The following is a 57,671-nucleotide window of genomic DNA, read 5'->3' on the forward strand; positions in this document are numbered from 1 at the left end:
ACGCGGACCAGGCTCAGCCGACCGACGTACGGGTCGCTGGTGGTCTTGATCACCTCGGCCACGAGCGGACCCTTCGGGTCGCAATCGATGGCCTCGGTCGTCGCTCCGGCCGGGGTGAACACCTCGGGCGAGGGGTGCTCGGACGGCGACGGGAACCCGGTCACCGCGAGGTCCAGCAGCTCGGCGCAGCCGACGCCGGTCACCGAGCACACGGGTACCACGGGGAAGAAGGTGGCCCGCGCGACCGCGGTCTCGAGGTCGTCGGTCAGCACCTCGGAGGAGATCTCCTCGCCGCCGAGGTAGCGGTCCATCAGCGTCTCGTCCTCGGACTCCTCGATGACCCCCTCGATGAGCGAACCGCGCAGCTCGTCGTACGCCCCGTCACCGGAGTCGAGGAGACCCGTCAGCGAGGTGACCTCGCCGTCGCTGCTGCGCTCGGGAACGTACAGCGGCATCACCTTGTCGCCGAAGGCCGTCTGAGCCTGGGCCAGCACACCGTCGTAGTCGGCGCGCGCCTGGTCGAGCTTGGTGATCACGACCGCGCGCGGCATGCCGACATCGGCGCACTCGCGCCACAGGGTCTTGGTGGCGTCGTCGACACCGTCGTTGGCCGCGATCACGAACAGGGCGCAGTCGGCGGCCCGGAGTCCGGCGCGTACGTCGCCCACGAAGTCGGCGTACCCAGGAGTGTCAACCAGGTTGACCTTCGTCTGGCGGTGTACGACGGGCGCGACGGAGAGCGAGATCGAGCGCCCGTGCTTGTGCTCGGCGTCATCGAAGTCGCAGACGGTGGTGCCGTCGCGCACGGACCCGGCTCGGGGCAAGGCCCCCGCTGAGGCGAGCAGCGTCTCCGCCAAGGTGGTCTTGCCGGAGCCTCCTGGCCCCACCAGCACCACGTTGCGGATCCGGTCCGGGCTGCTCGCCCCCAGATCCTGTCCCGCTGGTCTCCGAGCGTTCCCCTTGTCCGCCATCTCGCCACCTCCACGATCGACTCCAGGATCCGAGGCAACTCCTCTTCGGCTCTGTTGACAAGGGCGGGCGGCGGGATAGTCCGGTACGAACCGAACCCTCGGACCGTCAGATGAGGGTTCGGTTCGTACCGGACTATCCCGAGCGGCCTGGGGAAGGGCAGCCCCGCAGAAATGGGGAGAGCCCGCCTCTGCATGGGGTCAGTGACGGGCTCGTCGGTTCCCGAGAGGAGAGCCACGTGGTGACCGGCAGTCCCGGGAAGGCCGCGGCAGCAGGCTCCCAGTCCGTCCATCTGCGGCGGGCAGGTTTCGCGCAAGTTGCCAGGGGTGCCAGGATTTCTTTCATGTCCGGTCTAGATCTGCTCACCCCTGACCACCGTCGGCTCTTCATCGGCGGCACCTGGCGCGAGGCCAACAGTGGCGCCACGTTCGCCGTCCGCGATCCCGCCGACCAGTCCGTCATCACCGAGGTCGCCGACGGCGACGTCAACGACGCGGTCGACGCCCTCGATGCGGCGGTCGCCGTCCAGGACGAGTGGGGACGTACGCCGCCGCGCGAGCGGGGCGAGATCCTGCGGCGTTCGTTCGAGCTGATCACCCAGCGGGCCGACGACTTCGCCGAGCTGATGAGCCTCGAGATGGGCAAGACCGTCAAGGAGGCCAAGGGCGAGGTCGCCTACGGCGCGGAGTTCTTCCGCTGGTTCAGCGAGGAGGCGGTCCGCATCCACGGCCGCTGGATGCAGAACCCCGCGGGCGGTAGCCGGCTGCTGACGATCAGGAAGCCCGTGGGGCCCTGCCTGTTCATCACCCCATGGAACTTCCCGCTCGCGATGGGCACCCGCAAGATCGGCCCGGCGATCGCAGCCGGCTGCACGATGATCGTCAAGCCCGCCGAGCTGACGCCGCTGACGATGCTGGCGCTGGCCGCGACGCTGGAGGAGGCGGGGCTGCCGGCCGGTGTCCTCAACATCGTCACCACGTCCGACTCCAAGAGCCTGAGCAAGGCCCTGATGGCAGACGACCGGCTGCGCAAGGTGAGCTTCACCGGCTCGACGACGGTCGGCAAGGTGATCATCCGCCAGTCGGCCGACGAGCTGCAGCGCGTCTCGATGGAGCTCGGCGGCAACGCGCCCTTCATCGTCTTCGAGGACGCCGACGTCGACGCGGCCGTCGAGGGCGCGATGATCGCCAAGATGCGCAACATGGGCGAGGCCTGCACCGCCGCCAACCGCTTCCTCGTCCACGACTCGGTCGCCGCGGAGTTCGCCGACAAGCTCGGCGCCCGCATGGGCGCGCTGGTCGTCGGTCGCGGTCAGGACGACGGCGTCGACGTCGGCCCGCTCATCGACCAGAACGCCGTCGACTCCGTGAGCCAACTGGTCACCGATGCCGTCCACGACGGCGCTCGCCTGGTCGTCGGGGGCAAGCCTGGCGAGGGACCCGGCTTCTTCTACCCGCCCACCGTCCTGGTCGACGTACCTTCGGAGTCCGAGATCGTGAGGCAGGAGATCTTCGGCCCGGTCGCCGCCGTCACCACCTTCGCCGACGAGGACGAGGCCATCACCCGCGCCAACGACACCGAGTACGGCCTGGCGTCCTACGTCTACACCCGCGACCTGTCCCGCACGATCCGCGTCGCCGAGCGCCTGCAGTTCGGCATGGTCGGCATCAACTCCGGCCTCATCTCCAACGCGGCCGCGCCCTTCGGCGGCGTGAAGGCGAGCGGGTTCGGGCGCGAGGGCAGCTTCGAGGGGATCGACGAGTACCTCGACACGACGTACGTCGCGCTGCCGGCGGGCTGACACTCTGGAGATCTTTGGCAACACGGCCACCGTCTACCGCGACTTCGCGCGGGAGGCCGACGGGTCGCCGTGCTTCTCGGAGTGGGCCAACGGGGTCGCCGAGGACCCCGAGGTGCTCGCGTGGCTGCAGTCGCTGCCGGAGAGGAAGCGCCAGGCCAACCTGGTGTTCGCGGCCGCCCGGTGGCAGGGCGTGCCCGCGCCCGGACCGTACGCCGGCCTGCGCGAGGCGCTGCTCGGCGATGACGGCGCCATCCGGGCCACGATCCTCGAGCGGTCGACCCAGACCAACGAGGTCGGCCGGCTGGCGACGCTCTACCCCGCGTTCGCATCGCTGGTGCACGACAAGGCAGGCAACTCGGTCGCGCTCGTGGAGGCCGGCGCCAGTGCCGGGCTGTGCCTCTACCCCGACCGCTACGCCTACCGTTGGTCGTTTCCTGACCGATCCCTTGTCGCGCCCGAGCGACGGCGCCCGCTGCTCGGGTGTCGAGTCACCGGCGAGATGCCGTCAGGGCTGATGGCCCCGGTCAGCTGGCGCGCCGGCATCGACCTCAACCCGCTCGACGTCACCGTCGTCGACGACATGCGCTGGCTCGAGACGCTGGTGTGGCCCGAGCAGGACGAACGCCTCGAGCGCCTGAGGTCGGCCGTGGAGATCGCGCGCCGCGACCCGCCGTACCTGGTGCGGGGCGACCTGCTGGAGCGGCTGCCCGCTCTGCTCGACCAGGCCCCGCCGGACACGCCCGTCATCGTGTTCCACTCGGCTGTCATCGCCTACCTCGAGCCTGCCGACCGTGAGCGGTTCGCCGCGATGATGGCCGAGCTCGTCGCGGCCGGTCGCTGTCACTGGGTGAGCAACGAGAGCCCGCGGGTCCTGCCGCAGCTCGTGCCCGCTGACGTCGAGGTGCCGTTCGGACGCTTCGTGCTGGCCGTCGACGGCCGCCCTGTCGCCCTCACCCACGGACACGGAGCCGAGCTCGACTGGCTCTCGGCAGCCGGTTGAGGAGGGTTCGCCAGCGCAACCTCCTCACCCGGCGTCGTGGGGCAGCCAGGCGAGCACCTCGGCGTTGTGGCGGTGACCGGCGATCTCGTAACCGACCACGGTCACCCACGGGGACGCGGCGAGCACGAGCAGGCTGACGGGCAGCGAAGCGCCGGCTGCCGACAACATGATGGCTGCGCCCATGACCAGCCCGGTGACGCCGATCAGCCACAGGTGCAGCGGGTCGAGGGAGCGGGTCAGCGCGCTGTAGAACGCGAAGACGCAGGCGTAGACGACGGCCAGCGGCACGGCCACGGTCATCAGCGTGGCCGTCTCGGAGAGCTCGGAGTGGTGCTCGAGGAAGTACGCCGCGGCGTGCAGGCCGGCGCCCACGGCCACGACCGCACCGAACAGCGGGATGTGTCCGTAGCCCCAGCCGAAGACCCGCGAGCGGTAGGCGCGGAGCAGGTCGCCGCTCGGGATCACGAAGTAGATCCACCACAGTCCGAACGGCAAGGCGACGCCCGCGAGTCCGAGCAGAGCGGCGTCCACGGTCCAGCCGGTGACGCCGATCAGCGCGCCGAGGGCCGCCGTCGTACCGAGCAGGCCCTCGCCGAGCGCGATGATCACCATCAGGCCGTAGCGCTCGGCGATGTGGTGCGGGTGCCACGGCGTGCCGTCGTGGAGTCGCTCGGCGACGTAGGGGCCGACCAGCTCGATGAGGACCAGCGGCACCATCAGCGCGAAGCTGGCACCGATGCCCAGGTCGAGGAACACCATCGCCACCCAGCCGACCTGGGAGACCACCAGCGTGACGATGAAGACCTTGCAGACCTCGCGGCGCCCGGGGTCCTGCCTGGACGCCCGGATCCACTGCCCGATCATCGGCACGCGCATCACGACGTACCCCAGCACCATGACGCTGTTGTCGAGGTGGTCGCCCTCGACCAGTGACTCGAACATGTCCTTCAGGCCGAGGGCCAGCACGAGGACGCCGACCATCTGCACCATCGTGGTGACGCGGTAGACCCAGTCGTCGGTGTCGTAGGCCGAGGCGAACCACGAGAAGTTGATCCAGGCCCACGACACCGCGAACGTGGCGAAGCAGAACCCGAGGATCCCCTCGCTCACGTGGTCGCTGGTGACCAGGTGAGCCAGCTCGTCGGCCGCCGTACCGAAGGCGACCACGAACGTCAGGTCGAACAGCAGCTCCAGGGGAGTGGCGGCACGGTGGCCCTGGTGCGGGTCGCGTCCCGACATCGTGACGCGGGTGTGGCGCAGCGATTCCGGGGGCACGTCGCTCACGCCACGGATGCTAGGGCCGTCAGGGTGGTCAGGCCCCGAGCGCCTCGGCCAGCTCGCCACGCGAGCGGATGCCCAGCTTGCGGTAGACGTGGGAGAGATGCCACTCGACGGCCTTGACCGAGACACCGAGCAGGTCGGCGATCTCGCGGTTGCGCATGCCGTCGCGCGCGAGTACGGCGACGCGGCGCTGCGTCTGCGTCAGGGTGTCGGCGGCCTCGGCCTCGCCAGGTTTGTGGCCGAGGCGTTCGAGCAGGCGGGCCGCGCGGCCCCACAGCGGCCACAGCTGCTCGCGGAACGACAGCGACTCGACGGCGACGAGCAACTTGGTCGCCTCCTCGATGCGCTCCTCGCGATCGGGGTCGTCGGCCCCGGAGAGGACGAGCAGGCCCGCCAGGTCGGTGTCGATCTGGGCCCGCAGCCGTGCGGCCGGCTGGCCGTCGAGCAGGGCCTTGGCCGAGCGGAGTACGGCGATGCGCTCGGTCGAGTCGGCGACCACCGCCAGGCCGCGCAGCGCCAGGGCCTCGCCGTAGGGCGAGCCGGCGGCGCGAGCGACCGCGACCTGGTGGACCGCCATGGTGCGCGCCTGGGCGATCTCGCCGGTGCGGACCAGAGCGAGCGCCAGCGCGCCGCGCCAGGGCACGTCCTCGGGGTCGTCCTTGTCGCCCATCGCGACGCCGGCGGCCTCGTAGCGAGGGATCGCGATGTCGGCGTCGCCCAGGGCGACCAGCACGTCGCCGAGGGTCTGGTTGGCGATGCCTCCCAGCCGACCCGAGCGGTGCTGCCAGGGCACGATGTCGTCGGTCAGGGCACGCGCCTGGGTGACCTCACCGCGCGCGAGCCGGCACTCCACCAGGGTCGCGATGACCAGCGGGGCGGTGTCTCCCAATTCGGCCAGCGAGCGCGCCAGGGGTGCCAATGTGTCCAACGCGGACGTCACCTGACCTGCACGCGCATGCGTACGCCCCAACGTCAGGAGATTGAATTCGGTGCCCCCCGGCAAGCCCGCGACCAGAAAATCTGGTGCGTGCATGCGCTCAAGATAGGGACCACGGGCCCCTAGGGGGAGTGGTTCGGCCAAAACTTGTCCACCCTGTGGGCGAACGCGGCGCGTTCTCCACAGCGAGTGGTCTGGTCAGGTCGGTCTCAGCGGCGGCCGAGGAAGCCCAGCAGCACCTCGGCCGAGCTGGCCTCCGGCCCCGTCCGCAACGGCACGGCGAAGCGCTCCGGCCGGTCCCCCGGGGTCACGACGGCGTGGGCGACGGGCATCAACGCCTCGGCCAGGTTCTCCGGGATCCGGCCGCCCGCGCCCGTCGCCTGAGCGACGTCCCAGCCGTGCACCGTGATCTCCAGGGCCGCAGCGCAGACCAGCAGTCCCGCGGGCAGCTCGCGGTCGCCGACCACGACTCGGGGCGCGATGTGGGCGCTCCACCGGCCGTAGAGGCGGCACGCCTTGGCGCGAAGTACGTTCGGCTCGGCTCCGGCCGCCCGCGGTACCTCCAGCAGTACGGCGCCACCGGCTGCCTCGAGGAACGCGTCGAGTCCGTCGTCCATGTGGGTGAGCAGGTCGGCGAGGGTCCAGCCGGCGCACGGAGAGGGACCGGAGCGGTCGGCTCCGACCGTGCTCAGCGCGGAGCGGGTGTAGCCCAGGGCCCGCTCGAGCAGCTCCAGCGCGTGGTGGGTGTCTCGGCCGACCGCTGAGCCGATCCCGGGCGTCACGCCGCCCCGGCGGGAACCGAGTCGGCAGGCAGCCGGGCAGGCAGCCCGAAGGTTGCGAACAGGCTGGGCTCGAAGAATGCCGACACGTGGCGGACGCGGTCGCCCTCGAGGTCGAGCACCTGGATGTGGAACGGTACGAAGTCGCCGCTCTGGTCGCCCTGCCAGCCCTTCATGTACAGCGCGAAGGCCGGCTGGGCGTTGGCGGTCGTCGGCACCAGCATCATCTCGTTGACGCCACCGGGGCAGTGGGTCCCGACGAGCTCGCCGATGTTGGCGGCCCCGCGGTACCAGTTCAGGTACGGCGGCATGTCCCACGTCGCGTCGTGCTGCAGCAGCCCGACGATCGTGGCGATGTCCTTGCGCCAGAACGCATCGACGTACCGGTCGAGGAGCGCGCGCTGCGCCGCTGTCAGCTCGTCGCTGACGGTGTCGGGGTGGGGCTGCTTGTCGGCCATCACGGCGTGCGCCCGCTGCAGGGCCGAGTTGACCGCGGCGGTCGTCGTGTCGAGCGCCTCGGCCGTCTCGGCGGCCGACCAGCGGAGTACGTCGCGCAGGATGAGCACCGCACGCTGGCGCGCGGGCAGGTGCTGCAACGCCGCGATGAACGCGAGCCGGATGGTGTCCTTCTCGGCGATAACGACGGCCGCGTCGGGCACCGGCTCGAGCCACGGGATCTCGTGGTCGGACTCGAGCGCGTCGCCGGCCAGCTGGTCGGAGGTACCGAGGCCGGCCGGCAGCGGACGGCGCGGCCGCCCTTCGAGGTTGGTCAAGCACACGTTGGTGGCGATCCGGTAGAGCCAGGTGCGCACCGAGGAGCGCCCCTCGAACTTGTCGGCCGACTTCCACGCCCGGATCAGCGTCTCCTGGACGAGGTCCTCGGCCTCGTGCACCGACCCGCTCATCCGGTAGCAGTGCGCCAGCAGCTCGCGTTGGTAGCGCTCCGTCAGTGCCGGGAAGTCGTCGAGCTCGTTGGCGGGTACGTCCGGTACGTCGGTCACGAGCGTCCTTGGGTGAGGTGAGGTCACGGTCACGGGCTGCCTCCTGGAAGTCTGCCTCCCTCCTGCCGACTCGCCAACCTGTGGAAACTCATCGCCGGGCGGGGGTAGTGGCGGGGTACTCCCGTGCGGTTGACGTCTGATCATCGGCGTGTCGCCCGTCAACTGCACGGGACTACCGCGCCGGGGCTGTGGACAAGGCGCGCTCCGCGAGAGGTTCGACCAGGGGGCGGTCGGCGGGGATCAGGCCGACCCGGGTACGGCGGTCGAGGAGGTCGTCGGCGTCGGCCGCGCCTTCGTGGGTGACGCCGAAGACGAGCTCGGCGAGGTTGACCGGTACGTCCGGGGCGGCGGGGGCCAGGAGCTCCTCGTCGGAGAGGCCCGTGGCATCGCGCGCGGTCTGCAGCACCAGCGCGGCATCGGTGCCGAACCGGCGTACGAGCCGCGGGTCGGCATCCAGCGCCGCAAGCTCCGAGCGGGGCGCGGCTCCCAGCAGCGGCAGCCGACGGGTGCGGCACGGCCCTGCCTCCGCGCCCGACCGGGTCAAGGCGGCGTCGAGCGCGTCCTGGGCCATCCGGCGGTACGTCGTGAGCTTGCCGCCGACGACCGTCACCAGGCCGTCGGGCGAGGTGAGCACGGCGTGGCGACGCGAGATGTCGGCAGTGGCGCCTGAGCCGGTGTCGAGCAGCGGCCGCAGCCCGGCGAAGGCGCCGACCACGTCGTCGCGGGTCAGCGGGTGCGCCAGGACGGCCGAGACGGTGTCGAGCAGGAAGTCGACCTCGGACTCCGATGGCGTCGGTACGTCGGGCACCGGTCCCTCGACCGGCTCGTCGGTCAGCCCGACGTACACCGTTGCGTCCGGCTGGGGCAGCGCCATCACGAACCTGCTGGTGCTGCCCGGCACCGGTGCCGTGATGCACGCGCGCAGGCCCGGCACCGATGCGGCACGGAGCACCAGGTGCGTGCCCCTGCTCGGCCTCAGCGCGATGTCGGCGAGGTCGCTGGCCCAGACACCGGTGGCATTGACGACCATCCGCGAAGAGACGGAGTGCTCGGCGCCGGTGAGCTCGTCGCGCAGGCTCACTCGGGTGCCGTCGGTTGCCAGGACACGGGCGTGGGTGCGTACGTGGGCGCCGTACGCCGCCGCCGTACGTGCCATGTTCACGACCAGCCGGGCGTCGTCCTCGAGCTGGCCGTCCCAGACCAGCAAGCCGCCGCGCAGGCCCTCGACCCGCAGCGACGGGGCGAGGGAGAGCGCCTCGGTCGCCGACACCTTGCGAGGGTGGGGAAGCGTCTCGTGGGAGGTGCGAGCGGCGATCCGCAGCAGGTCACCGGCGGCGAAGCCGGCCGCCGTGAGGGCGGCCTGTCCGCGGGAGACGGACCGCTGCAGCGGGACCAGCATCGGCAGCGCGTGGGTCAGGTGCGGGGCGGTCGACTCCATCAGGATGCGCCGCTCGACGGCGCTCTCGTGAGCCACGCCGACCTGTCCGTGGGCGAGGTAGCGCAGTCCGCCGTGCACGAGCTTGGAGGACCATCTCGACGTGCCGAACGCGAGGTCGTGCGCGTCGACGGCCAGCACCGAGAGGCCGCGCGTGACGGCGTCCAGCGCGACGCCGGCCCCCGTGATGCCGAGACCGACCACGACGAGATCGACGGTGTCGGGGATGTCGGCGAGCCCTGGTGTGATGCGTGCGAGGTGCGCGGTCACGCCCGCACCGCCCGCTCCAGGACCACCCGTAGCTCGCCCTCGATCTCGTCGAGGGAGGCGTCGTCGTCGACCATGGTGTGCGCGGAGAACACGAAGCCGTGGGTGGCCAGCAGCAATGCGCGCGCCATCACCTCCGGGTCTCCGGACCGTACGTCGCCCGAGGCCTGGCCCTCGCGCAGCCGGGCCACCAGCAGGTCGAGGATCGCCTGTTGCGAGCGGCCGCGTCGCGAGAGGAGATAGGGCAACAACAGCTCGGGATCGAGCTCGACGATCCGCACGAACAACTCGTTCTCGCGCAGCAGCCGCACGATCCGCAGCGCCGATCCGACGATCCGCTCGACCGACCCGGCGCCCGCGTCGGCGAGCGCCGCCGATGCCACCAGCGTCGTCCACTCGCGCGTCATCAGGTCGCCCAGCAGCTGTGGCATATCCGACCAGGCGCGGTAGATCGTCATCCGCGAGACCCCGGCGCGGCGGGCGACCTCGGTGAGCGTCGTACGCCGCCAGCCGACGTCGAGGATGCAGTCGCGGGCGGCGTCGAGGTAGGCGTCACGGCCCGACCCGGGAGACTCGAGGGTGTTACGAAGTGACGTCATATGTCACACTGTAACGCATGACGCGTGAGATGCACCCTCTGCGCTGGGGAGACCCGGCCGCCGCCAGCCCGCTGCCCGAGGGAGCCCGTGCTCTCGTCGAAGCGGTCTTCGGGCCGGCCGAGCCCCACGCCGAGCGTCCCAGCGCGCTGGCGGCTCCGAGCGTCCCGGACGAGTTCGTGCAGGCGGCCCACGCAGCCGTCGGCCACGACCACGTGCTCCTCGACGACGACACCCGCCGCCTGCGCACCCGCGGCAAGTCGACGCCGGACCTGCTCCGCGCCCGGGCCGGCGACCTCGCCGACGCTCCCGACGCCGTCGTCCGGCCGGGCACCCACGACGAGGTCGTGGCCGTGCTGGAGGCAGCGGTCGAGCACCACGTGGCCGTGGTGCCGTTCGGCGGGGGCACCTGCGTCACCGGCGGGCTGGCCGCGCGCCGAGACGGCTACTCCGGGCTCGTCAGCCTCGACCTCGCGCGCCTGGACCGTCTCGTCGAGGTCGACCCGGTCTCGATGACCGCGACGCTCGAGCCCGGGCTGCGCGCGCCGGAGGCCGAGGAGTTGCTGGCCGGGCACGGCCTGACGATCGGCCACTTCCCGCAGTCCTTCGAGTACGCCTCGATCGGCGGGTTCGCCGCGACCCGTTCGAGCGGCCAGGCATCGGCAGGCTACGGCCGCTTCGACGCGATGGTGGTCGCCGTGACCGTGGCCACCCCCACCGGCACGCTCCAGCTCGGTACGTCGCCCGCCAACGCCGCAGGTCCCGACCTGCGCCAGCTGGTGCTCGGCTCCGAGGGCGCGTTCGGAGTGATCACGTCGGTGACCGTCCGCGTCCGCAAGGTGCCAGAGGTCAAGGTCTACGAGGGCTGGCGCTGGCCGTCCTTCGCCGAGGGCACAGCCGCCGTGCGCGCCGTCGCCCAGTCCGGGCTGCAGACCACGGTGCTGCGACTGTCCGACGAGACGGAGTCGGCGGTGAACCTCGCCGACCCTGATGCGATCAACGGGTCGGGCGGGAGCAGCACTGACGGCTGCCTGATGGTCGTGGGGTTCGAAGGTGACAGCGACCTCGTGGCCGAGCGTCGCGCAGCGGTCACCCGACTGCTCACCGACCTCGGTGGCGAGGCAGTCGGGGAGGACCCCGGCCGCGCGTGGGAGCACGGGCGGTTTCGCGCGCCGTACCTGCGCGACTCCCTGCTCGACCTCGGCGTGCTCGTCGAGACGCTCGAGACCGCGACGTTCTGGTCGGGGGTCGAGAACCTGTACGCCGCGGTGAAGGGCGCGCTCGAGACCCACCTGGATCAACCGGCCCTCGTCCTGTGCCACGTCTCGCACGTCTACGAGACGGGCTGCTCGCTGTACTTCACCGTCGCTGCCAAGCAGAGCGCCGACCCCGTCGAGCAGTGGTGGCGGGCCAAGCGTGCGGCGATGGACGCGATCGCGGCGCAAGGCGCCACGATCAGCCACCACCACGCCGTGGGCACCGACCACCGGCCCTGGCTCGAGGCCGAGATCGGAACGGTCGGCGTCCGCATCCTCCGCGCCGTCAAGGCCGAGCTCGACCCGGCAGGCGTGCTGAACCCCGGAGTACTGGTTCCCTGACCATTCACTGACGGGGGTCACGGGGCATCCGCAAGAATGACCCCACCATGAGCCCCACCACCCCGATCAGTTCTGGGTACCCCCAGCTGCCGCCTGGGTTCCGGTTCGGCACGAGCACGGCGGCCTACCAGATCGAGGGAGCCGCAGGCGAGGACGGGCGCGGCCCGAGCATCTGGGACACCTTCAGTCACGAGCCGGGCCGGATCAAGGACGGCTCAACCGGCGACGTGGCGTGCGACCACTACCACCGGTACGCCGAGGACGTCGGCTTGATGCGCGAGCTGGGCGTGGGCGACTACCGCTTCTCGATCTCGTGGTCGCGCGTGCTGCCCGACGGTCGCGGCAAGCCCAACGCCAAGGGCCTGCAGTTCTACGACCGGCTCATCGACGAGCTGCTCGAGCACGACGTCGCGCCGATGGTGACGCTCTACCACTGGGACCTGCCGCAGGCGCTCGAGGACGACGGCGGGTGGCTCAACCGCGACACCGTCGAGCGCTTCGCCGAGTACGCCGCCCTGGTCGGCGCGAGGTACGCCGACCGCGTCGAGCACTGGGTCCCCGTCAACGAGCCCAACGTGGTCACCTTCAACGGCTACGCCCTGGGGCAGCACGCGCCCGGTCGCACGATGATGTTCGACGCCTTCCCCGTGGCCCACCACCTGCTGCTCGGGCACGGCCGGGCGGCCATCGAGCTGCGTCGTGCGGGCGCCCAGAGCGTCGGCTGCGCCAACAACCACTCGCCCATGTGGCCGGCCTCCGACGACCCCGCCGACGTCGGCATCACCAAGCTGTTCGACGCGATCTGGAACGGCCTGTTCGCCGAGGCCATGCTGCTGGGGCGCTATCCCGTCGACATCTTCCCCCTGCTCGAGGACTCCATCCGCGACGGCGACATGGTGACGATCCGCCAGCCCGTCGACTTCTACGGGGTGAACTACTACAACCCGCTGCGAGTCGCCGCCAACACCGACCCCGACGACGACAACCCCTTCGAGTTCCTCGAGCTGGTCGGCTACGACCGCACCGACTTCGACTGGCCCGTGGTCCCCGACGCGCTGCGGGAGTGGCTGATCATCCTGCGCGCCCGCTACCGCGCGGCCCTGCCGCCGATCATGATCACCGAGTCGGGCTGCTCCTACGGCATGGGTCCGGACGCCTCTGGAGTGGTCGACGACCAACCCCGGATCGACTACCTCGACGCCCACCTGCGCGCCGTCGCGACCGCCATCGGCCAGGGCGTCGACGTACGCGGCTACTACACGTGGTCGCTGATGGACAACTTCGAGTGGGCCGAGGGCTTCACCCAGCGCTTCGGGCTCGTGTACGTCGACTACGACACCCTCGAGCGCACCCCCAAGAAGTCGTTCCAGTGGTTCGCCGAGATGATCCGCGCCCAGGGCCACGCCGCCACCGAGGCCACCGGCTGACGGTCGCTTCATCGCTGGTTGAGGAAGGCGCGCTGGTGACACGCTGCGCTGGTTGAGGAAGGCGCGCTGGTGACACGCTGCGCTGGTTGAGGAAGGCGCGCTGGCGCCTGTCTCGAAACCAGACCACGCCGATTTCACCCCCATGGTTTCGAGACGGTAGCGCAACCTCCTCAACCGGCGGTGTGGGGTGCGGTGTGGCCGGTGCTCACACAGAGTGCTTCTTCTCCATGGTGGCGCGCACGGCGGCCTCGTCGTACTCCTCGCCGAGCCAGGCGAACATGGGGGCGAGGACGGCGGGGTCGCGCACGTAGTCGTCGAAGTGGACGTGGTAGGCCGCCTCGCCCAGGCGGCCGGCGGTCTCGAGCATCCGTCGCTCGATGTCGGCCAGGTGCACGGCCGTGGTCTCGGGATCGCCCTTGGCCCACCACTTCGACCTCAGTACGTCGGCGTGCTCGCGGGTGTTGACCAGGAAGCGGGCGCCGGGGAAGACCTCGCGCAGCCACGCGACGTACGCGTCGAGGTCCTCGTGGCGCCACCAGCGGATCTCCTTGTAGCCGGTGACGCGGGTGTCGGGCTTGGGGCGCAGCAGGGTGTCGAGGGCGAGCCGTCGCGCCCCCGCGATCGAGGAGCCGGCCGGGAAGTCGCCCATCCCGAAGAACGGGTTGCTCTTGGTGCGCATCCGCTCGATCGGCCAGAAGGTGCTGCGCTCCACACACGTGCGGTGGAAGTCGTAGAGGAAGTGCATGGCGTCGTCGTTCTCGCCGCGCACCAGGTAGCCGGGGATGGTGTTGAGCAGCCCCATCAGCAAGGTGGAGCCGGAGCGGCCGTAGGTCATCACGAAGACGTAGGACAGGTCGTCCCGCCCGCCCCGCAAGGTCCGGACCTTGGCCCGCAGCCGCCGCACCTCGGCCCGGAGCTGCTCGGCGTCGGACATGGCTCGAAGTCTAGGCAGCAGGCGCACGAAATCGGCTCTCTCGCGCTGGTGCCGTAGCCTCGTCTGAGGCAAAGACGCTGCCCACAGGTGTGGCCACGAGGACGGTGGAGGAATGACGAGCTCGCAGCCGCGGGTACGCCGCAACGAGTGGGGCTCCCTGCTCGTGCCGCCACTGGGCTGCCAGGACGGGACCTGGAGCCCGCACCTCAACGTCAGCATCGTGATGCCGGCCTATGGTGCGCACCTCACGCTGCCCTACGTGCTGGCCGGCCTCGCCGCGCAGACCTACCCCAGCCACCTCGTCGAGCTGATCGTGGTCGACGACGGTGCCCACTCGGGGCAAGAGCCGCTGCAGCTTCCCGAGATCCGCCCCGACAACGCCCGCATCGTGCAGGTCGAGCAGGGCTGGGGCCGCGCCAACGCCTGCCACATCGGGGCCACCCTCGCCGAGGGCGAGGTGATCCACTGGCTCGATGCCGACATGGTGCCGGGACGCGAGCACGTCGAGGCGCAGCTGCGCTGGCACCACGAGATCGACTACGCCGTCGCGCTGGGCCACAAGTGGTTCGTCGACCCGGCGCCGCTCGAGGGCGTCGACCCTGCCGACGTACGCGACGCGGTGGCCGCCGACCGTCTCGACCGGTACTTCCCCGCCGAGGTCCTCGAGCCCCACGAGTGGGTCGAGCGCTACTACGCGCAGTACGACGACCTGCGCACCATCGGCCCTCGCGCGTGCCGTCTCAACATCGGCGCCACCGCCTCCCTGCGGCGCGACCTCTACTTCGACTCCGGCGGCATGGACACCTCGCTCAAGCTCGGCGAGGACATCGCCCTGGGCTACCGGCTCGGCGAGGCGGGCGCGGTCTTCATCGCCGACCGTGAGGCCCGGTCGTGGCACCTCGGCCGCAGTCACGTGCTCAGGCGCCGCGACGAGGTCAACGACTACAACGAGCCGTTCCTGGCCGACCGGCTGCCCGAGCTGCGCAACAAGCGACGGGCCGGCCGCCAGTACGCCGTCCCCTATCTCGAGGTGGTCCTCGACTCGACCGGCCAGCCGCACTCCTCGGTCGTGGCCACCGTCGACGCGCTGCTGGGCGGCTCGCTGCCCGACCTGGTCGTCACCTTGGTGGGACCGTGGAGCGAGCTCGACGACATCCGGATCCACCCGCTCGACGACCCCAGGATCGAGGCCCGTCTGGTGCGGGCCTCCTTTGCGGGCGACCCTCGCGTGCGGCTCGTCGAGAGCGCGCCCGAGGGGCGCTGCCCGGCGATGTTCAGGCTGACACTCGCGAACTCCGACTGGGCGCCCACGCACAAGACGGTGGCGCGCCTGCTCCACTACCTCGAGCGCACCCACCAGGGCCTCGTGGTCGTGCGGATGCCCGACGGCAGCGCGGCCCGCATCGAGCGCACGGCCGCGATCTCGCGCGCCGCTCACGTGATGAAGTCCGGGGAGTTCCTCGACGACGTGATCGACGAGCTGTTCGGCGCCCACACCTTCGAGGCGGCCGAGGTCGGCTTCTGGCCCAGCCTCGAGGTGCACCGCTCGCGCCTGCAGGGCACGGCCGGGAAGGCCGAGGACCCGGTCGCCGCCTGGGACCACGACGACGTGCCGATCGCGCCCAGCCAGCCGGCCGCTCCCACCGGCCCAGGCACGGGCCCCGCGCTGGCAGAGCACCCTGTCGCGCCTGGTCCCCCGTCGATCGTGAACGCGGCGAGGGTACGGGTGGCCTCCTTGCTGGGGCGCCGGTGAGCGAGGGCTCCGCGCAGCGCACACCGAGCACGAGCGCGGCCGGCAGGTCTACCGGACGTCGGGTGGTCTTCGTGGTCGGCTCGGGCCGAAGCGGCACCAGCACCATGTCCGGAGCCCTGCAGACCCTGGGCGTGCACGTGCCGCAACCCGAGGTGGTCGCCGACCAGACCAACCCCAAGGGGTTCGGGGAGCCGCAGTGGGTCGTCGACCTGCATGCCGAGCTGCTCCAGCGCAGCAACGTCGCGGTCTCCGACGCCCGGCCGTCGGCCTGGTTCGAGGCCGGCAAGCTGGCCAACAGCGAGCCGTTGCGCGTGCGCCTGCACCACTGGCTCGAGGAGCAGTTCGTCCAGGCCTCCGCCGGTGAGTTCCCCGAGCTCGTGGTCAAGGACCCGCGGCTGGCGTGGTTCCTCGGTCTGTGGCGCTCAGCAGCCCTGCGGTGCGAGGCCTCGCCGGCCTACATCACGATGCTGCGTCCGGTGACCGAGGTCGTGGGGAGCAAGCAGCGCTACTACTCCACGAGGTTCGGCGAGATCGACCGCACCGCCGCCTGGGTGAACATGATGCTGCACACCGAGCGGGCCACCCGCGGGTCGGCCCGCGCGTTCGTCCGCTACGAGGACCTTCTGCGCGACTGGACCATCCCGCTGTTCGACATCGGCCAGCGCTTCGACCTCCAGGCCATCAAGCACGCCTCGGCCAACCACATCCGCGCGGTGCACGACTTCATCGACCCCGGGCTGCGCCGGGTCCAGCTCACCTGGGCCGACGTCGACGTACCACCGCGCTTGCGCGACATCGCCGAGGAGAGCTGGCAGGCCCTCAACAAGCTCGCCGACGAGGGCGGGGACCGCGCCGACGTGCACGCGACCCTCGACGAGATGCGGGCGGCGTATGCCTCCTTCTACGAGGAGGCCGAGGCGATCGCCTCGTCGTCGGCCCTGGCTGCTCGTCGCGAGGGGTACGCCGACGGGGCCGCCGGCCGTCGCGCGGCCGTTGGCACCGAGCGGATCCCTCACGGGCTTCGTGCGCTGGTGCCGGCCCCGGCCCGCCGTGGCATCCGCAAGGCGCTGGGCCGGGAGCGCTGACGATGCCCGATCCGGACATCGCCTGCCTGGAGGGGTACGCCGACTACGACGTCCGCTGGCCCTGGACCGAGCGTCCTCTCGAACCAGGGCTGACCTGCGTCTTCCGGGTCAAGAACGAGGCGCGCAACCTGCCCTGGGTGCTGCCGCCGATGTTCGAGGCCGTCCAGCACGTCGTGCTCGTCGACAACCAGTCCGAGGACGGCACCGCCGAGGTGGCCCAGCAGGTCGCGGAGTCGGTGGGTGCCGCCGACCGTCTCACGCTCGCGTCCTACCCCTTCCGGGTCAGCCGCGCCGGCCCCGAGCACCTCACGACACCACCCGACTCGGTGCACTCGCTGACCCACTTCTACAACTGGTCCTTCAGCCACGTCCGCACGACCTACTCGATGAAGTGGGACGGCGACATGGTGCTGACCCCCGAGGGCGTGGTCTACCTCTCCGACCTGTCGTGGCAGCTCGAACGCACCGGCGCCGTGGTCCTCATCCCGCGCCATCCGCTGACGGTGGTCAACGACTCGGAGGGCTGGCTCGACCTCGGCTACCGCTTCCTGGAGCCGTGGATCTACCCGATGGGTCCGCAGTACACCTTCGTGAAGGCCTTCGAGTGGGAGGTCCGCGAGTTCCCCGAGGGGTCCGAGCGGGTCGTCGGCCCCGTCGGCTTGTGCATCGAGGTCAAGTGGCTCGACGCCGACGAGTTCGCCCACTGGAGCAACACCGGCGGATTCGACCGGGCCGAGCTGCGCATCCGCGCGCCCCGCAAGGTGCGCGAGTGGGACGTCTACACGGCCATCGTCGAAGGCCGCGCCCACGAGGTGCCCGCGCTCGAGCACGTGCAGGCTCCACCCGGCGTCCACGTCATCGACTACGTCGCCAACACCTATCTCCCGCAGGCCGAGCGCCCGCTCGTGCGCCGCTTCACCGAGGACCCGGTGGATGCGTGAGGTGACGGACCCGGGCCTGCCCAAGGCAGTGCGCGAGTTCCTCGACCAGGGCGGCAAGCACGTCGTGCTCGCCACGGCCCAGGCGCCCGTCGTCGACGGGGCGCTGCCGCTGCCCGACCCGGCGCGGGCCGGCAGGTACGCCCGGGTGCTCGTCGCCGTCGCCGACCGTGCCGATCTCCGCGCGGCGGTGGTGCCCTGGGCGGTGCGTGCGCCCGTCGTGGCGCTGTGGGTCGGCGCTCTCGCATCCTCGCCCGGACTCCTGCCACGCCCGGAGTGGCCGCCCCTGGTGGCGTTCCGCACCCAGCCGGTGGGCGAGGGCTACCTCGTGGTGGCCAGGTTCGCCCAGCCCGTACGCGCGGCCAACGTGGTCAGCGAGCTGGCCCGGGTCAGCGTGTGGCCCGCGCCCCAGGCCGCGGGCGGCCTGGTCGTCGACGACGGCTCGGGTCCCGGCGGTCCCGTGGAGGAGCGCGACGTTCCTCCCGACGTCGTGCTGGGCGATGCGGTCCACCTGGTCGACCCCGTCCACCCCGTCCACCCCGTCCACCCCGTCACGGGACGAGCGGCGTACTCCACCGGCGTCCCCGCGCTCACCGAGTCGCTCGACGAGCGCGTCTTCAACCCGACCGGCTTCGTGGCCGACGTCGACGGGCCGGTCCAGCCGCTGGAGTCGCTGGTGGGCTCGTGGCCCGGCGGTCGCCGCCCCGACGAGGCGGTCGTCCGCGGGCTGCGTGGCGCGCGCGGCGTGCGCGGATCCTGGCAGCGACCCGAGGACGCCGCGTTCGTGGTGTCCCTGGCGATGAGTGGTGTGCCGGTCTCGCTCGCCTCGGTGTCGCCCGCGGTGGCGGCCAGCATCGATGCCGACCTGCTCGCCGCCCTGGTCGCTCCCGTCGACCTCGATGACGTGGTCGCGCGCGAGGAGCACAGCATCGTGCTGCGCAGGGCTGCGATGCGGGCACACTCGTCGGCGGCGTGGCGGCGCAGGATGGCCGCGCTCGCCGGAGTGCGGGTGGCCGGCGAGCCGACGGTGAGCGTGGTGCTGGCCACCCGGCGTCCGGAGATGCTGGCGTTCGCGCTTCGGCAGGTACGCAAGCAGCGCGGCGTCGACCTCCAGCTGGTGCTGGCGCCGCACGGGTTCTCGGCCGACCCCGACGTCGTCCGCGCCTCGGGCCTGGACCGGGTCGTCGTCCGTCCCCACGAGGAGTCGGTGCCCTTCGGAGACGTGCTCGCCGATGCGACGTCCGCTGCCGACGGCGACCTGGTGCTCAAGATGGACGACGACGACTGGTACGGCCCCGACTTCGTCACCGACCTGCTGATGGCACGTGCCTACTCCGGCGCCCAGATGGTCGGCACATCTGCCGAGTTCCACTACCTGGTGCCCAAGGAGACCACCGTGCGGCGCGGGCACAAGGCCGAGCTCTACGCCCACTTCGTCGCGGGCGGCACGATCCTCGTCGAGCGCGGCCTGCTGCGCGAGGTGGGGTCGTTCCGGTCCGTGCGCAAGTACGTCGACGCGCAGCTGTTGCGGGCCGTCGTACGCACCGGCGCGGCCATCTACCGCACCCACGGCCTGGGCTACCTCCTGCGGCGCAATGCGGCCGGCCACACCTGGCAGGTCGACATGGACTACCTGCTGGACCCCGTCCGCACCGCCGACGTACGCCCCGGCTTCGCCCCCAGTCGCCTGCTCACCTACGACCCCTCCGAGCTACCGACGCACGCCGCCGGTTGAGGAAGGCGCGCAGCGCCTGTCTCGAAACCCGGAGAGATGTCTGCTGACGTGGGAGGTTTCGAGACGGTTGCTGCGCAACCTCCTCAACCTGCGAGTGGCGCTAGAGGCGACCGAGGCCGCGAGCCGTCCAGCCCGCGTTGCGCCAGGCCTGGAGGTCCAACACATTGCGACCGTCGAGCAGACGTCGGTGGGCGACGACCTCGGTGACCCGGTCGACGTCGACCTCGCGGAACTCCGGCCACTCCGTCATGTGCAGCACCAGGTCCGCATCGCGGCAGGCCTCGACGGCGCCCTCGGCGTAGCTCATCGTCGGGTACGCCGCGCGCGCGGTCCGACCGGCCTTCGGGTCGAACACCGTGACCTGGGCACCGCGCAGGTGCAGCTGGCCGGCGATCGCCAGCGCCGGTGAATCACGTACGTCGTCGGTGCCGGGCTTGAACGCCGCACCCCAGACCGCGATCCGTGCGCCCCGCAGGCTGCGCCCGAGCATTCCCTTGGCGATCTGCACAGTGCGCTCTCGCTGGTGGGCGTTGATGGCGTCGACCTCGCCGAGCAGGCTCATCACGTCCTCGACGCCGAGCTCGCCGGCGCGGTGCTGGAAGGCGCGTAGGTCCTTGGGCAGGCAGCCGCCACCGAACCCGACGCCTGCGCCGAGCATCTTCCGGCCGATCCGGTCGTCGTACCCGATCGCGTCGGCGAGCGCCACGACGTCGGCCCCGGCCACCTCGCAGACCTCGGCGACGGCATTGATGAAGGAGATCTTGGTGGCCAGGAAGGAGTTGGCCGTCACCTTGACCAGCTCGGCGGTCGCGTAGTCGGTCACCACCACCGGCGTTGCCCCGTTGACGCCGAGGTCGATGACCGGCGCGTAGAACTCGCGCAGCCGCTTCTCGGCCGCATCGCTGCGTACGCCGAACACCAGGCGGTCGGGTCGCAACGTGTCGTCGACCCCGTGGGCCTCCCGCAGGAACTCGGGGTTCCAGGCCAGCTCGGCCTCGACGCCGCTCGGTGTCAGCTCGGTGAGGAGCGCGGCCATCCGCGCAGCCGTGCCGACCGGCACGGTCGACTTGCCGACGACCAGCGGTGAGCCGGTGAGGTGCGGGGCGAGGGTGCGCACGGCGTACTCGACCTGGCTGGTGTCGGCCCCCAGGCCGTCGCTGCGCTGGGGGGTGCCCAGGCACAGGAAGTGGATCTCGCCGAAGGCGCCGGCCTCCTCGTAGGAGTCGGTGAACCGCAGCCTCCCGGAAGCGACGTGGCGCGCCAGCATCTCGTCGAGCCCGGCCTCATAGACCGGCGCCCTGCCCTCCCGCAGCATGGCCAGCTTGTCGGGGTCGACCTCGACGCCGAGCACGTCGTAGCCGAGCTCGGCCATGCAGGCCGCGTGGGTGGCGCCGAGGTAGCCACAGCCGATCGTCGTCGTCCTCACGGGAGCCAACCCTAGGAGGAGGAGGCCGCGACCGCTGCCGAAGGCGGTCGATCAGGCTGTGAGACACTGCCGCGCATGGGTGTCCTGCCACCGAATTCGTCGACGGACACTTCCGGGACCATCCCGATCTCCTTTGCTCTGGTAGGCGTCCAGAAGGCCGCCACCAGCACGATCGCCTTCTACCTCCTGCGTCACCGTCACGTCTCGCGCGGCCCGCGCAAGGAGCGGCACTTCTTCGACAAGGAGTTCCTGGACTGGGAGAACCCGGACTACTCGGCCTACGTCTCCCCGCGGCGTACTCCCCAGCAGCGGCTCGCCGGTGACTACACGCCGGCGTACCTGTTCTGGCCCCAGGCACTCGACCGGATGCACCGCTACAGCCCCGACATGCGGCTGATCGCGAGCTTTCGCGATCCGATCGAGCGGGCCTTCTCGCAGTGGCAGATGGACTACGCACGCCACGAGGGCTTCCCGCAGTTCGCCGAGGCGATCGCGCAAGACCCCTTCGAGACGCTGCCCGACCGCATCCCCGAGGGCTGGCAGCCCGGCGATCTCCGCAAACGCGCGCTGGTGACCCGCGGGCTGTACGGCGCCCAGCTCGAGCGCGCCTTCGAGGTCTACCCCGACCGGTCGCGCTGGCTGCTGCTCGACTTCATCGACGTCGTCACCGACCGCGACCGGCTGCTCGACACCCTGACCGACTTCCTCGGCATCAGCCGGTTCCTGGACCCGCCGGCATCGCAGGCCAAGAACGCGAGTCCGTCGGTCCAGGCGCGCCCCCCGACGGCCGACGACATGCAGCGCCTGGCCGACCGGTTCGCGCCCGACCTCCCGCTGTTCGAGAAGCTCTCCGGCATCGACACCGGCCGCTGGGCGACCTCCCGCATCCTCGCCGGCACCCTCGACCCCGCCGAGCTCGCCGAGAAGCTGGCCAAGAAGGCCGGTCTGCTCGCGTAGCCCCGCCCCGCCCCGCCCCGCCTCGCCAACCGCCCTTGTAACGCGGGGTTATCCCATCTGGCCAAGCGTCGCGACGCGTGGGAGGAAGCGATAACCCCGCGTTACATGTCCGGGGGGCCCGGGTCAGAGGCCGGCAGCCACGCGCGTACCTTGCTCGATCGCGCGTTTGGCGTCGAGCTCGGCAGCGACGTCGGCACCGCCGATGAGCCAGCGGGCGGCTGACTGACCCTGGATGCCGGTGCCGACCAGGCCGTCGTACAACCCGCGCACCGACTCCTGGCCGGCGCAGATGACGACGGTGTCGACGGCGTACGTCGTGGGCTCGCCGTCGACGCGCACGTGGAGGCCCTCGTCGTCGATGCGGTCGTAGGTCACGCCGGTCACCAGGCGCACCCCCGACTGCTTGAGCACGGCGCGGTGCGCCCAGCCGGAGGTCTTGCCGAGGCCGATGCCGATCGGGGTGCTCTTGCGCTGGAGCAGGGTGACCTCGCGCATCGGCGTACGTGGCTTGGGTTCGGTGAGGCCGCCGGGGTGGACCGCCGGGTCGCCCACGCCCCAGTGCGCCATCCAGTCGTCGAAGCCGTCGGCCGGGTCGTGCACCAAGAAGTGCGACACGTCGACGCCGATGCCGCCGGCGCCGACGACGGCCACCCGCCGACCCGGCACGACGCGGCCGCTGAGCACGTCGGCGTACGACGCGACGCAGGGGTGGTCGATCCCGTCGAGGTCGGGCATCCGGGGCTCGACCCCGGTCGCGACGATGACGTCGTCGTACAGGGCGAGATCGGCGAGCCCGGCCTCGAGGCCGAGGCGTACGTCGACGCCGAGCACCTCCAGGCGCCGCCCGTAGTAGCGCAGCGTCTCGGCGAAGTCCTCCTTGCCCGGCACGGCCATCGCCAACCGGAACTGCCCTCCGATGGCGTCGGCCTTCTCGAACAAGGTGACCGCGAAGCCGCGTTCGGCCGCGGAGACGGCGGCCGCGAGACCGGCAGGTCCGGCGCCGACCACGGCGACGCGCGGGGTCTCGACGCGCCGCACGTCCTTCGCGTCGGCTCGACCACGGATGGACGTCGGGAGCGGCAGCAACACCAGCGACGTCTCCCGGCAGGCCCGCGGGTTGACCAGGCAGGTGGCGTGCTGGTTGGCGAAGACCTGGTCGAGACAGGCCTGGTTGCAGGCGATGCAGGTGTTGATCTCGTCGGCGCGGTCGGCGGCGGCCTTGTTCACGAAGTCGGGATCGGCCAGCAGCGGCCGGGCCATCGAGACCAGGTCGGCGCCGCCCGTGGCCACGATGTCCTCGGCCATCTCGGGAGAGTTGATCCGGTTGGACGCGCAGACCGGCACCGAGACCTCGGCCTTGAGCCGGGCCGTCAGCGAGCGCCAGGCGCCGGGAGGTACCTGCGTGATGATCGTCGGCACCCTGGCCTCGTGCCAGCCGATGCCGGTGTTGAGCACCGTCACGCCGGCGTCCTCGAGGAGGTGGGCGAGCTCGACGACCTCGTCCCAGGTCTGGCCGTCCTCGACGAGGTCGAGCAGCGAGATCCGGTAGATGATCGGGAAGCCTTCAGGCACCAGCTCCCGGCTCCGCCTGACGATCTCGACGGCGAAGCGCATCCGCTTGCTCGCCGTACCGCCCCACTCGTCGGTCCGGTCGTTGGTGCGGGCGGCGAGGAACTGGTTGATCAGGTAGCCCTCCGACCCCATGATCTCGACGGCGTCGTAGCCGGCCTTCCGGGCCAGCGCGACCGACCGCGCGAACGCGGTCGCGGTGGCGTCCACGCCCTTGGTCGACAAGGCGCTGGGCCGAAACGGCGTGATCGGGGACTTCTTGCTCGACGCGCTGACGCTGAACGGGTGGTAGGCGTAACGGCCTGCGTGCAGCACCTGCAGGGCGATCGCGCCACCCTCGGCGTGCACCGTCTCGGTCAGGTCGCGGTGCCGCATCGCCTGCAGGCGGGTGGTCATCTCGGCGGCGAAGGGCTTGAGCCAGCCGCGCTTGGTGGGCGAGTAGCCGCCGGTGATCATCAGTCCGACGCCCCCGCGAGCGCGCTCGGCGAAGTACGCCGTGAGCTTGGGCAGGTCCCACGGCCGGTCCTCCAGACCGGTGTGCATCGACCCCATCACCACGCGGTTGCGCAGCGTCAGGTCGCCAAGGGTGACGGGCTCGAGCAGGTGAGGGTAGGGGCTCACGCGGGCCAGTGTGGCCGAAGTTACCGGCGAGTAGTAGGAGGTGCGTGGCGTGAGCCTCCTCACCCGTGCTGGCCTCTATACCCCCAGGGGGTATATGGTGGGGACATGGACAGCACGTGGCGTACGGCGATCAGCGCGACCCTGCACTGCCTGACCGGCTGTGCGATCGGCGAGGTACTGGGCATGGTGCTCGCGACCTGGTGGGGCTGGTCGACGTTGCCGAGCGTGGTGCTGGCGATCGCGCTGGCGTTCTTCTTCGGCTACCTGCTGACCTTCAGCTCCGTGCGGCGGGCCGGCCTCGGAGTGGGTGCCGCGGTAAGTGCCGCCCTGGCGGCCGACACCGTCTCGATCGCCGTGATGGAGGTCGTCGACAACGCCTTCTTGGTGCTCGTGCCCGGCGCCATGGAGGCGACCTTGAGCTCGGCCCTGTTCTGGTGGTCGCTGGCCGCGGCGCTCGCGATCGCGTTCGTCGTCACCGTCCCGGTCAACCGCTGGATGATCGGCCGCGGCAAGGGTCACGCCGTCGTCCACGAGATGCACGGCCACCACTGAGTGCGAGCTCTGTGACCCCAACGGCTGGCGCCGAGGGCGTCTCGACCGGCCTCTCGGGTCGCAAGTGCCAGATTCCCCGGATGTCCGGGGAATCCGTCGCCCCCCCGGTCCACTGACAGGTAAGTCAGCAGGAGACGTCTACTATCCGTCCATGCACATCCGGCGTCAGCTGCTGGCCCTCGGGATGGCCCCCGTCCTCTTCCTCGCCTTGGGCTGCGCGCCCGTCGACAGCAGCACCGCCGGGGGAGGTGACGAACCGACCCCGACGGAGTCGTCCTCGGAGAGCAGCGCTCCACCAGAGGTCGACCCGGCGGCCTGTGCCGCAGACAAGGTCAAGACGCCCGGCACGTTGACCATCGGCACCGACTCGCCGGCCTACGACCCGTGGTTCTCCGACAACGACCCGACCAACGGCAAGGGCTTCGAGTCCGCGGTCGCCTACGCCGTCGCCGAGAAGCTCGGCTTCGCCAGCGATGCGGTGACGTGGACCAAGGTGCCGTTCAACTCGTCGTACGCGCCGGGTCCGAAGAAGTTCGACTTCGACATCAACCAGATCTCGATCTCGGCAGCCCGGGCGAAGGTCGTCGACTTCTCCGACGGCTACTACGCCGCGTCGCAGGCCGTGATCATGCTCAAGGGCGACAACGCCGAGGGCGTCAGCAGCGTCGCCCAGCTCAAGGGCCTCAAGCTCGGCGCCCAGACCGGCACCACCTCGCTGACCGCGATCCGCGACGTGATCCAGCCCGACTCCGACCCGGTCGTCTTCAAGGACACCAGCGCGGCCAAGCAGGCGCTGCTCAACGGCCAGGTCGACGGGATCCTGGCCGACCTGCCGACGGCGTTCTACATCACCGCGGTGGAGATCCCGAAGGGCACCATCGTCGGGCAGTTCCAGCCCGAGACCGGTGAGCAGGAGGAGTTCGGGATGCTCTTCGAGAAGGGCTCCCCGCTCGTCGAGTGCGTCAACCAGGCCCTGGCCGCACTCACCGAGGACGGCACCCTCGACTCGATCGAGCAGCAGTGGCTCTCCGACGTGGTCGACGTCCCGGAGCTCACGCCCTGACCGCTTGGAGTCCCAGCCCTCGACAAGTCGAGCGCGACGCCGTACGCCGCCGGCTGAGGCGGCGTTCGGCCACAGTGGCCACCTTGGCGACGGTGGTCGTGCTCGGCGTGCTGGCCGTGGTGGTCGTCACCTCGCCGGGTTGGCCGCGGGTCAAGGCGACGTTCTTCGACTGGAGCCACGCCCGGGCCGCCTTCCCGGCGGTCTGGAAGGGGTTCGGCAAGAACGTCGCGAGCTTCCTGATCGCCGAGCCCCTGATCCTGCTGATCGGCGTACTCGTCGCGGTCGTGCGGTCCACGACGTCGGCAGCCCTGTTCCCGCTGCGGCTGATCGCGGTCGTCTACACCGACCTGTTCCGCGGCGTGCCGACCCTGCTGGTCGTCCTGCTGTGCGGGCTGGGGCTGCCGGCCCTGGAGCTGCAAGGCGTGCCCACCGACACCTTCTGGCTCGGCACCTTCGCACTCGTGCTGTCCTACGGCGCCTACGTCGCCGAGGTCTTCCGCGCGGGCATCGACTCCATCCATCCCTCGCAGGTCGCCAGCGCCACCGCCCTGGGGCTCTCCAACGGCCAGGCGATGCGGCACGTCGTGCTGCCGCAGGCGACGCGACGCGTCGTACCGCCGCTGCTCAACGACTTCATCTCCTTGCAGAAGGACACCGCGCTGCTGTCGTCGATCTTCGTCTTCGAGGCGGTCTTCACCGCGCAGGACTACGGCCTCTACAACTTCAACTACACGCCGTTCGTCGTGGTCGCGGTGCTGTTCGTCGCGCTGACCGTGCCGCTGGCCAGGTTCACCGACTGGCTGGGGCGTCGGATGATGCGTCGCGAGAGGGCGGGTGCGCGATGAGCGACACGGCGCTGCTGCGCACCGAGAACGTCCGCAAGACCTACGGCGACAAGGTCGTGCTGCGCGACATCGACCTGGTGGTCCAACCGCACGACGTCGTCTGCCTGATCGGCTCGTCCGGCTCCGGCAAGTCCACGTTGCTGCGCTGCCTGGACCTGCTCGAGGACATCGACGACGGCTCGATCTGGTTCGAGGGCCAGGAGATCTCCGACCCACGGGTCGACGCTCGCGCCGTACGCCGCCGGATGGGCGTGGTCTTCCAGGCCTACAACCTCTTCCCCCACCTGTCGGTGCTCGAGAACCTGACGCTGGCCCCGCGCAAGGTGCACGGCGTCGACAGCACCGCCGCGGAGGCGAGGGCGCGCGAGCTGCTGGAGTCCTTCGGCCTGGCCGACAAGGCCGACGAGCACCCCGACCGCCTCTCGGGGGGTCAGCAGCAGCGGGTCGCGATGGCGCGTGCCATTGCCACCGACCCCGCGCTGCTGCTGCTCGACGAGGTGACGGCCGCGCTCGACCCCGAGCTGACGGGCGAGGTGCTGGAGATCATGCGACACCTGGCCGGCGAGGGGACGACGATGGTGCTGGCCACCCACGAGATGAGCTTCGCCCGCGACGTGGCGACCAAGGTCTGCTTCCTCCACGACGGCGCGATCCTCGAGCAGGGCACGCCCGCCGAGATCTTCGAGTCGCCGCGCGAGGAACGGACGCGGCAGTTCCTCAGGCGAGTGCTGCCGACATGAGCCTGGGGCAGGGCACGGGGCCGTTGCGCGGCGTACGCGTCGTCGAGCTCGCCGGCCTGGGTCCCGGCCCCCACGCCTGCACGATCCTGGCCGACCTGGGCGCCGACGTGATCCGGATCGACCGGCCCGGAGGTCAGCCGCTCGTCGGGCCGCGTGACTTCCTGACCCGGGGCCGCCCGAGCGTGACGCTCGACCTCAAGCACCCCGGCGCCGTCGCGACCGTGCTGCGGCTCGTGGAGTCGGCCGACCTCCTGGTCGAAGGGCTGCGCCCGGGCGTCACCGAGCGTCTCGGACTCGGGCCGGACGACTGCCTGATTCGCAACCCGCGCCTGGTCTACGGCCGGATGACGGGCTGGGGCCAGACCGGTCCGCTGGCGTCCTCGGCGGGCCATGACATCTCCTACCTCGCGGTCAGCGGCGTCCTGCACGGACTCGGCCAGGACCCGTCGCGACCGCACTTCCCCACCAACCTGCTGGGCGACTTCGGAGGCGGATCGACCTACCTGGTGATCGGCTTGCTCGCGGCCCTGCACGGGGCGCGTGCGTCGGGTCAGGGCCAGGTCGTCGACGCGGCGATCGTGGACGGAGCCGCCCACCTCGACCTGATGGGGGCCAGCCACCGGGCGATGGGCCTGGCCACGGAGCGGCGTACCTCGAACCTGCTCGACGGGGGCGCGCCGTACTACGACATCTACGAGACCGCCGACGGACGACACCTGGCCGTGGGCGCGCTCGAGCCGCAGTTCTACGCCGCCCTGCTCGACGGGCTCGGGCTGCGCGAGTCGGCTCCGGACCGCGACGACCCCGCCAACTACCCGGCGCTGCGGGAGCTGTTCGCCGCCACCATCGCGACCCGCTCGCTGGCGGACTGGACGGCGGTGTTCGAGGGCACCGATGCCTGCGTCGCCCCCGTGCTGACGCCGACCGAGGCGGCCGCACATCCCCACCTCGCCGAGCGGGCGACGTACGTCGACCGGGGCCGCGGTCTGGAGCCCGCCCCCGCGCCGCGGTTCTCGCGCACACCGGCCGGTCTGGGGAGTCCGCCGCCCGAGCGCGCCGGCGCCGACACCGTCGAGGCGCTGACCGCCTGGGGGATCGAGGACGTCGAGGCGCTGCTGGCGTCGGGGGCCGCGGTCCAGATCTAGCCCAACGGGGTGGGGTGGCGTACCCCTCTGGCTGCGATGGTGGCGGTATGGGATTCGACGACAAGATTCAGAACAAGGCCGAAGAGGCCGCAGGCAAGGTCAAGGAAGAGGTCGGCGACGCCACCGGCAACGAGAGCCTCGAGACTGAGGGCAAGGCCGACCAGTCCGAGGCCAACGTCAAGCAGGCCGGCGAGAAGGTCAAGGACGCCGCCGCCGACGTCAAGGACGCGTTCAAGAAGTAGGCCAAGCGCCTCGACCACCGAAGCGCCTCGTGATCAGCGCTGGGTACGGCGGGCGATGCCTTCTCTCTTGGTGTCGTCCATGGCCACCTCGTACGCCGTCACCAGCGACGCGATGGACAGCGGCTTGAGTCGCTCGACCACGTCGCGCAGGGTCTCGGGCGGCGCGCCGGACTCCTTGTACGCCGGCCAGACGAGCTTCTTGAACACCGCGTAGAGCTCCTCGGCCACGGCGCGTCCGTGGGCGGCGTACACCTCTGCGGCGGCCTTCGCGGCCTCGGGTGGGAAGCCGTTGTCGAGCAGGCCGATCCCGACCGAGAGGTGGGCGACCGCGACGCGGTAGCGGCCGTGTCCGGCCGGCGTCACCACCCCGAGGGTGGTCAAGACGGCGAGGTCATCAGCGCTCAGTGCGCGTCCCGCGCGGGTGTCGAGCTCCTCGCGGGTCATCTGCGCGGGAGGTTCGGTCTGCCAGGGAGCGAGCATCGTGCGGTGCAGCGCGATGTCGCCGGGCGTCGCGGTCTCGGGGATGCCCGCGACGTACTTCTCGATGGCAGCAAGGGTGAACCCGTGGCTCTGCAGGTCCTGCACCAGCTCGAGCCGCGCCACGTGGTCGGCGGTGTAGAAGCCCGACCGGCCGCGGCGGATCGGCGGCGGCACCAGGCCGCGTGAGCTGTAGAACCGGATGTTGCGCACCGACATGCCGACCCGGTCGGTGAGCTCGTCCAAGCTGAGCCAGTCCGGGGGCCACTCGGGGGGAGGTGTGACCGCATCCACACCCTTGTCGTTGACCACCATGACAGTAAGAGTGTCACAATCCCAGGTATGGCCGAAGCATTCGTGTACGACCACGTCCGTACTCCGCGTGGCAAAGGCAAGGCGGTCGGTGCACTCCACGAGACCAAGCCGATCGACCTGATCGTCGGCGTCCTCGACGAGATCAAGGCCCGCAACCCGAGCCTCGACCCGGGACGCGTCGACGACGTCGTGCTCGGTGTCGTGTCGCCACTGGGCGAACAGGGCGGCGACATCGCCAAGACCGCCGCGCTCGCCTCCGGCTTTCCCGAGACCGTGGCCGGCGTCCAGCTCAACCGCTTCTGCGCCAGCGGCCTCGAGGCGGTCAACCAGGCCGCTGCGCGCGTGCGCTCGGGCTTCGAGGACCTGATCCTGGCCGGCGGTGTCGAGTCGATGAGCCGGGTGCCGATGGGATCCGACGGCGGTGCGTGGGCAGCCGACCCGGCCACCGCGCTGACCACCGGCTTCGTGCCCCAGGGCATCGGCGCCGACCTGATCGCCACGCTCGAGGGCTGGAGCCGTGAGGACGTCGATGCCTACGCCGCCGAGTCGCACCACCGCGCGGCCAAGGCCTGGGCCAACGGCTACTTCGCGGAGTCGGTCGCCCCGGTCAAGGACCTCAACGGTCTGGTCATCCTCGACCACGACGAGCTGGTCCGCCCCGACACCAGCGTCGAGGGGCTGGCCGGGCTCAAGCCGTCGTTCGCCGACATCGGCCGCGACGCCGGGTTCGACGACGTCGCCTTGGAGAAGTACCACTGGGTCGAGCGCATCGACCACGTGCACCACGCCGGCAACTCCTCGGGCATCGTCGACGGTGCCGCGGTGATGGCGATCGGCAACGAGGCGGTCGGGAGCGAGCTCGGCCTGACGCCACGGGCCCGCATCCTCTCGGTCGCCGTCTCCGGCGCCGACCCCACGATCATGCTCACCGGCCCCGCTCCCGCATCACGCAAGGCGCTGGCCAAGGCCGGCCTCGACGTCGACGACATCGACCTGTGGGAGATGAACGAGGCCTTCGCGGCCGTCGCGATGCGCTTCATCAAGGACATGGGCATCAGCCACGAGGTCACCAACGTCAACGGCGGCTCGATCGCCATGGGCCACCCCCTCGGCGCCACCGGAGCGATGATCCTCGGCACGCTCATCGACGAGCTCCAGCGCCGCGACCTGCGCCGCGGCCTCGCGACGTTGTGTGTCGGCGGCGGGATGGGGATTGCCACCGTCGTCGAGATCGTCTGACCACTCGCCCCGCCCGCGGGTTTCGAGACGGTCGCTGCGCGACCTCCTCAACCAGCGGGCTCTCCACCAGGAGTCACTGATGACAACCAGCACCGACCAGCAGACCGCCGTGCGCTACGACAAGGACGCCGACGGCATCGTCACCTTGACCCTCGACGACCCGACGGCCAGCGCCAACACCATGAACGAGCTGTTCCAGAGCTCGTTCAAGGTCGCGGTCAACCGGCTCTACGACGAGCTGGCGGCCGACCCGGACTCGATCACCGGTGTCGTGGTGACCAGCGCCAAGAAGACCTTCTTCGCCGGCGGCAACCTCTCGCTGATGTCGCAGGCCCGGCCGGAGGATGCGCCCGTCCTGTTCGCAGAGGTCGAGGCCATGAAGGCCGACATGCGGCGGCTGGAGAAGCTGCCCAAGCCAGTGGTGGCCGCCATCAACGGCGCAGCGCTCGGCGGCGGCTACGAGATCACGCTGCTCGCCCAGCACCGCATCGTCGTCGACGACCCGAGGGCCGAGGTCGGCCTGCCCGAGGCATCACTCGGCCTGCTGCCCGGCGCCGGAGGCGTCACCCGTGTCACGCGCATGCTCGGCATCCAGAGCGCACTCATGGACGTGCTGCTCCAGGGCACGCGCTACAAGCCCGCGGACGCCCTCAAGAAGGGTCTGGTGCACGAGCTGGTCGCCACCCGTGAGGAGCTCCTCCCGGCTGCCAAGCAGTGGATCCTCGACCACCGCGACGATGCCGAAGCCGCACTGAGCCCGTGGGACCGCCCGGGCTACAAGATGCCCGGCGGCTCGCCGAAGTCCCCCGCGCTGGCGGCGTTCCTGCCGGCTTTCCCCGCACTTCTTCGCCAGCAGACCAAGGGGGCCGACTACCCGGCGCAGCGCGCGATCCTGTCCGCTTCGGTGGAGGGCGCGTCGGTCGACATCGACACCGCGTTGCGCATCGAGACGCGCTACATCACCAGCCTGATCGTCGGCCAGAACTCCAAGAACATGATCCAGGCGTTCTGGTTCGACCTGCAGGCGATCAACGCCGGCAGGCTCCGCCCCCAGGGCTACGACACCTTCCGGGCCACCAAGGTCGCCGTGCTCGGCGCCGGGATGATGGGTGCGGGCATCGCCTACTCCTGCGCGCGATCCGGCATGGACGTCGTGCTGAAGGATGTCTCGCTCGAGGCGGCCGAGCGGGGCAAGGCCTATTCCGAGAAGCTGCTCGACAAGGCCATCTCGCGCGGCAAGTCGACCGAGGAGAAGAAGGCCGAGCTCCTGGCCCGCATCACGCCGACCGCGGACCCTGCCGACCTGGCCGGCTGCGACCTGGTGATCGAGGCGGTGTTCGAGGACCCGACCCTCAAGCACCAGGTCTTCGCCGAGGTGGCCGCGCACGTCAACGCCGACGCACTGCTGTGCTCCAACACCTCGACGCTGCCGATCACCGAGCTCGCCACCGGTGTCGACCGGCCGGCCGACTTCATCGGTCTGCACTTCTTCAGCCCCGTCGACAAGATGCCGTTGGTCGAGATCATCAAGGGCAAGCAGACCTCCGACGCCGCCTTGGCCAAGGCCTACGACGTGGTGCAGCAGATCCGCAAGACGCCCATCGTCGTCAATGACAGCAGGGGCTTCTACACCTCGCGCGTCATCGGCTTCATGATCAACGAGGGCCTCTCGATGCTCGCCGAGGGCGTGCACCCGATGTCGATCGAGCGGGCCGCCACGCAGTCCGGCTACCCGGTCGGCCCGCTCCAGCTCTCCGACGAGCTCAACATGGAGCTGATGACCAAGATCGCCAAGGCGACCGCGGACGCCGCCGCGCGCGACGGGCTCGACTACACCCCGCACCCCGGCGACAAGGTCGTCGAGCGCATGGTCGCGCTGGGCCGACCCTCGCGGCTCAAGGGCGCCGGCTTCTACGAGTACGACGAGAGCGGCGCCCGCACCCGGATCTGGCCGGGCCTGGCCGAGGAGTTCCCACCGAACCCTGATCCCGAAGGGGCCGTGCCCTTCCGAGACGTCAAGGACCGCATGCTGTTCCTCGAGGCGCTCGAGACCGCCAAGTGCTTCGAGGAGGGTGTGCTCACCTCGGCCGCCGCCGCCAACATCGGCTCGATCATGGGGATCGGCTTCCCGCCCAACACCGGCGGTGCCGCGCAGTTCATGACCGGCTACCAGGCCGCGTCCGGAGCGGTCGGGCTCAAGGAGTTCGTCTACCGTGCCGACGAGCTGGCCGACACGTACGGCGAGCGCTTCCGGCCGTCGGCCTACCTGCGCGGCCTCGCCGACAGGGACGAGTCCTTCCCCGCTTGAGGACGCTTCAGGAGGCGGGTGCGATTGCCTGTTGCGCACGGGGTTGCGGTGTGCGCAACGGCGCTATCGCGCGAAGGTAAACGCCACTAGGTTTCGCCACACGGTCGCGGCGGTGGGAGCCGCGCCAGGGGAGGGAATCCAACATGGCTCGTCGTGCACGTCCACTTCTCTCGGTCCTGATAGCCGGCGCGTCCATCGCGCTGGCAGCCGCCGGGCTCAACGCCGGTGGAGCGGCGCAGGCGGCGCCACGCACCAAGCCGACCAAGGTCGTCATCATCGTCGTCGACGCACTCAGCAAGGAGATCGTCGACAAGTACGACATGGCGAACGTCAAGAAGCTGATGGCCGACTACGTCGACACGCCCAACGGCTACCTGGGACACACCGGCTCGGTGACGGTGGTGACCCACAACGTGATCACCTCGGGCCTGCTGCCCAAGCACACCGGCTGGACGACCGAGGGCTACCGCGACGTCGACAACATCCTGCCCGACGCCAAGCCCACGAACGCGGGCGACAACCTGTTCATCAGCAGCGACTGGGGCAAGGACCAGATCTACGCCGTGCAGAACTACTACGGCTACCCCAAGCTGGCCGACTACCTCAGCCAGACCGGCACGGTCGCCACGATCAGCCCGAAGGTCTACGCCGCCTACGCGTACAGCGGCGACGCCAGCGACATCGTCATCACCTTCGGCAGCGCGAACTGCCCCGAGCCCTCGACCGGCGCCGAGGACGGCCACATCTACGGCAGCCTGCGCGGCCCGACCGGGGTCGGTGTGCCGTCGTACATCACCGGAGCGACCTGCGGCGGCCGCTACTACGTCGAGCGCAACAAGGTCTACGACACGGGCAAGCTGCCCGCCGTCATGTACCCCACCTCGGACAACCGCTACGTCGTCGGCGACAACGACGAGCACCTCGGTGGTGACATCTGGGCGACCGACGCGGCCCTCGACGTGATGGACCACGAGGACTGGAGCGGCATCTTCCTCACGCTTCCGGGCGTCGACAAGGCGGCCCACATGTGGGGCGGCGTCAACGACCCCGGTCCGACGGGCCTCGACGGCGTCGAGCTGACCCACGTGGAGTTCGCCGCCAGGACTGCCGATGAGCAGGTCGGTCGGATCATGGACAAGCTAGAGGCGGACGGCGAACTCGACAACACGCTCGTCGTGCTCACCGCCGACCACGGATCGGTCGCGGTGCACACCCCGCCGAACGGCACCGAGACGGACCCGCACTTCCACGGCACGGTGTGCAATGTGGCCGAGTGCGGGTTCAACAACTGGTACTACGGCGACGTCGAGAACGACGCGTACCTCACCCCGCAGGCCTCCTTGCAGCCGCTCGTCGCGACCGACAACGTGGGCTTCTCCTACAACGACTCCGGGATCCAGACCTGGCTGATCGACCAGTCGCCGGCCAAGAAGAACGAGGCGGCGGCCATCATGGCGAACATGCCGGACGTCACCGCGGTCTGGCGCAACGACGGTGACCACTTCACGCGGGTCTCGCCCATCCGCTACGACCTGATGACCACCAAGGCCGAGCGCAAGTGGTTCGACCAGCACGCCCAGGAACTGGTGGACACCCAGGCCGCGCCCTACGGTCCCGACCTGGTCGCCACCTTGGCCGACAACACGACGTACTCCGTCGCGGGCGACCACGGCGGCATCCAGCGTGCGGCCCAGCAGATCCCGATCGTGTTCGCTGGCGCAGGCCTGGGGAGCCGGGACGTCATGGCGCCCGTGCGGTCGGTCGACATCATGCCCACCATCCTCAAGGCGATGGGCATCACGCCGACCGCTGCGATGGACGGCGTCGCCTACCCGCTGCCCAAGTAACGCTCCGCACCCTGCGGTCTCTCCGTTAACCTCCTGGCTCGGGCCAGAGGGTTGACGGGGAGGTGCCGATGATCGCCGACGTCCTGGTCCTCGTCGTGCTGGTCGGCGCCTTCGTGGGGGCGATGTACTACGTGCGCGGCCGTGCTCTGGAAGCTCAGAAGGAGCCGTCGCCGTACACCGATCTCCCGCTGCCGCCCTCCGCCGCATCCGAGTCGGGCCTCGTCGCTGCGCCGCTGCCACCACCGGCCGATCACGGGAGAGCGCTGCAGGCCTCGCGCGACCAAGCGGTGCTGCTGCGCCGTGACTTCCCACCGCGGCCCGGTTCGCTCGACCGCTGGGGCGGCGTACCTCTCGTGCCGCGCGGCTTCACGTGGCCGTTCTTCGTCGCCGACGACGGCGCCGAGCGCGCGTTGCACTGCCTGCTCCAGCTGGACTGTGCCTCGATCCCCGAGCGAGGCCGGCTCGGCCTGATGCCCGACCACGGCATGCTCTACGTCTTCCTCGACCTCGACCGGCACACGCACTGGAAGTGGTCGGTGCGCTACGAGACCGGCGACCTCGCCGACTTCGTGCCCGCGAAGGTGCCTGCGTCCCTGCCCTGCGCCTACTCCGACCGCCGAGCGTGGGTCTGGCCCCAGCGCGACGAGGACTGGCCTCGGCTGCTGCCCGAGTGGAGCATCGACCCCGTGCTCCTCACCGGCGGCAGGCCGAGAGGCGTGGAGGACGAGTCGTCCGACGGGAAGCTCGACTTCTGGCCCGGCACGATCCCGGTCCCCGAGCGCCTCGAGGAGATCGAGGGTGCGGTCGTCTCGTCGCGGTTCCACCACAACGCCTACGACGACACGGGCGCGCTGGTAAGGCCGTACGCGACCTTTCCCCACGACTGGCAAGCCGTGCGGATCACGATGGGTCACGCATCGCGGCAAGCCGACCGTCAGCACCTCGACAACCTGGTCGAGCGAGGCGAGACGACCGAGGCCGAGGCCGTCGACTACCTGGCCCGGCTGCGGCAGGGCGTCGACTCCTGGTCCCGGCTCGCACAGGCCGAGGAGCCGTGGACGCCACTGACGTCTCAGGAGCGCGACGCGGTGTGGCAGTTCCTCCTCGATCACCAGGCGGTGGTGCTCTTCGGCCTCACCGAGGCCGTCAACGAGTCCGTCGAGGCCACGCTGTCGGGCAGCCCCCTGGCCGAGGAGATCCTGCCTCCCGAGGCGCTCGACCCCGTGCGGATCCGCCATGCCCTGGGCGTCCGCTCCGACGACGGATCGGTGGCGTTCGCGTCGAGCACGGCTCGGATGCTGTGCGCACCGAGCTACGTGCAGGGCGACGCGGAGGAGCGCATCTCCGAGTGGCTGCTCCTGCTGGAGCTGGCCGAGTCGCAGCCGATCGGGCACCTGTTCGGCGAGAGCGTCTACCAGTTCTGGATCCGGCCGGGCGACCTCGCGGCTCGTCGGTTCGACCTCGTGCAGCTGACGGCGTCGGCGTACTGAGGCTCTCGATGGACGTGGACCTCTTCGTCGGACTGCCGGTGAGCGACCTCCCACGCGCGCTGGCGTGGTACCCGCTCCTGCTCGGAGACCTGGAGTCGTTCGACCCCAACGACACCGAGCGGGTCTGGACGCTGGCCGAGCACCGTTACGTGTACGCCGTGCTGGAGCCGGAGCGGGCCGGCGGCGCGATCGTGACGCTCTTCGTCGACGACCTCGGCTCCTTCGTCGAGGCCGCGGCCGCGCGCGGGATCGAGCCGACCCAGCGAGAGACCTACGACAACGGGGTCCGCAAGGTCACCTACCACGATCCCGACGGCAACGAGATCGGCGTAGGCGGCGGTCCCCAGCACCGGTCGGCTTGCCCAAACCACTGACCGATCAGCGTTCGGCAGGCAGAATTCTCCGGGTGAGCCCCCAGCCCGTCGTGGACATCCGTGGTCTCCACGTGCGCTTCGGCGAGGTGGAGGCGGTCGCGGGCATCGACCTGCAGGCATACGCGGGCCAGGCGACCGCGCTGCTCGGGCGCAACGGAGCCGGCAAGTCGACCACCATGCGGGTCCTTGCCGGGTTGGTGCCGCCGACAGCCGGCACGGTCGAGGTCGACGGCCTCGACATCGGTCGGCACACCCTCGCGGTCAAGCAGATGACCGGCTACTGCCCCGACGTGGGCGGACTGGTCCCTCGCGCCACACCGTGGGAGCACCTCCAGCTGTCGGCCAAGCTGCGCCGCCTCGACTCCTGGGAGGACCGCGCCCGCGACCTGCTGGAGCGCTTCGAGCTCGGCGGGGTCGCGCACCGGATCACCGGCGGCTTCAGCCACGGCATGGGCCGACGCCTCAGCGTGGTGCTCGCCGCCCTCCACGAGCCGCGCCTCCTGCTGCTCGACGAGCCCTTCGACGGGGTCGACCCGATCGGTGTGGAGGCCACCATGGACGTGATCGCCGACGCCCGGGCCCGCGGCGCCTGCACGATGGTCTCCACTCACCTCAGAGAGCTGGCCATCCAGGCCTGCGGCGAGGTGCTGGTCCTGCGCGGAGGGTCGCGGGTCGCGACCGTCGGCGCCGCCGAGATGGCCGGTGAGGAGGGGGCCCGTGCCTACCGGGCTCTCCTCGACTAGCGCCGCGTCCCCGGCGGCCCTGCACCCCACGAGCATCCAGGCTGCCCGCCGGGCGGTCGCCGACGTCGCGCACCTGGTCCGCTTCCGGGTCGGCACCGTACGCCGGCGCCGGGCCCTACGGATCGCCGTCGGCATCCTCGTCGGGATCACCGTCGCCGTCTGCACCGTCCCGATGGCGCTGCCCGACACCCGGTCCAACGACGTCCTGATCGTGATGCCGACGGCCTTCGCGGCCTTCCTGCTCCTCAACATCGTCTCCGGTGTCGCCTCGGGCGGCGGCCGTGAGCTGCTCTCCCGCGAGCAGGGCGTGGCCTACCCCGTCAGCCCGACCACCGACCACCTGGGTGCTCTGCTGATGGCGCCCCTCAACATCGCGTGGCTGCTGCAGGCCTGGACCATCCTGGGCAGCGCGGCCTACGCGCTCCCGGCGTCCGCCGTGCCGGCGGCGCTGATCACCTGTCTGCTCTGGTTCGTGGTGTCGACCAGCGCCGCACAGGTCGTCGCCTGGACCATGGAGGCCATCCGACGCCGCGCGCACGGGCGCTGGGTCGTGCGTGCGCTGGTCGGCGCCTGCGCGGCCGGCGCGGCGTACCTCCAGCTCACCGACCAGCTGATCGACTTCCTCGACCGGCTGCCGACGCTGTGGCTGGTGGCCCGCAGCCTCGACGGCTTCACCGCCTCCTGGCTGACCGGGGTCGGGTTCGAGCTCGTCGTCATCGCGGCCACGGTCGTCCTCGGCGCCGTACCCGCCCACCTCGCCGCGAAGCTGCCCTCGCGTGACGAGGCCAAGGTCGAGGGCGGTGCCTACCCCGTGCGCAGGATGCCGCGGACCGTCGTGGGCATGCTCGCCAGCATCGACCGCGCCTCGGTCTGGAGGTCGGTGCCGATGCGCCGCGGCATCACCGTGCTGGCCGTGGGCCCCGGCATCGTGGCCATCCTCGGCAACATGTCGTGGACCAACATGACGATCCTGCCCGGACTGGTCGCCTCGGGTGGCGCGCTGCTGTTCGGCGTCAACGCCTGGTGCCTCGACGGTCGCGGCCTGCTGTGGCGGGAGAACCTGCCGGCGCTACCCGGACAGGTCTTCGCCGCCCGGGCGTTGGTGCTCGCCGAGTTCGTGCTTGCGGCGTCGTTGGTCACCTTGGTGATGGCCTCCCTGCGCGCAGGCGTCCCGAGCGCCTCGGAGCTGGCGGCGATGCTGATGCTCGTCCTCGTGGTCACCTTGCAGGTGCTGGCGGCCGCGTTGCGATGGTCGGCCCAACGCCCCTTCCCGGTCGACATGCGCTCGGCCCGCGCCACCCCCGCGCCCCCGGTCGTGATGGTCGGCTACTCGGCCCGGCTCGCCCTCTCGACCACCTTCACCGGTCTGCTCTTCTCGACGCTCTCCCGCTTCCCCGACTGGCGCCTGTCCCTCCTCTTCGCCGTCCCCCTCCTCGCCTGGTCCGGCTTCCGCTTCGCTCGCACCGCCCGCCGCTGGCAGGACCCCGTCGAGCGCTCCCGCGTGGTGATGGCGGTCGCTTCGTAGGCATCGCCAGATCTCCTGGCGATCACCCGCACTACGCTGCCCGGCATGGACTTCTCGCCCTCCCCGCGGGCTGCCGAGCTGACCGATCGGGTGCGGGACTTCATGGCGAGCGAGGTCGATCCCGTCGAGCCGGACTACCACCGGGACCTGGCCGCGGCGCGCGAGACGGGGACCCAGTGGACCCCGCTGCCCGTGCTCGAGGACCTGAAGGCCAAGGCGCGCGCTCGGGGCCTGTGGAACCTCTTCCTCCCCAAGGAGCATGCGGGCCCGTACGCCGCCAGGTTCGGCACCGACGGTGGCGAGGGTCTGTCCAACGTCGACTACGCGCCGCTGGCCGAGCTGATGGGCCGTAGTGCGATCGCGCCGATCGTCTTCAACTGCAACGCTCCCGACACCGGCAACATGGAGGTACTCCTGCGCTACGGGTCCGAGGCCCAGCGCCAGGAGTGGCTCGAGCCGTTGCTCGACGGCCGGATCCGGTCCGCGTTCGCGATGACCGAGCCGGATGTGGCGTCCTCCGACGCCACCAACATGGAGGCGACCTGCCTGGTCGACGGCGACGAGGTCGTCGTCAACGGCCGCAAGTGGTGGACGACCGGAGTCGGCCACCCGGACTGCCAGGTGTTCGTCTTCATGGGGGTCACGGACGCGGACGCCGACCGTCACCGGCGCCACTCGATGGTGCTCGTACCTCGCGCCGCCGCCGGGGTGAAGGTCGAGCGAATGCTCTCGACCATGGGCTACCAGGACGAGCCGATCGGACACGGCGAGGTGTCCTTCACCGACGTTCGCGTACCTCTCGCCAACGTGATCTCCGGGCCTGGCCAGGGATTCGCGATCGCCCAGGGGCGGTTGGGTCCCGGTCGGATCCACCACTGCATGCGGCTGATCGGGCTCTGCGAGGTCGCCTTGGAGCTCGCGATCAGACGAGGCACCAGCCGTACGGCGTTCGGCAAGCGGCTCGTGGACCTCGGCGGCAACCGCGAGCGCATCGCCGACGCCCGCATGGCCATCGACCAGGCCAGGCTGCTGGTGCTGAACGCCGCGTGGAAGCTCGACCAGGGCGGCCCGCTCTCCGCCCTCAGCGAGGTCAGCCAGATCAAGGTCGTGGTGCCCAACGTCGCCCAGCAGGTGATCGACTTCGCGATCCAGCTCCACGGTGGCGGCGGCATGTCCGATGACTTCCCGCTCGCGATGGCCTACGTCAACGCGCGGACCCTCCGGCTCGCCGACGGACCCGACGAGGTGCACCGCGGCATGGTCGCCCGACTCGAGCTCGCCAAGCACGCATGAGGATCCTGGTCACCGGCGCGGCCTCCGGTCTCGGCGCGGCGCTCACGAAGGCCTGGCGGGAGCGCGGTGACGACGTGCTCGCCACCGACCTCGGCGGGGTCTCGACAAGCCCGACCGACCAGTGGCCGCTCGACGTCACGTCCGACGACGACTGGGCCGCCGCCTACGCCGAGGTCGAGCGGCGCTGGGGTGGCCTCGACATCCTGGTCAACAACGCGGGCGTCGCGGGCGGCGGACGCCTCGACATGGCGACCCTCGACGAGTGGCGCTGGATCACCGAGATCAACCTCTACGGCGTGGTGCGCGGCACCCGGACGTTCGTGCCGATGCTCAAGGGCCAGCGGTCCGGTCACATCGTCAACGTGGCCTCGCTGGCCGGCCTCGTGCATCCCGCCGGCATGGCGTCCTACAACGCCGTGAAGGCAGCGGTCGTCGCGCTCACCGAGACCACCGGCCACGAGCTGGCGGCCTTCGGCGTCCGGGCCAGCGTGGTGTGCCCGTCGTACTTCCGCACCAACCTGCTCTCCTCCATGCAAGGGGCCGACACCGCGCTGGCCGGCGTCATCGCCCAGCTCGTCGAGAGCTCGTCGCTGACGGCCGACGACATCGCCGCCGCCGTCATCGAGGGCGTCGACCGCGGCGACGAGCTGATCGTGCCCGACCAGCCTGCGCGTGACGCGTGGGCGCTCAAGCAGCACGACCGAGCCGCCTACGACGCCGTGATGCGCGCGCAGGCCGCCAAGCTGGTGAACACCGTCGGATGAGCACCCGCGACGACAGCCGACCGGTCCGCGAGGAGGACGCCTTCGACGTCGAGGCGGTGGCCACCTGGCTGCGTGCGCACGCCCAGCAGAACCATCTGACCTACGACCTCCGGGGCACCCCCGAGGTGCGGCAGTTCCCCGGCGGCGCCTCCAACCTGACGTACTTGTTGGAGTGGGACTCTCAAGACCTCATCTTGCGTCGCCCTCCGGTCGGCGCCAAGGCCAGAGGGGCCCACGACATGGGCCGCGAGCACGACATCCAAGCGGCGCTGGCCCCGGTGTTCCCCTACGTCCCCACGATGGTCGGTCTGTGCCGCGACGAGTCGGTGATCGGCTCGGAGTTCTACGTCATGGAGCGGCTCGAGGGCACGATCCCCAGACGCCGCTTGGGTTTCGTGGCATCTCCGGACGAGATCGCCACCTTGTGCGAGCGAGCCTGGGACGTGCTCGTCGACCTCCATGGCGTCGACGTCGCGACGATCCCGGCACTAGCCGCGCTCAACCGCGGCGAGGGGTACGTCGGTCGGCAGGTGGCCGGCTGGACGGACCGGATGAGCCGCGCCCGCACCGACGACCTCGGCGACTGGTCGCCGATCACGACGTGGCTCGACGTGCACCAGCCGCCGGACCGCGGCCAGTGCCTGATCCACAACGACTACCGGTTCGACAACCTCGTCCTCTCCCCGGACGACCTACGCGTCACGGGTGTCCTCGACTGGGAGATGGCCACCGTGGGCGACCCGCTGATGGACCTCGGCGGTGCGCTCGCCTACTGGGTGCAGGCCGACGACGACGAGTACTTCGGCCAGTTCAGGCGCCAGCCGTCCCACGAGCCCGGCATGTGGTCGCGCTGGCAGATCGTGGAGCACTACGCGGCCCGCTCGGGACTCGACGTCACCGCGGAGCAGTGGCGGTTCTACGAGGTCTTCGGCCTGTTCCGCCTGGCGGTGATCGCCCAGCAGATCTGGTTCCGCTACTTCCACGGGCAGACCCACAACGAGGCCTACGCCGTCTTCGGGCCGGCTGTCGCGTACCTCGAGCAGCGCTGCCGCCGGATCCTGGAGGGCTGAGCTGTGGGGCAGATCCTCCTGGTCCGTCACGGGCAGGCCTCCTTCGGCGCCGCCGACTACGACGTGCTCTCGCCGGTCGGCGAGCAGCAGGCACGTGCCACCGGAGCCGCACTGAGGACGCTGCGGCCCGACGTGGTCGTGCACGGCGTCATGCAGCGCCAGCGGCGCACCGCTGAGCTCATCGCCGAGGCCGCCGGCTGGGATGTCGTGCTCACTGTCGAACAGGCGTGGGACGAGTTCGACCACCTGGCCATGCTCGACGCGCAACCCCAGGACTACGACGGCCAGCCGGACGAACGGCAGTTCCAGGCGTGGTTCGAGAAGGCCACGCGCCGCTGGCTCTCGGGTGACCACGACGCTGACTACGCCGAGTCGTGGCCGGATTTCCGCGACCGCGTGCTGGCCGGTCTCGGCGCCCTCGGTGACGGCACGACCGTGGTGGTCACCTCCGGTGGTCCGATCTCGATCGTCGTGGCCCACCTGCTCGCCTCGCCGGCGGCCTACGAACGCATCGCGCCCGTCGTCGTCAACGCCTCGTTGACCAAGGTCGTCCTCGGCTCTCGCGGCCGGACGCTGGTGTCGTTCAACGAGCACGGCCACCTGCCGAGCGAGCTCCTCACCTATCGCTAGTGGTCAGTTGGTGATGCTCACGTTGAAGTTCTTGGGGTAGGCCAGCGACGGGTCGTGCCCGCGCGCCTCCATCGCCTGCTGCACCTCGTGGAGGCGGGCGAGCCAGTCGAGCATGACCTGTCGGCCGGGACCGTCGAGCGCCATGGACTCGACGTGCGAGTCGAAGAGCATGTTGAAGGGCCGCCAGGTCAAGAACAGCGTGGTGATCAGGTCGAACGCCCGTAGCTGGTCCATGTGCTCGCCCGACTCCGGCACCACCGTCGGCACCAGGTAGCCGAAGGTCCCGTAGTCCCAGATCACGTTGTTGAGCAGGTCGTGCTCGACGGTCGAGAGGTGGATCACGGTCGCGCAGACGCGGGTGACCCAGTCGCGCGTGAGCCCGCCGTCGGGCCTGGTCAGCGGGTTCGGCAGCAACGCATCGAGCTCGTCGGCCCACGCCGAGAGGGCACGGTCGGCCCGGACCGCTGCGTCGTCGGGGTAGTAGAGGTCGACGTACGCCGCGACGTAGGCGAGGTTGACCCGCCACAGCTCGAGCACGTTGTCGCGGTAGGGATAGGCGAACGGCGTCTGCGTCGTGCCGCGCCGGGCGAACTGCTGGCCAGGCTCGAGATCCCAGAAGTCGTAGGCCTCCAGACGCCGGGTGGCGAGTGTGGAGACTCCGGCAGCCGTGTGCGAGAACAGCGTGACGGCGAAGCTCAGCGGGTCGGCGAGCTGGCCGCTGACGTTCTCGCGGTTGCCGATCAGCAGGGTGTGGAAGGTGTGCTGCAGCACGCGACGGATGGGATGCCGCGGCGAGAGGTGGTTGGTCGTGGCGATGCACATGTCGGTGAGCACCACGTTGTGGAGTCCCAGGTTGTGCCGGTAGGTCGTCATCTCCTCGTTGAGAGCGGCCACGAAGGCGCGACGCGCGAGTCGCTGGTCGACGCCATCGGGTCGCAGCACCGTGCGGGTGCTGAGCACCCCGTCCGTGACCGACAGCACCGCCTTGCCGCCTGGCCGCATGAGACCCGGGTGGACCTCGTGGTCGAGGTGGTCGGAGAGGTCGATGACGTACTCGCCCTCGACAGCCTCGCCGGCGGCCACATCGTCGGGTGAGGCGAGCCGCAGGAACGACCCGAACGGCCCGCGCACCGCCAGGGCGGCGATCACGTCGATCTCGTCGGGGTCGCCGGCGAGCTCGGGCGGGAGGGTCGGAGCAGGCCAGGTCTTGCGGTACGCCGGGTGGTAGACCGCGTCGAGGAACTCCTGCGGGTCGGTGGGCACCGGCGGCGTCGTTGTCGGTGCCAGCCGCACCAGCAGTCCACGCAGTGTCGACCGTGTACGAATCAGCCTGCGTCGCTTCTGGGCATCGTCGGTCGGCATGAACGAGCTGGGCACTCGCACGCCGGGCAGGGACAGGTGGGGGAAGAGGTCGTCGTGCGCGACGTGCTCGACGGTGGTGTCCAGCGGCTGCGCCAGAGGGATGACCGGGTGGGTGGCGAACCCCTTGGTCATGAACCGCGCCACGATGCCCCGGTACACCGAGAACCGCACGTTCTCGAGCATGTTCCCAGGGTAGTCCTCGGGACTACGCTGGGGCCTCTCGCGACCTTCTGGGAGTGGCCATGGCCCTTCGTGATACCGAGCTCTCCGTCGACGATGCTGGCGGGCACGCGGCCGTCAACGAGGCGATCGGCATCGCCCGGGGCGAGCACCAGGACGAGATCTATGCGCGCTCCTACGCGCGGGTGCGCGACCACGGTGCGTGGCAGGACCCGCCCGACCTGGCCCCGCCGCCCCCGGGCCCGACACCTGCACGCGACCGGCTCAGGCCATTGAAGGTCGGCTTCGGTCGGGCCCTGGGGGCGGTCGGCTCGAAGGGCTTCCACCTGGTCACGAGTGGACTGGCCCGCAACATCGACGACGAGATCTGGACCAACTGGTACCGGACGGGCGCCCGGCTGCCGAGGTCACTCGCACGCTATCCGCAGCTGCTCAAGCTCGGACGGATGCGCGACACCCTCTTCGAGAACAACCTGCAGCGCACCTATCCCGAAGGCATCAAGACGGGGTACGCCGAGGGGCACACGCAGGTGCCTGAGTTCGCCCGCCGCTGGCGGACCGCCGACGGCACGTGGAACGACCTGCGTCCCGATGCCGATGGACGGATCGACCCGATGGTCGGGGCGGCCTACACGCGCTTGTTCCGCAACCTCGGCGACGACCAGGGACTGGCCGGCGTACGGCGTCGCGAGAACCCCGCGACCAACCCGGTCAGCGTGCGCGAGGTCAGCCGCAAGCTGCTGGCAGCCAAGGGACCTCGGCTCGAGTTCCCCTACCTCAACCTCTGGGGCGCCGCCTGGATCCAGTTCCAGAACCACGACTGGATCAGCCACGGCACCAACCACGCCACGCACATCGACCAGATCCCGCTGGCCGATGACGACCCACTACGCCAACGCGGGATCGACCACATCGAGATCCGCGCCTCGATGCCGGACCCGACCCGCCACCCGGAGGACGAGGGACTGCCCGACACCTTCCTCAACGAGGTGACGCACTGGTGGGACGGGTCGCAGCTCTACGGCAGCGACTGGGATACGCAGCACTCGCTGCGCGAGCACGCCGGCGGCCGGATGCTGCTCACCGATGACGGCCTGCTGCCGGTCGACCAGGAGACGGGTGCCGAGCGCACCGGCTTCATGCGCAACTGGTGGGTCGGGCTGGCGATGCTGACCACGCTCTTCGTCAGGGAGCACAACGCGATCGCCGCGATGCTCGCCGAGAAGCACCCTGACTGGGACGACGAGGCGCTGTTCCAGACGGCGCGGCTGGTCAACGTCGGCACCATGGCGCGCATCCACACGCTCGAGTGGACACCGGCGATCTTGCCCAACGAGGCGCTGTTGCACGGCATGTACGGCAACTGGTTCGGCCTGGTTGGCGAGGTGCTCAACGGCCGCAAGCAGGTGCTGGAGGACATCCCGATCACGAGCCGCGAGCTCGGCGGCATCGTGGGCAACGTCCAGGGCGAATGCCCGCGCTACGGGCTGGCCGAGGAGTTCGTCAGCATCTACCGCCTGCACTCGCTGCTGCCCGACGAGGTGCGGATGGTCGACCTGGACGGGCAGCCGCTGGGCAGTGTCCCGACCGGAAGGACGCGGCACGCTCAGTCACCCGCTCTCCTCGCGCAGTACGGCCTGGATGCGCTGGCGCGCACGTTCGGAGAGCAGTCGGCCTGCCAGCTGGTTAACAACAACTACCCGGACACGCTGCGCGACATCACCGTGCCCGGCCACCCGGTCGCCGACCTCGCGGCCTTCGACGTCTACCGCGACCGCGAGCGCGGAGTGCCCAACTACAACCAGCTGCGGCGCGAGCTCGGGCTCAAGCCGATCCGCACCTTCGACGACCTCACCGACGACCGCGACTGCGTGGCCACGCTGCGTGAGGTGTACGGCGTCGACGGGGCAGGCCGTGACCGGGTCGACGACATGGACCTCCTCGTCGGCACGCTGTCGGAGGGTCACCGGCCGACCGGCTTCGGGTTCGGCGAGACGCTGTTCCAGATCTTCATCATGAACGCCTCACTGCGCCTGCTGGCCGACCGCTTCTTCACCATCGACTACCGCGCCGAGGTCTACACGCCGGAGGGACTGGCCTGGATCGACAACACCCGCTTCAAGGACGTGCTGCTGCGGCACCTGCCCGCGCTCGCCGACACCGGGCTGGCCAACGTCGACAACGCCTTCGAGCCCTGGGACCTTGGCCGTCTCGACCCCGCCCGCCACCCGTTGCGCGCCTGGGACAAGAAGCGCAAGGACCCCTGGGCCGGCGACAGTCTCACCGCTGGTTGAGGAGGGCGCGCCAGCGCCGCGCCTGCTGGTTGAGGAGGCGCGCCAGCGCCGCGCCTGCTGGTTGAGGAGGGCGCGCTGGCGTCGCGCCCGCTGGTTGAGGAGGGCGCGCTGGCGTCGCGCGCGCTGGTTGAGGAGTGCGCGCCAGCACCGCGCCCGCTGGTTGAGGAGGGCGCGCCAGCACCGCGCCTGCTGGTTGAGGAGGGCGCGCTGGCACCGCGCCTGCTGGTTGAGGAGGGCGCGCCGGCACCGCGCCCGCTGGTTGAGGAGGGCGCGCCAGCGCCGCGCCCGCTGGTTGAGGAGGGCGCGCTAGCGCCCGTCTCGAAACCCCGTGACGCCACCGTGAGCGTCACTGCCGGAGCACGGGCACCGAGCAGCGCCGACGAGGTCGGCGGTGAACAGCAACGCCGATCCTGCGATGACGCACGGGCTATACCAGCGCGCCGATCGGTGAGCCGTCGGCGCTACCACCACGTGGGGGACCGCCGCGCGTGTATACGTGGTATACATACCCGGTATCCACGGCCTGTCGGGGGCAGTGGGACGAGCCCATCGGGAGGCGACGGGGATGACCATCCGAAGTGCGCTGCTGGCGCTGCTGGAGCACAAGCCGATGTACGGCTACCAGCTGCGGGCCGAGTTCGAGCGGCGCACGGGGGCCACCTGGCCCCTCAACGTCGGGCAGGTCTACACGACGCTCTCGCGGCTCGAGCGTGACGGACTCGTCGAGGGCACGGGGGTCGACGAAGACGGACACGGGATGTACGTCGTGACGGCGGCTGGTCGTGAGGAGGCCGCGGCGTGGTTCACCACCCCGGTCGCCCGCAGCCAGCCGCCGCGCGATGAGCTGGCCATCAAGCTCGCCCTCGCGGTGACCGTGCCCGGCGTCGACGTCGGCACCGTCATCCAGCACCAGCGCTCGGCGACCATGACCGCCCTGCAGGACTACACCCGGCTCAAGCGGCAGGCCTCCTCCGGCACGGCAGACAGCGACCTGGCCTGGAGCCTGGTGCTCGACTCGCTGGTCTTCTCGGCCGAGGCGGAGATCCGCTGGCTCGACCACTGCGAGGCGCGGGTGCGCCGCGCCGCAGCCGAACGCGCCGACGACCCCGTAGCACCAGCAGCCGGCCCATCAGCGGGCCCATCAGCCGGCAACCCGTCGGCCGCGACCGTCGAGGAGGTCTCCCGATGAGCGAGGCGACCGTGCTCCACCTCGACCAGGTCTCCCGCATCCACGGCGAGGGCGCAACCGAGGTCCATGCCCTCCGGTCGGTGGGCTTCCGGGCCCGCGCCGGGGAGCTCGTGGCCGTGATGGGGCCCTCCGGCTCCGGCAAGTCGACCCTGCTGACCCTGGCCGGAGGGCTCGACTCGCCGACCAGCGGCGCCGTCTACGTCGAGGGCACCGACCTGAGCGGCCTCGGCAATGCCGGCCGCGCGCGGATGCGCCGTACGTCGATCGGCTACGTGTTCCAGGACTTCAACCTGATCCCGGCACTGACGGCCGCCGAGAACGTCGCGCTGCCGCGTGAGCTCGATGGCGAGCGTTCGGCCGCGGCCCGCCGGCTGGCGCGAGCCGCCCTGGCGGAGGTCGGTATCGAGGACCTCGCCGACCGGTTCCCCGACGAGATGTCGGGAGGCCAGCAGCAGCGGGTCGCGATCGCCCGGGCGATCGTCGGCGATCGTCGCCTGATCCTGGCCGACGAGCCCACCGGCGCGCTCGACACCACGACCGGTGAGGAGATCCTCAAGCTCCTGCGCTCCCGGTGCGACGCGGGTGCGGCCGGAGTCCTCGTCACCCACGAGGCCCGCCATGCCGCGTGGGCCGATCGCGTGGTGTTCCTGCGCGACGGCGTCGTCGTCGACGAGACCGGGGCCGACGAGGTCGAGACCCTGGTCGAGTCCGGCCACCCCGCCTGATGAGTGGCCTGATGAGTGGCCTGACGAGTGGCCTGACGAGTGGCCTGATGAGTCGGTGGAGGCCAGCGCTGCGCATCGCGCGACGCGACGCGCTGCGCCACCGGGGGCGCAGCATCCTGGTGCTGGTGATGATCGCGCTGCCGGTGCTCGCCGTCAGCGCGGCCGACGTGGTCTACCTGACCTCCGACGTCAACAGCGTCGAGTCCCTCGATCGTCGCCTCGGCGCCGCCGATGCCCTGGTGACGGCCCAACCCGGTGCGGGCAAGGTCCTCCAGGACTTCGACCCCAACTCGGGGTCGACGTCCGGAGCCGGCGGGTCTGATCAGGAGGCCACGTCCCTGGCCCAGGTGAGAGCCACTCTCGGTCGCGAGGTCCCCGCCACGGAGTGGGTCGAGACCCAGCTGAGCGTCGACACCGACCGGGGGGTCATCGACATCGGCGCCAACGAGCTCGACGTCTCCTCGCCACTGGCAGACGGCCTGTTCAAGCTCACCTCGGGACGTTGGCCGGCCGACGATGCCGAGGTCACCATCAACGCGGCCCTTGCCGTCAAGGGCTTCGCGCTGGGCGACGACATCACGATCCACGACGGCAAGACCCTGACCGTCGTCGGCATCGCCGAGTCGACCACCTCACGCAACTGGCCGCGGGCCGTTGCCCGGCCGGGCGCGCTCGGCGCCGACACCCAGGGCACGCACCAGTGGCTGATCGGCGGCGGAGCGGTCTCCTGGTCGCAGGTGCAGGCCCTCAACGCCGTCGGTGCGCTCGTCTTGTCCCGCGCGGTCATCGAGAACCCACCGCCCGACTCCGAGCGCCCGGCCGAGATCCGGTCCTGGAGCTCCGGCGTTGACGAGTCGGTGATCGCGGTGGTCGTCTTGATCGTCGTGATGGCGCTGCTCGAGGTCGTGCTGCTCGCCGGACCCGCCTTCGCCGTCGGCACTCGCCGCCAGGCGCGCACGCTTGCGCTGATGGCGGCCAGCGGCGGTACTCCGAGACAGGCCCGCCGCGTGATCCTCGCCGGTGGGCTCGTACTCGGCGGCACCGCGGCCGTGCTGGGCGTCGTACTCGGCATCGCCGTCGGGTGGGCACTGCTGCCCGTGGTGCAGCACTTCTCCGACTCGTGGCTGGGCCCGTTCGAGGTGGGTCCGCTGCATCTGCTGGCGGTCGCGGCGTTCGGCCTGCTCAGCGCCTTCCTGGCCGCCGTCGTCCCTGCCTGGCTCGCCTCGCGCCAAGACGTGGTGGCGGTGCTCGCCGGCCGCCGCGGTGACCGCAAGCCCGGCCTGCGCTCGCCGATGCTCGGCCTGGTGCTCGTCGGCCTCGGGGTCGCCGCGTCTGCGGCGGGCGCCGGTCAGCTGGGCGGTGGCAGCACCCTGATCGCCGCCTCGGCCATCGTGTCCGTCCTCGGCATGATCCTGCTGGTACCCGTCGTCGTGACCACTCTCGCGAGGCTGAGCAGGCGGCTGCCCCTCGTGGCCCGCTACGCCGTCCGCGATGCGGCCCGTCACCGCACCCGCACCGTCCCTGCGGTCGCCGCCGTTGCCGCGACCGTCGCGGGCGTGGTGGCGCTCGGGATCGGCAATGCCAGTGACGCTGCCGAGTCGGAGGCGACTTACCAGCCGCAGCTCGCGATGGGGATGGCCAGCGTCACGTCGTACGCCGAGGAGGGCGACGACCCGATCGACTGGTCGGCCTACGCCGACGCGATCCACCGTCAGGATCCTGGCGCGCGAGTGTCGGAGGTGGTCTCCTACGACGCCCCCTCTGCTGGCTCCTTCGTCGACGTCGAGCTCCGCCGACCGGACAGGCCGGAGCGCGAGATGTTCATGCAGAGCTACTCCGGCACGTTCGGCAACCTGCTCGTCGGACCCGACATGCTGGGTCTTGCCTCACCTGTCCGCGACGGCGATCTCGACGCGGCGCGGCGGACGATCCAGCAGGGCGGGATCGTGGTGTTCACCGACGCTCGCGTCGATGGCGACCGCGTCGTCGTGGGCGGCACTCGCTACAGCGACGACGGCTCGGACGACGACGCCCTCGAGCCGCTCCAGCTGCCCGCCTACTTCCTCCAGGTGCGGGGCTACGGTCCGGCCATGGCGGTGGTCGCCGATGGTGTCCTCGACCCACTCGGGCTGACCTCCTCCACGACGGGGCTCCTGCTCGACGCCCATGGGCTCAGCAAGGCCGACGAGGACCGGATCCAGGAGGAGCTGCGGGGCCTGGACAGCAATGCCTACCTCTTCGTCGAACGCGGCTACCAGGCCGACGACGCGACCCTGATCCTCTTGGGCATCCTGTTCGGCCTCGGCGCGGTCTTGATGCTCGGGGGCACCTTGACCGCCACGTTCCTCGCGCTCTCCGACGCGAAGCCCGACCTGGCGACGCTGTCGGCGGTCGGAGCGGCGCCGCGCACCCGCCGCGGTGTGGCGGCTGCCTACGCCCTGGTCGTCGGCGCCGTCGGCGCGCTGCTCGGCGCGGCGGTCGGGTTCATCCCCGGCATCGCGGTGACCTATCCGTTGACCTCGACGACCTACTACGCGAGCGGCCTCGACGCCGCCGGCGACCCGCTGCCCAGTCACTTCGTGGACATCCCCTGGCTGATGATCGTGGGCCTGGTCGTGGTCCTGCCGCTCGTGACCTCGCTGATCGTCGGGCTGACTGCCCGGTCGCGGCTTCCCCTGGTCGCCCGCCTGGACTGACCAATCGCCGGCCGTGTCCTTTCTCGACCAGCGAGGACAGCGGGACGCAGGTTGCCCGCCAGTTCTATGGGTTGGCACGACATGCATTGGCCGACAACCCATGGATTACCCGGCCGGCCGGGTAATCCATGGCCAGCCTGCCCCTACCAGAAACAAGCAGGCTTGACTGTTTGTTAGTACGCCGCCACGATGGGCGCGTGCCCGCCGCGACCGCTCGCGTCCCCCAGGAGGAGCGCACCCGCGCGATGCGCGCTCGGCTGATGGAGGCCACGGTCGAGCTCCTGGTCGAGCGCGGCTTCGCGGGGACGTCGACGACATCGGTCAGTGAGCGGGCCGGGGTGTCACGCGGTGCCCAGCTGCACCACTTCCCGACCAAGAACGACCTGGTGGTGGCGGCCGTGGAGCACCTGACCGAAGTGCGCGGAGCCGAGCTCGCTGCCGCAGCCGAGCGCGGCCTGCCCCGGGGCGCCCGGCGGACGCGGGCCGTGCTGGAGCTGCTGGCCGATCACTTCACCTCGCCGGTGTTCACCGCGGCTCTGGAGCTGTGGGTGGCCGCCCGCACCGACGAGACCCTGCGCGAGGCGGTGGCGCCCCTCGAGCAACGGGTCGGTCGCCAGACCCATCGGATGACCGTCGAGCTGCTGGGCGTCGACGAGTCACGCACCGGTGTACGCGAGCTCGTGCAGGCCACCCTCGACCTCGTCCGCGGTCTCGGGCTGGCCGACACCATCACCGACGACGCACGGCGCCGCAAGCGGGTCCTCGACCGCTGGGCCGTCACCTTGCAGGAGGCGCTCGCGTGAACGCGCTGCTGGAGACCGTGCTCGCCGACCTGGCCGCCGAGGGTGACCGGCTGGAGGCGGTCGTGGCCCCTCTCGACGAGTCGAGATGGCACACGGCAACCCCGGCCGAGGGCTGGGACATCGCCACGGTGATCGCCCACCTGGCGTGGACCGACGAGGCGGCGACGGCCGCTGCCACCGACAAGGCGGCCTGGGACGCCCTGGTCATGCAGGCGTTCGAGGACCCCGAGCACGCCGTCGACAACGCTGCCGCCGCCGGCGCCGTACCTTCCGCAGAGCTGCTGACGAGGTGGCGTGCTGCTCGCAGACGCCTCGCCGATGTCCTGCGCACCTATCCCGAGGGCCAGCGGATGCCGTGGTACGGCCCGCCGATGTCGGCGACGTCGATGGCGACCGCGCGGTTCATGGAGACCTGGGCACACGGTCTCGACGTGTACGCCGCACTCGGTGTCGACCCTGACGTCACCGACCGCATCCGGCACGTCGCCCACCTCGGGGTGATCACCCGGGACTTCGCGTTCGCGACCCACTCCGAGGAGCCGCCCGGCGAGAGGTTCCTGGTGTCGCTGGCCGCTCCCTCCGGGGAGGTGTGGACCTGGGGTCCCGAAGACGCGGCCCAGTCCGTGACCGGCCCGGCCTACGACTTCTGCCTCCTCGTCACCCAGCGCATCCACCGCAGCGACACGGCTCTGGTCGCGTCGGGTGCCGGGGCCGACCGCTGGCTCGACATCGCGCAGTGCTTCGCGGGGCCGACCGGTGAGGGGCGGCCACCTCGTGGCTGATCTCGACGAGCGCGAACGGGGACTGTTGATCGGCAACTGCTCCGGCTTCTACGGCGACCGGCTCTCGGCGATGCGCGAGATGCTCGAGGGTGCGCGACTCGACGTGCTCACCGGCGACTACCTCGCCGAGCTGACCATGCTGATCCTGGGTCGCGACCAGCTGAAGGACCCCTCGCTGGGCTATGCGAAGACGTTCGCGCGACAGCTCGAGGACTGCCTCGGCCTGGCCCTGGAGCAGGGCGTCAGGATCGTCTCCAATGCGGGAGGCCTCAACCCGGAGGGCCTCGCAGCCCGGATCCGCGAGGTGGCCTCCGGCCTCGGCCTCCAGCCCTGCATCGCCTACGTCGACGGCGATGACGCACGCAGCCTGGGGTTCGAGGGTGCTTTGACGGCCAACACGTACCTCGGTGGGTTCGGCATCGCGTCCGCCCTCGCCGGTGGCGCCGACGTCGTGGTGACCGGCCGCGTCACCGACGCCTCGCTCGTGGTCGGCCCGGCGGCGTGGTGGCACCGGTGGGACCACACGGCGTACGACGCCCTGGCCGGCGCCGTCGTCGCCGGTCACGTGCTCGAGTGCGGGTGCCAGGCGACCGGAGGCAACTTCTCGGGCTTCCGGCAGATCCCCCACCCGAGCCGGCCGCTGGGCTTCCCGCTCGCGGAGGTCGCGGCCGACGGCTCGTCGGTCATCACCAAGCACCCCGGCACCGGCGGGATGGTCAGCGTCGACACGGTGACAGCGCAGCTGATGTACGAGGTGCAGGGACCGGCGTACCTCAACCCCGACGTCACCACCGACCTCACCTCCGTCGAGCTGTCGGACGCCGGCGAGGACAGGGTCGCGATCGCGAGGGTCAGGGGCTCGGCGCCGCCCGAGCTGCTCAAGGTCGGCATCACCGAGCTCGGCGGCTACCGCAACAGCGTCGAGTTCGTGGTGACCGGGCTGGAGGTGGAGGAGAAGGCGGTCTGGGTGCGCGCCCAGCTCGGGCACAGGGTGCGCGCACAGTCGATCACCACGACGCTCGGCCCGTTGCCGCGGGAGGACGCCGACACCGAGGAGAACGCGTCGACGCTGGTGCGTGTCCACGTCCAGGACTCCTCGCCCGAGCCGGTCGGGCGCGCCTTCTCCGCTGCCGCCGTCGAGCTTGCCCTGGCGTCCTACCCCGGGTTCACCATGACCTCCCCACCCGGCGATGCGAAGCCCTACGGCGTCTACCGCGCCGAGTACGTCGAGCGCTCGTCGGTCACCCACACCGTCCACCACGCCGATGGGCGCGTCGAGGTGGTCGCGCATGTGCATCCGGAGGTCGAGGAGGTTGCGCAGACAGGCGCTAGCGCGCCTTCCTCGACCAGCGGGCTTGAGCAGGACGCGCGTCTCTCACCGGGTCTCGAGACAGGCGCTAGCGCGCCTTCCTCGACCAGCGGGTGTGAGCCGCACGCTAGCGCGCCTTCCTCGACCAGCGGGTGTGAGCCGCACGCTAGCGCGCCTTCCTCGACCAGCGGGGTTCGCGTCCCGCTCGGCACGTTCGTGCACGCCCGGTCCGGCGACAAGGGCGGCGACGCCAACCTCGGGCTCTGGGTCAGGCACGATCAGGACCCGTACGCCGCCCGCGTCGCCTGGCTGCTGGGCACCGTCACCCCCCAGTTCGTGCGTGACCTGCTGCCCGAGGCCCGCGACCTCGACGTGGACGTGCACCCGCTGGCGAACCTCGGCGGCGTCAACGTCGTGATCCACGGCCTGCTCGGCGAGGGCGTGGCAGCCTCGACCCGCTTCGACCCGCAGGCCAAGGGGCTCGGTGAGTGGGCGCGCGCCCGGTTCGTCGAGATTCCGGAGGACCTGTTGTGAGCGCCATCCGGGAGACGGCGGCCGAGTTCGTCAGGCGCGAGGTCACCCCCCACCTCCAGGACTGGGAGGACGCGGGCGAGGTGCCGCGCTCGCTGCACCTCGCGGCCGCCAAGCAGGGACTCCTCGGCATCTGCTTCCCCGAGGAGGTCGGTGGCCAAGGCGGTGACCTGCTCGACTCCATCGACGTGCAGGAGGCCATGTTCGAGGCGGGTGCCTCCAGCGGGCTGATGGCGGCGCTGTTCACCGGCGGCATCGCCCTGCCGCACCTCGCAGCCTCCCGCAACGAGTACCTCGTCGACCGGTTCGTCAGGCCGACGCTCGCCGGCGAGACGATCGGCGCACTCGCGATCACCGAGCCCGATGGCGGTTCCGACGTGGCGGCGATCCGGACCACGGCACGGCGGGAGGTCCCGACAGGATCGACCGCCGAACCCGAGTACCTCGTCGACGGCACCAAGACCTTCATCACCAGTGGCGTCCGCGCGGACTTCGTGACCACTGCTGTGCGGACGGGTGGGCCCGGGGCGGGCGGGATCTCCCTGCTCGTCGTGGAGAAGGACACCCCTGGGCTCACCGTCGACCGGACTCTGCGCAAGATGGGGTGGCACTGCTCCGACACGGCCGAGCTGGGCTTCGCATCCGTGCGGGTGCCGGCCACCAACCTGGTCGGCGAGGAGAACGCCGGGTTCGCCCAGATCGCCGAGCACTTCGTCACCGAGCGCATCGCCCTGGCCGTCCACGGCTACGGCATCGCGGCCCGCTCGCTGGCCCTCACCAAGGCCTACGTCCAGGAGCGTCAGACATTCGGGCGCCCGTTGGCCAGCAGGCAGGTGGTGCGGCACCAGCTGGTGGAGATGCATCGTCAGGTGGACGTCGCCCGCACCTACGTGCGTGAAGTGGCGCGGCGGTACGTCGCCGGCGAGAACGTGATGGCCGAGGCCTGCCTGGCCAAGCAGACGGCCGTCGAGACCGCGGTCGCCGTCTGCGACGCGGCCGTCCAGCTGCACGGTGGCACCGGCTACCTCCACGGCACCGAGGTGGAGCGGCACTACCGCGACGCCCGCATCCTGCCGATCGGCGGTGGCGCGACCGAAGTGCTCACCGACCTGGCGGCCAGGCTGTTGGGGTATGCATGACGACGAACCGAGAGGCCATGCTGGCCAAGATCGCCGACCTCGACGCCGAGGTCGCCAAGGCAGTGGCGGGCGGAGGACCGAAGTACGTCGACCGGCACCACGCCCGGGGCAAGCTGCTGGCGCGCGAGCGCATCGAGCTGCTCGTCGACGAGGGCTCGGCGTTCCTCGAGCTGTCCCCTCTGGCCGGCTGGGGCTCGGACTTCGCCGTCGGTGCGTCGGTGGTCACCGGCATCGGTGTGGTCGAGGGCGTGGAGTGCCTGATCACCGCCAACGACCCGACGGTCAAGGGCGGCGCCAGCAACCCGTGGACGGTGAAAAAGGTCTTCAGGGCCGCCCAGATCGCCGAGGAGAACAACCTCCCGACGATCTCGCTCGTGGAGTCAGGAGGTGCCGACCTGCCCACGCAGAAGGAGATCTTCATCCCGGGCGGGCGGCTGTTTCGCGACCTGACCCGCGCCTCGGCCCGCCGCCAGCCGACGATCGCGCTGGTGTTCGGCAACTCCACCGCAGGTGGCGCCTACGTGCCCGGCATGAGCGACTACACCGTGATGGTCAAGGAGCAGGCCAAGGTGTTCCTCGGCGGCCCTCCACTGGTGAAGATGGCCACCGGTGAGGAGTCCGACGACGAGTCGCTCGGTGGCGCCGAGATGCACGCGCGGATGTCGGGACTGGCCGACTACCTCGCCCAGGACGAGTACGACGCCATCCGGATCGGGCGGCGGATCGTCGCGAGGTTGAACTGGCGCAAGCCCTATCCGCCCTCCTCTGCCACCGAGTGGCGCGACCCCGACGAGGATCCGGACGGCCTGCTGGACCTGGTCCCCACCGACCTCAAGGAGCCCTTCGACCCGCGCGAGGTGATCGTGCGGATCTGCGACGGGACCGGGCCTGGCAACGAGCGGCCCTTCGACGAGTTCAAGCCGCTCTATGGCAGCTCGCTCGTCACCGGCTGGGCCAGGTTGCACGGACGCCAGATCGGCATCCTGGCCAACGCCCAGGGCGTGCTGTTCAGCGAGGAGGCACAGAAGGCCACGCAGTTCATCCAGCTGGCCAACCAGATCGACGTGCCCCTGCTGTTCCTGCACAACACCACCGGCTACATGGTCGGCGCGGAGTACGAGCAGGGCGGGATCATCAAGCACGGCGCCCAGATGATCAACGCCGTCAGCAACAGCTCGGTGCCGCACCTCAGCGTGATCATGGGCGCTTCCTACGGTGCGGGGAACTACGGCATGAACGGCCGGGCCTACGATCCCCGCTTCCTGTTCAGCTGGCCGTCGGCGAAGTCCGCAGTGATGGGACCCGCCCAACTCGCCGGCGTGCTCTCGATCGTGGCGCGCGCCGCTGCGGAGGCGCGTGGGCAGGCCTACGACGAGGAGGGCGACGCCGGCATGCGGGCCTACGTCGAGCAGTCGGTCGAGGAGCAGAGCCTGCCGCTCTTCCTCAGCGGGATGCTCTACGACGACGGCGTGATCGACCCTCGCGACACCCGCACGGTCCTGGCGATCTGCCTGTCGGTCATCGAGAACGCCCCGATCCGCGGGGCCGATGGCTACGGGGTGTTCCGCACGTGATCAGGAGAGTCCTCGTCGCGAACCGTGCGGAGATCGCCTCGCGGGTCTTCCGTACCTGCCGCCGGCTCGGCATCGAGACGGTCGCCGTCCACTCCGACGCGGACGCGGAGCTGCCGTACGTCCGCGAGGCCGACTACGCGGTCGCGCTGCGGGGCACCGCTCCCGCCGACACCTATCTCCGGGCCGACCTGCTCATCGAGGCGGCTGTGAAGGCGGGTGCCGACGCCGTTCATCCCGGCTACGGATTCCTGTCCGAGAACGCCGACTTCGCGCGCGCCGTCCTCCATGCCGGGCTGGCGTGGATCGGGCCGACACC

At 70.8% G+C, this 57,671-nt stretch carries 48 protein-coding genes (2 of these 48 only partly in view); 36 read left to right on the top strand and 12 right to left on the bottom strand.

Features of this window, described 5'->3' with window-relative positions:
- Window positions 1-971: the 5' end (the start) of an elongation factor G-like protein EF-G2 gene (locus ISU10_RS07895; protein ID WP_194695828.1), read on the bottom strand. Its footprint begins 1,135 nt before the window's first position; only the first 971 of its 2,106 coding nucleotides appear in the window; its start codon is at window positions 969-971; its stop codon lies beyond the left edge, outside the window.
- Window positions 972-1,312: 341 nt separating this feature from the next.
- On the opposite strand from ISU10_RS07895, the gene ISU10_RS07900 reads away from it, so the two are divergent.
- Both ISU10_RS07900 and ISU10_RS07905 read left to right on the top strand, forming a co-directional pair.
- The gene (locus ISU10_RS07900) at window positions 1,313-2,770 is read left to right on the top strand and encodes an NAD-dependent succinate-semialdehyde dehydrogenase (protein WP_194695829.1); all 1,458 of its coding nucleotides are present in this window, start codon (window positions 1,313-1,315) and stop codon (window positions 2,768-2,770) included.
- Window positions 2,771-2,780: 10 nt separating this feature from the next.
- Window positions 2,781-3,770 carry a DUF2332 domain-containing protein gene (locus tag ISU10_RS07905; protein ID WP_194695887.1) on the top strand — a complete coding sequence of 330 codons (990 nt, stop codon included), beginning with the start codon at window positions 2,781-2,783 and terminating at the stop codon, window positions 3,768-3,770.
- Between the two features lie 24 nt (window positions 3,771-3,794).
- On the opposite strand, the gene ISU10_RS07910 is transcribed toward ISU10_RS07905, so the two are convergent.
- The 6 genes from ISU10_RS07910 to ISU10_RS07935 form a co-directional block, all read right to left on the bottom strand.
- Window positions 3,795-5,054, bottom strand: coding sequence for a low temperature requirement protein A (locus ISU10_RS07910; protein WP_370864957.1), 1,260 nt, complete (start codon window positions 5,052-5,054; stop codon window positions 3,795-3,797).
- Window positions 5,055-5,082: 28 nt separating this feature from the next.
- Window positions 5,083-5,991, bottom strand: a complete 909-nt coding sequence (locus ISU10_RS23790) for a helix-turn-helix transcriptional regulator (RefSeq protein ID WP_194695830.1) — start codon at window positions 5,989-5,991, stop codon at window positions 5,083-5,085.
- A gap of 206 nt (window positions 5,992-6,197) precedes the next feature.
- Window positions 6,198-6,770 carry a TIGR03086 family metal-binding protein gene (locus tag ISU10_RS07920; protein WP_194695831.1) on the bottom strand — a complete coding sequence of 191 codons (573 nt, stop codon included), beginning with the start codon at window positions 6,768-6,770 and terminating at the stop codon, window positions 6,198-6,200.
- On the bottom strand, window positions 6,767-7,768 hold the full coding sequence (locus ISU10_RS07925) for a sigma-70 family RNA polymerase sigma factor (protein WP_370864959.1): 1,002 nt from the start codon (window positions 7,766-7,768) through the stop codon (window positions 6,767-6,769). Before ISU10_RS07925 ends, ISU10_RS07920 begins: the two co-directional genes overlap by 4 nt.
- 172 nt (window positions 7,769-7,940) lie before the next feature.
- Window positions 7,941-9,473 carry a glycerol-3-phosphate dehydrogenase/oxidase gene (locus ISU10_RS07930; RefSeq protein ID WP_194695833.1) on the bottom strand — a complete coding sequence of 511 codons (1,533 nt, stop codon included), beginning with the start codon at window positions 9,471-9,473 and terminating at the stop codon, window positions 7,941-7,943.
- Window positions 9,470-10,069, bottom strand: a complete 600-nt coding sequence (locus tag ISU10_RS07935) for a TetR/AcrR family transcriptional regulator (protein WP_194695834.1) — start codon at window positions 10,067-10,069, stop codon at window positions 9,470-9,472. Before ISU10_RS07935 ends, ISU10_RS07930 begins: the two co-directional genes overlap by 4 nt.
- 17 nt (window positions 10,070-10,086) lie before the next feature.
- On the opposite strand from ISU10_RS07935, the gene ISU10_RS07940 reads away from it, so the two are divergent.
- The gene (locus ISU10_RS07940) at window positions 10,087-11,664 is read left to right on the top strand and encodes an FAD-binding oxidoreductase (RefSeq protein WP_228500083.1); all 1,578 of its coding nucleotides are present in this window, start codon (window positions 10,087-10,089) and stop codon (window positions 11,662-11,664) included.
- 47 nt (window positions 11,665-11,711) lie between these two features.
- A complete protein-coding gene (locus tag ISU10_RS07945) occupies window positions 11,712-13,091 on the top strand; it encodes a GH1 family beta-glucosidase (protein WP_194695835.1) in 1,380 nt (459 codons plus the stop codon).
- Between the two features lie 205 nt (window positions 13,092-13,296).
- Here the strand turns inward: ISU10_RS07945 and ISU10_RS07950 are convergent, their stop codons facing one another.
- Complete coding sequence (locus ISU10_RS07950; RefSeq protein WP_194695836.1) at window positions 13,297-14,025, bottom strand: sulfotransferase; 729 nt, start codon at window positions 14,023-14,025, stop codon at window positions 13,297-13,299.
- A gap of 112 nt (window positions 14,026-14,137) precedes the next feature.
- Here ISU10_RS07950 and ISU10_RS07955 point away from each other — a divergent pair, with 112 nt between their 5' ends.
- Genes ISU10_RS07955 through ISU10_RS07970 form a run of 4 tightly spaced genes read left to right on the top strand, consistent with a single transcriptional unit; the run spans window position 14,138 to window position 19,536 of the window.
- Entirely contained in the window at window positions 14,138-15,778 is a 1,641-nt protein-coding gene (locus tag ISU10_RS07955; protein ID WP_194695837.1) for a glycosyltransferase family 2 protein, read from the top strand.
- On the top strand, window positions 15,775-16,863 hold the full coding sequence (locus ISU10_RS07960) for a sulfotransferase family protein (RefSeq protein WP_194695838.1): 1,089 nt from the start codon (window positions 15,775-15,777) through the stop codon (window positions 16,861-16,863). The genes ISU10_RS07955 and ISU10_RS07960 overlap by 4 nt, the downstream gene beginning before the upstream one ends.
- Before the next feature lie 2 nt (window positions 16,864-16,865).
- On the top strand, window positions 16,866-17,804 hold the full coding sequence (locus ISU10_RS07965) for a dolichol-phosphate mannosyltransferase subunit 1 (protein WP_194695839.1): 939 nt from the start codon (window positions 16,866-16,868) through the stop codon (window positions 17,802-17,804).
- On the top strand, window positions 17,797-19,536 hold the full coding sequence (locus ISU10_RS07970) for a glycosyltransferase family 2 protein (protein WP_194695840.1): 1,740 nt from the start codon (window positions 17,797-17,799) through the stop codon (window positions 19,534-19,536). The genes ISU10_RS07965 and ISU10_RS07970 overlap by 8 nt, the downstream gene beginning before the upstream one ends.
- A 100-nt stretch (window positions 19,537-19,636) precedes the next feature.
- Here ISU10_RS07970 and ISU10_RS07975 read toward each other — a convergent pair whose 3' ends face one another.
- Window positions 19,637-20,962: a UDP-glucose dehydrogenase family protein gene (locus ISU10_RS07975; protein ID WP_370864963.1), complete on the bottom strand. Its 1,326-nt coding sequence runs from the start codon at window positions 20,960-20,962 to the stop codon at window positions 19,637-19,639.
- A 75-nt stretch (window positions 20,963-21,037) separates the two neighbouring features.
- Here ISU10_RS07975 and ISU10_RS07980 point away from each other — a divergent pair, with 75 nt between their 5' ends.
- A complete protein-coding gene (locus ISU10_RS07980) occupies window positions 21,038-21,919 on the top strand; it encodes a sulfotransferase family protein (protein WP_194695842.1) in 882 nt (293 codons plus the stop codon).
- A 123-nt stretch (window positions 21,920-22,042) separates the two neighbouring features.
- Here the strand turns inward: ISU10_RS07980 and ISU10_RS07985 are convergent, their stop codons facing one another.
- On the bottom strand, window positions 22,043-24,109 hold the full coding sequence (locus ISU10_RS07985) for an oxidoreductase (protein WP_194695843.1): 2,067 nt from the start codon (window positions 24,107-24,109) through the stop codon (window positions 22,043-22,045).
- Window positions 24,110-24,214: 105 nt separating this feature from the next.
- Between ISU10_RS07985 and ISU10_RS07990 the strand changes: the two genes are divergently transcribed.
- From ISU10_RS07990 to ISU10_RS08015, 6 genes are all read left to right on the top strand, one after another.
- On the top strand, window positions 24,215-24,661 hold the full coding sequence (locus tag ISU10_RS07990; protein ID WP_194695844.1) for a DUF4396 domain-containing protein: 447 nt from the start codon (window positions 24,215-24,217) through the stop codon (window positions 24,659-24,661).
- A 151-nt stretch (window positions 24,662-24,812) separates the two neighbouring features.
- A complete protein-coding gene (locus tag ISU10_RS07995; protein WP_228500085.1) occupies window positions 24,813-25,724 on the top strand; it encodes an ABC transporter substrate-binding protein in 912 nt (303 codons plus the stop codon).
- A 92-nt stretch (window positions 25,725-25,816) separates the two neighbouring features.
- Window positions 25,817-26,569 carry an amino acid ABC transporter permease gene (locus tag ISU10_RS08000; protein WP_370864978.1) on the top strand — a complete coding sequence of 251 codons (753 nt, stop codon included), beginning with the start codon at window positions 25,817-25,819 and terminating at the stop codon, window positions 26,567-26,569.
- The gene (locus tag ISU10_RS08005) at window positions 26,566-27,309 is read left to right on the top strand and encodes an amino acid ABC transporter ATP-binding protein (RefSeq protein WP_194695846.1); all 744 of its coding nucleotides are present in this window, start codon (window positions 26,566-26,568) and stop codon (window positions 27,307-27,309) included. The genes ISU10_RS08000 and ISU10_RS08005 overlap by 4 nt, the downstream gene beginning before the upstream one ends.
- The gene (locus ISU10_RS08010; protein ID WP_194695847.1) at window positions 27,306-28,454 is read left to right on the top strand and encodes a CaiB/BaiF CoA transferase family protein; all 1,149 of its coding nucleotides are present in this window, start codon (window positions 27,306-27,308) and stop codon (window positions 28,452-28,454) included. The genes ISU10_RS08005 and ISU10_RS08010 overlap by 4 nt, the downstream gene beginning before the upstream one ends.
- Before the next feature lie 47 nt (window positions 28,455-28,501).
- Window positions 28,502-28,696 (top strand): CsbD family protein, encoded by a 195-nt coding sequence (locus ISU10_RS08015; protein WP_194695848.1) that lies wholly within the window; start codon window positions 28,502-28,504, stop codon window positions 28,694-28,696.
- Between the two features lie 33 nt (window positions 28,697-28,729).
- Here ISU10_RS08015 and ISU10_RS08020 read toward each other — a convergent pair whose 3' ends face one another.
- Window positions 28,730-29,488 carry a MerR family transcriptional regulator gene (locus ISU10_RS08020; protein ID WP_194695849.1) on the bottom strand — a complete coding sequence of 253 codons (759 nt, stop codon included), beginning with the start codon at window positions 29,486-29,488 and terminating at the stop codon, window positions 28,730-28,732.
- Window positions 29,489-29,515: 27 nt separating this feature from the next.
- On the opposite strand from ISU10_RS08020, the gene ISU10_RS08025 reads away from it, so the two are divergent.
- The 11 genes from ISU10_RS08025 (at window position 29,516) to ISU10_RS08075 (ending at window position 42,771) form a co-directional block, all read left to right on the top strand.
- Window positions 29,516-30,727, top strand: coding sequence for an acetyl-CoA C-acetyltransferase (locus tag ISU10_RS08025; protein WP_194695850.1), 1,212 nt, complete (start codon window positions 29,516-29,518; stop codon window positions 30,725-30,727).
- 79 nt (window positions 30,728-30,806) lie between these two features.
- Entirely contained in the window at window positions 30,807-33,035 is a 2,229-nt protein-coding gene (locus tag ISU10_RS08030; protein WP_194695851.1) for a 3-hydroxyacyl-CoA dehydrogenase NAD-binding domain-containing protein, read from the top strand.
- 143 nt (window positions 33,036-33,178) lie between these two features.
- On the top strand, window positions 33,179-34,882 hold the full coding sequence (locus ISU10_RS08035; protein WP_194695852.1) for an alkaline phosphatase family protein: 1,704 nt from the start codon (window positions 33,179-33,181) through the stop codon (window positions 34,880-34,882).
- A gap of 68 nt (window positions 34,883-34,950) precedes the next feature.
- Entirely contained in the window at window positions 34,951-36,372 is a 1,422-nt protein-coding gene (locus ISU10_RS08040; RefSeq protein ID WP_194695853.1) for a DUF1963 domain-containing protein, read from the top strand.
- A gap of 8 nt (window positions 36,373-36,380) precedes the next feature.
- A complete protein-coding gene (locus ISU10_RS08045; RefSeq protein ID WP_194695854.1) occupies window positions 36,381-36,746 on the top strand; it encodes a VOC family protein in 366 nt (121 codons plus the stop codon).
- 32 nt (window positions 36,747-36,778) lie between these two features.
- Window positions 36,779-37,489 (top strand): ABC transporter ATP-binding protein, encoded by a 711-nt coding sequence (locus tag ISU10_RS08050; RefSeq protein WP_194695855.1) that lies wholly within the window; start codon window positions 36,779-36,781, stop codon window positions 37,487-37,489.
- Window positions 37,464-39,014: a hypothetical protein gene (locus ISU10_RS08055; RefSeq protein ID WP_194695856.1), complete on the top strand. Its 1,551-nt coding sequence runs from the start codon at window positions 37,464-37,466 to the stop codon at window positions 39,012-39,014. Before ISU10_RS08050 ends, ISU10_RS08055 begins: the two co-directional genes overlap by 26 nt.
- Window positions 39,015-39,059: 45 nt before the next feature.
- A complete protein-coding gene (locus tag ISU10_RS08060) occupies window positions 39,060-40,307 on the top strand; it encodes an acyl-CoA dehydrogenase family protein (RefSeq protein ID WP_194695857.1) in 1,248 nt (415 codons plus the stop codon).
- On the top strand, window positions 40,304-41,071 hold the full coding sequence (locus ISU10_RS08065) for an SDR family NAD(P)-dependent oxidoreductase (RefSeq protein WP_194695858.1): 768 nt from the start codon (window positions 40,304-40,306) through the stop codon (window positions 41,069-41,071). The genes ISU10_RS08060 and ISU10_RS08065 overlap by 4 nt, the downstream gene beginning before the upstream one ends.
- The gene (locus ISU10_RS08070) at window positions 41,068-42,141 is read left to right on the top strand and encodes a phosphotransferase family protein (protein ID WP_194695859.1); all 1,074 of its coding nucleotides are present in this window, start codon (window positions 41,068-41,070) and stop codon (window positions 42,139-42,141) included. The genes ISU10_RS08065 and ISU10_RS08070 overlap by 4 nt, the downstream gene beginning before the upstream one ends.
- A gap of 3 nt (window positions 42,142-42,144) precedes the next feature.
- Window positions 42,145-42,771 carry a histidine phosphatase family protein gene (locus ISU10_RS08075; protein WP_194695860.1) on the top strand — a complete coding sequence of 209 codons (627 nt, stop codon included), beginning with the start codon at window positions 42,145-42,147 and terminating at the stop codon, window positions 42,769-42,771.
- 3 nt (window positions 42,772-42,774) lie between these two features.
- On the opposite strand, the gene ISU10_RS08080 is transcribed toward ISU10_RS08075, so the two are convergent.
- A complete protein-coding gene (locus ISU10_RS08080) occupies window positions 42,775-44,316 on the bottom strand; it encodes a lipoxygenase family protein (RefSeq protein WP_194695861.1) in 1,542 nt (513 codons plus the stop codon).
- A 59-nt stretch (window positions 44,317-44,375) separates the two neighbouring features.
- Here ISU10_RS08080 and ISU10_RS08085 point away from each other — a divergent pair, with 59 nt between their 5' ends.
- The 10 genes from ISU10_RS08085 to ISU10_RS08130 form a co-directional block, all read left to right on the top strand.
- Window positions 44,376-46,607 (top strand): peroxidase family protein, encoded by a 2,232-nt coding sequence (locus ISU10_RS08085; protein WP_194695862.1) that lies wholly within the window; start codon window positions 44,376-44,378, stop codon window positions 46,605-46,607.
- Window positions 46,608-47,172: 565 nt separating this feature from the next.
- The gene (locus ISU10_RS08090; protein ID WP_194695863.1) at window positions 47,173-47,796 is read left to right on the top strand and encodes a PadR family transcriptional regulator; all 624 of its coding nucleotides are present in this window, start codon (window positions 47,173-47,175) and stop codon (window positions 47,794-47,796) included.
- Window positions 47,793-48,521 (top strand): ABC transporter ATP-binding protein, encoded by a 729-nt coding sequence (locus ISU10_RS08095; protein WP_194695864.1) that lies wholly within the window; start codon window positions 47,793-47,795, stop codon window positions 48,519-48,521. The genes ISU10_RS08090 and ISU10_RS08095 overlap by 4 nt, the downstream gene beginning before the upstream one ends.
- A 47-nt stretch (window positions 48,522-48,568) precedes the next feature.
- Window positions 48,569-51,217 (top strand): ABC transporter permease, encoded by a 2,649-nt coding sequence (locus tag ISU10_RS08100; RefSeq protein WP_194695865.1) that lies wholly within the window; start codon window positions 48,569-48,571, stop codon window positions 51,215-51,217.
- Between the two features lie 197 nt (window positions 51,218-51,414).
- Window positions 51,415-52,020 carry a TetR/AcrR family transcriptional regulator gene (locus tag ISU10_RS08105; protein ID WP_370864968.1) on the top strand — a complete coding sequence of 202 codons (606 nt, stop codon included), beginning with the start codon at window positions 51,415-51,417 and terminating at the stop codon, window positions 52,018-52,020.
- The gene (locus tag ISU10_RS08110; protein WP_370864969.1) at window positions 52,017-52,802 is read left to right on the top strand and encodes a TIGR03084 family metal-binding protein; all 786 of its coding nucleotides are present in this window, start codon (window positions 52,017-52,019) and stop codon (window positions 52,800-52,802) included. Before ISU10_RS08105 ends, ISU10_RS08110 begins: the two co-directional genes overlap by 4 nt.
- A complete protein-coding gene (locus tag ISU10_RS08115; RefSeq protein WP_370864971.1) occupies window positions 52,795-54,645 on the top strand; it encodes an acyclic terpene utilization AtuA family protein in 1,851 nt (616 codons plus the stop codon). Before ISU10_RS08110 ends, ISU10_RS08115 begins: the two co-directional genes overlap by 8 nt.
- Entirely contained in the window at window positions 54,642-55,781 is a 1,140-nt protein-coding gene (locus tag ISU10_RS24075; protein ID WP_370864972.1) for an acyl-CoA dehydrogenase family protein, read from the top strand. Before ISU10_RS08115 ends, ISU10_RS24075 begins: the two co-directional genes overlap by 4 nt.
- Window positions 55,778-57,355 (top strand): acyl-CoA carboxylase subunit beta, encoded by a 1,578-nt coding sequence (locus tag ISU10_RS08125; protein ID WP_194695867.1) that lies wholly within the window; start codon window positions 55,778-55,780, stop codon window positions 57,353-57,355. Before ISU10_RS24075 ends, ISU10_RS08125 begins: the two co-directional genes overlap by 4 nt.
- Window positions 57,352-57,671, top strand: partial view of an acetyl/propionyl/methylcrotonyl-CoA carboxylase subunit alpha gene (locus tag ISU10_RS08130; RefSeq protein ID WP_194695868.1) — the start only. Its footprint extends 1,633 nt past the window's final position; 320 of the gene's 1,953 nt are visible here — the first part of the coding sequence; the start codon lies at window positions 57,352-57,354; its stop codon lies off the right edge, out of view. Before ISU10_RS08125 ends, ISU10_RS08130 begins: the two co-directional genes overlap by 4 nt.

Source organism: Nocardioides agariphilus, assembly GCF_015352445.1.
Taxonomy (GTDB): Bacteria; Actinomycetota; Actinomycetes; order Propionibacteriales; family Nocardioidaceae; genus Nocardioides; species Nocardioides agariphilus.

What these genes read in the sequence shown, in the direction of transcription:
- ISU10_RS08090 (WP_194695863.1), top strand. Translation starts at nt 47,173, where the DNA reads ATGACCATCCGAAGTGCGCTGCTGGCGCTGCTGGAGCACAAGCCGATG.
- ISU10_RS07955 (WP_194695837.1), top strand. Translation starts at nt 14,138, where the DNA reads ATGACGAGCTCGCAGCCGCGGGTACGCCGCAACGAGTGGGGCTCCCTG.
- ISU10_RS07970 (WP_194695840.1), top strand. Translation starts at nt 17,797, where the DNA reads ATGCGTGAGGTGACGGACCCGGGCCTGCCCAAGGCAGTGCGCGAGTTC.
- ISU10_RS07900 (WP_194695829.1), top strand. Translation starts at nt 1,313, where the DNA reads ATGTCCGGTCTAGATCTGCTCACCCCTGACCACCGTCGGCTCTTCATC.
- ISU10_RS08070 (WP_194695859.1), top strand. Translation starts at nt 41,068, where the DNA reads ATGAGCACCCGCGACGACAGCCGACCGGTCCGCGAGGAGGACGCCTTC.
- ISU10_RS08100 (WP_194695865.1), top strand. Translation starts at nt 48,569, where the DNA reads ATGAGTCGGTGGAGGCCAGCGCTGCGCATCGCGCGACGCGACGCGCTG.
- ISU10_RS08125 (WP_194695867.1), top strand. Translation starts at nt 55,778, where the DNA reads ATGACGACGAACCGAGAGGCCATGCTGGCCAAGATCGCCGACCTCGAC.
- ISU10_RS08035 (WP_194695852.1), top strand. Translation starts at nt 33,179, where the DNA reads ATGGCTCGTCGTGCACGTCCACTTCTCTCGGTCCTGATAGCCGGCGCG.
- ISU10_RS08045 (WP_194695854.1), top strand. Translation starts at nt 36,381, where the DNA reads ATGGACGTGGACCTCTTCGTCGGACTGCCGGTGAGCGACCTCCCACGC.
- ISU10_RS07935 (WP_194695834.1), bottom strand. Translation starts at nt 10,069, where the DNA reads ATGACGTCACTTCGTAACACCCTCGAGTCTCCCGGGTCGGGCCGTGAC.
- ISU10_RS08065 (WP_194695858.1), top strand. Translation starts at nt 40,304, where the DNA reads ATGAGGATCCTGGTCACCGGCGCGGCCTCCGGTCTCGGCGCGGCGCTC.
- ISU10_RS08080 (WP_194695861.1), bottom strand. Translation starts at nt 44,316, where the DNA reads ATGCTCGAGAACGTGCGGTTCTCGGTGTACCGGGGCATCGTGGCGCGG.
- ISU10_RS07995 (WP_228500085.1), top strand. Translation starts at nt 24,813, where the DNA reads ATGCACATCCGGCGTCAGCTGCTGGCCCTCGGGATGGCCCCCGTCCTC.
- ISU10_RS07940 (WP_228500083.1), top strand. Translation starts at nt 10,087, where the DNA reads ATGACGCGTGAGATGCACCCTCTGCGCTGGGGAGACCCGGCCGCCGCC.
- ISU10_RS08015 (WP_194695848.1), top strand. Translation starts at nt 28,502, where the DNA reads ATGGGATTCGACGACAAGATTCAGAACAAGGCCGAAGAGGCCGCAGGC.
- ISU10_RS08060 (WP_194695857.1), top strand. Translation starts at nt 39,060, where the DNA reads ATGGACTTCTCGCCCTCCCCGCGGGCTGCCGAGCTGACCGATCGGGTG.
- ISU10_RS08030 (WP_194695851.1), top strand. Translation starts at nt 30,807, where the DNA reads ATGACAACCAGCACCGACCAGCAGACCGCCGTGCGCTACGACAAGGAC.
- ISU10_RS08085 (WP_194695862.1), top strand. Translation starts at nt 44,376, where the DNA reads ATGGCCCTTCGTGATACCGAGCTCTCCGTCGACGATGCTGGCGGGCAC.
- ISU10_RS08095 (WP_194695864.1), top strand. Translation starts at nt 47,793, where the DNA reads ATGAGCGAGGCGACCGTGCTCCACCTCGACCAGGTCTCCCGCATCCAC.
- ISU10_RS07990 (WP_194695844.1), top strand. Translation starts at nt 24,215, where the DNA reads ATGGACAGCACGTGGCGTACGGCGATCAGCGCGACCCTGCACTGCCTG.
- ISU10_RS07965 (WP_194695839.1), top strand. Translation starts at nt 16,866, where the DNA reads ATGCCCGATCCGGACATCGCCTGCCTGGAGGGGTACGCCGACTACGAC.
- ISU10_RS08040 (WP_194695853.1), top strand. Translation starts at nt 34,951, where the DNA reads ATGATCGCCGACGTCCTGGTCCTCGTCGTGCTGGTCGGCGCCTTCGTG.
- ISU10_RS08020 (WP_194695849.1), bottom strand. Translation starts at nt 29,488, where the DNA reads ATGGTGGTCAACGACAAGGGTGTGGATGCGGTCACACCTCCCCCCGAG.
- ISU10_RS08005 (WP_194695846.1), top strand. Translation starts at nt 26,566, where the DNA reads ATGAGCGACACGGCGCTGCTGCGCACCGAGAACGTCCGCAAGACCTAC.
- ISU10_RS08010 (WP_194695847.1), top strand. Translation starts at nt 27,306, where the DNA reads ATGAGCCTGGGGCAGGGCACGGGGCCGTTGCGCGGCGTACGCGTCGTC.
- ISU10_RS08025 (WP_194695850.1), top strand. Translation starts at nt 29,516, where the DNA reads ATGGCCGAAGCATTCGTGTACGACCACGTCCGTACTCCGCGTGGCAAA.
- ISU10_RS07950 (WP_194695836.1), bottom strand. Translation starts at nt 14,025, where the DNA reads ATGTCCGACGCCGAGCAGCTCCGGGCCGAGGTGCGGCGGCTGCGGGCC.
- ISU10_RS07980 (WP_194695842.1), top strand. Translation starts at nt 21,038, where the DNA reads ATGGGTGTCCTGCCACCGAATTCGTCGACGGACACTTCCGGGACCATC.
- ISU10_RS07945 (WP_194695835.1), top strand. Translation starts at nt 11,712, where the DNA reads ATGAGCCCCACCACCCCGATCAGTTCTGGGTACCCCCAGCTGCCGCCT.